Origin of the sequence: Psychroserpens sp. AS72 (assembly GCF_038900375.1) — a bacterium.
In the GTDB taxonomy this organism is placed as follows: Bacteria; Bacteroidota; Bacteroidia; order Flavobacteriales; family Flavobacteriaceae; genus Psychroserpens.
Map to the genome: position 1 here is coordinate 1 of NZ_JBBMRC010000010.1, position 57,671 is coordinate 57,671.

The 57,671-nt window shown below is 32.2% G+C and carries 52 protein-coding genes (1 of these 52 running past the window's edge); 37 read left to right on the top strand and 15 right to left on the bottom strand.

Features of this window, described 5'->3' with window-relative positions:
• A partial coding sequence (locus WNY78_RS15335) for a T9SS type B sorting domain-containing protein (RefSeq protein WP_342874098.1) occupies positions 1 to 997 on the top strand: 997 nt, incomplete at its 5' end.
• Here WNY78_RS15335 and WNY78_RS15340 read toward each other — a convergent pair.
• The 4 genes from WNY78_RS15340 to WNY78_RS15355 form a co-directional block, all read right to left on the bottom strand.
• On the bottom strand, positions 994 to 1,311 hold the full coding sequence (locus tag WNY78_RS15340) for an antibiotic biosynthesis monooxygenase (RefSeq protein WP_342874099.1): 318 nt from the start codon (positions 1,309 to 1,311) through the stop codon (positions 994 to 996). The genes WNY78_RS15335 and WNY78_RS15340 overlap by 4 nt on opposite strands.
• Positions 1,308 to 1,862 carry a hypothetical protein gene (locus WNY78_RS15345; protein WP_342874100.1) on the bottom strand — a complete coding sequence of 185 codons (555 nt, stop codon included), beginning with the start codon at positions 1,860 to 1,862 and terminating at the stop codon, positions 1,308 to 1,310. The genes WNY78_RS15340 and WNY78_RS15345 overlap by 4 nt, the downstream gene beginning before the upstream one ends.
• 360 nt (positions 1,863 to 2,222) lie before the next feature.
• On the bottom strand, positions 2,223 to 2,426 hold the full coding sequence (locus WNY78_RS15350; protein ID WP_342874101.1) for a DUF559 domain-containing protein: 204 nt from the start codon (positions 2,424 to 2,426) through the stop codon (positions 2,223 to 2,225).
• A gap of 358 nt (positions 2,427 to 2,784) precedes the next feature.
• Positions 2,785 to 8,379 (bottom strand): MG2 domain-containing protein, encoded by a 5,595-nt coding sequence (locus WNY78_RS15355; protein WP_342874102.1) that lies wholly within the window; start codon positions 8,377 to 8,379, stop codon positions 2,785 to 2,787.
• A gap of 269 nt (positions 8,380 to 8,648) precedes the next feature.
• Between WNY78_RS15355 and WNY78_RS15360 the strand changes: the two genes are divergently transcribed.
• The 4 genes from WNY78_RS15360 (at position 8,649) to WNY78_RS15375 (ending at position 13,419) form a co-directional block, all read left to right on the top strand.
• On the top strand, positions 8,649 to 10,202 hold the full coding sequence (locus WNY78_RS15360) for an aldehyde dehydrogenase family protein (RefSeq protein WP_342874103.1): 1,554 nt from the start codon (positions 8,649 to 8,651) through the stop codon (positions 10,200 to 10,202).
• Between the two features lie 94 nt (positions 10,203 to 10,296).
• Positions 10,297 to 10,734 (top strand): hypothetical protein, encoded by a 438-nt coding sequence (locus WNY78_RS15365; RefSeq protein WP_342874104.1) that lies wholly within the window; start codon positions 10,297 to 10,299, stop codon positions 10,732 to 10,734.
• A 116-nt stretch (positions 10,735 to 10,850) separates the two neighbouring features.
• A complete protein-coding gene (locus WNY78_RS15370) occupies positions 10,851 to 12,218 on the top strand; it encodes a DUF1800 domain-containing protein (RefSeq protein WP_342874105.1) in 1,368 nt (455 codons plus the stop codon).
• A 10-nt stretch (positions 12,219 to 12,228) separates the two neighbouring features.
• A complete protein-coding gene (locus WNY78_RS15375) occupies positions 12,229 to 13,419 on the top strand; it encodes a DUF1501 domain-containing protein (protein WP_342874106.1) in 1,191 nt (396 codons plus the stop codon).
• 420 nt (positions 13,420 to 13,839) lie between these two features.
• On the opposite strand, the gene WNY78_RS15380 is transcribed toward WNY78_RS15375, so the two are convergent.
• From WNY78_RS15380 to WNY78_RS15395, 4 genes are read right to left on the bottom strand one after another with little or no spacing between them, the layout of a single operon-like run.
• Positions 13,840 to 14,973, bottom strand: coding sequence for an ATP-binding protein (locus WNY78_RS15380; protein WP_342874107.1), 1,134 nt, complete (start codon positions 14,971 to 14,973; stop codon positions 13,840 to 13,842).
• 31 nt (positions 14,974 to 15,004) lie between these two features.
• Positions 15,005 to 15,733, bottom strand: a complete 729-nt coding sequence (locus WNY78_RS15385) for a phosphodiester glycosidase family protein (RefSeq protein ID WP_342874108.1) — start codon at positions 15,731 to 15,733, stop codon at positions 15,005 to 15,007.
• Between the two features lies 1 nt (position 15,734).
• Entirely contained in the window at positions 15,735 to 16,364 is a 630-nt protein-coding gene (locus WNY78_RS15390) for a hypothetical protein (RefSeq protein ID WP_342874109.1), read from the bottom strand.
• Between the two features lie 55 nt (positions 16,365 to 16,419).
• On the bottom strand, positions 16,420 to 17,283 hold the full coding sequence (locus WNY78_RS15395) for an aldo/keto reductase (RefSeq protein ID WP_342874110.1): 864 nt from the start codon (positions 17,281 to 17,283) through the stop codon (positions 16,420 to 16,422).
• 104 nt (positions 17,284 to 17,387) lie between these two features.
• On the opposite strand from WNY78_RS15395, the gene WNY78_RS15400 reads away from it, so the two are divergent.
• From WNY78_RS15400 to WNY78_RS15475, 16 genes are all read left to right on the top strand, one after another.
• Positions 17,388 to 17,960: a DUF4382 domain-containing protein gene (locus WNY78_RS15400; RefSeq protein WP_342874111.1), complete on the top strand. Its 573-nt coding sequence runs from the start codon at positions 17,388 to 17,390 to the stop codon at positions 17,958 to 17,960.
• Positions 17,961 to 18,125: 165 nt separating this feature from the next.
• Entirely contained in the window at positions 18,126 to 19,127 is a 1,002-nt protein-coding gene (locus WNY78_RS15405) for a MoxR family ATPase (RefSeq protein WP_342874112.1), read from the top strand.
• A 120-nt stretch (positions 19,128 to 19,247) separates the two neighbouring features.
• Entirely contained in the window at positions 19,248 to 20,114 is an 867-nt protein-coding gene (locus WNY78_RS15410) for a DUF58 domain-containing protein (RefSeq protein ID WP_342874113.1), read from the top strand.
• A gap of 139 nt (positions 20,115 to 20,253) precedes the next feature.
• Entirely contained in the window at positions 20,254 to 21,939 is a 1,686-nt protein-coding gene (locus tag WNY78_RS15415; protein WP_342874114.1) for a BatD family protein, read from the top strand.
• Entirely contained in the window at positions 21,939 to 22,943 is a 1,005-nt protein-coding gene (locus tag WNY78_RS15420; protein WP_342874115.1) for a VWA domain-containing protein, read from the top strand. The genes WNY78_RS15415 and WNY78_RS15420 overlap by 1 nt, the downstream gene beginning before the upstream one ends.
• A gap of 214 nt (positions 22,944 to 23,157) precedes the next feature.
• Positions 23,158 to 24,201: a VWA domain-containing protein gene (locus WNY78_RS15425; protein WP_342874211.1), complete on the top strand. Its 1,044-nt coding sequence runs from the start codon at positions 23,158 to 23,160 to the stop codon at positions 24,199 to 24,201.
• A 174-nt stretch (positions 24,202 to 24,375) separates the two neighbouring features.
• Entirely contained in the window at positions 24,376 to 25,206 is an 831-nt protein-coding gene (locus WNY78_RS15430) for a tetratricopeptide repeat protein (RefSeq protein ID WP_342874116.1), read from the top strand.
• Between the two features lie 109 nt (positions 25,207 to 25,315).
• Positions 25,316 to 27,091 carry a BatD family protein gene (locus WNY78_RS15435; protein ID WP_342874117.1) on the top strand — a complete coding sequence of 592 codons (1,776 nt, stop codon included), beginning with the start codon at positions 25,316 to 25,318 and terminating at the stop codon, positions 27,089 to 27,091.
• Positions 27,092 to 27,093: 2 nt separating this feature from the next.
• Positions 27,094 to 27,852 (top strand): tetratricopeptide repeat protein, encoded by a 759-nt coding sequence (locus WNY78_RS15440; RefSeq protein ID WP_342874118.1) that lies wholly within the window; start codon positions 27,094 to 27,096, stop codon positions 27,850 to 27,852.
• A gap of 59 nt (positions 27,853 to 27,911) precedes the next feature.
• On the top strand, positions 27,912 to 28,193 hold the full coding sequence (locus WNY78_RS15445) for a hypothetical protein (protein ID WP_342874119.1): 282 nt from the start codon (positions 27,912 to 27,914) through the stop codon (positions 28,191 to 28,193).
• An 89-nt stretch (positions 28,194 to 28,282) separates the two neighbouring features.
• Positions 28,283 to 29,875 (top strand): SulP family inorganic anion transporter, encoded by a 1,593-nt coding sequence (locus tag WNY78_RS15450; protein ID WP_342874120.1) that lies wholly within the window; start codon positions 28,283 to 28,285, stop codon positions 29,873 to 29,875.
• A gap of 6 nt (positions 29,876 to 29,881) precedes the next feature.
• Positions 29,882 to 30,688, top strand: a complete 807-nt coding sequence (locus WNY78_RS15455) for a universal stress protein (RefSeq protein ID WP_342874121.1) — start codon at positions 29,882 to 29,884, stop codon at positions 30,686 to 30,688.
• Positions 30,689 to 30,727: 39 nt separating this feature from the next.
• A complete protein-coding gene (locus WNY78_RS15460) occupies positions 30,728 to 31,354 on the top strand; it encodes a carbonic anhydrase family protein (RefSeq protein WP_342874122.1) in 627 nt (208 codons plus the stop codon).
• Positions 31,355 to 31,371: 17 nt separating this feature from the next.
• Entirely contained in the window at positions 31,372 to 32,055 is a 684-nt protein-coding gene (locus WNY78_RS15465; RefSeq protein WP_342874123.1) for a DUF2490 domain-containing protein, read from the top strand.
• 70 nt (positions 32,056 to 32,125) lie between these two features.
• Complete coding sequence (locus tag WNY78_RS15470) at positions 32,126 to 33,988, top strand: SulP family inorganic anion transporter (protein ID WP_342874124.1); 1,863 nt, start codon at positions 32,126 to 32,128, stop codon at positions 33,986 to 33,988.
• Between the two features lie 9 nt (positions 33,989 to 33,997).
• Positions 33,998 to 34,624, top strand: coding sequence for a carbonic anhydrase (locus WNY78_RS15475; RefSeq protein WP_342874125.1), 627 nt, complete (start codon positions 33,998 to 34,000; stop codon positions 34,622 to 34,624).
• 60 nt (positions 34,625 to 34,684) lie between these two features.
• Here WNY78_RS15475 and WNY78_RS15480 read toward each other — a convergent pair whose 3' ends face one another.
• Positions 34,685 to 35,206 carry a CvpA family protein gene (locus WNY78_RS15480; protein ID WP_342874126.1) on the bottom strand — a complete coding sequence of 174 codons (522 nt, stop codon included), beginning with the start codon at positions 35,204 to 35,206 and terminating at the stop codon, positions 34,685 to 34,687.
• Between the two features lie 154 nt (positions 35,207 to 35,360).
• On the opposite strand from WNY78_RS15480, the gene WNY78_RS15485 reads away from it, so the two are divergent.
• The 9 genes from WNY78_RS15485 to WNY78_RS15525 all read left to right on the top strand — a co-directional run bounded on the left by WNY78_RS15485 (position 35,361) and on the right by WNY78_RS15525 (position 44,700).
• On the top strand, positions 35,361 to 35,717 hold the full coding sequence (locus WNY78_RS15485) for a hypothetical protein (protein ID WP_342874127.1): 357 nt from the start codon (positions 35,361 to 35,363) through the stop codon (positions 35,715 to 35,717).
• Between the two features lie 50 nt (positions 35,718 to 35,767).
• Entirely contained in the window at positions 35,768 to 36,172 is a 405-nt protein-coding gene (locus tag WNY78_RS15490) for a lipocalin family protein (RefSeq protein ID WP_342874128.1), read from the top strand.
• Positions 36,173 to 36,263: 91 nt separating this feature from the next.
• Entirely contained in the window at positions 36,264 to 37,283 is a 1,020-nt protein-coding gene (gene pheS / locus WNY78_RS15495; protein ID WP_342874129.1) for a phenylalanine--tRNA ligase subunit alpha, read from the top strand.
• 168 nt (positions 37,284 to 37,451) lie between these two features.
• A complete protein-coding gene (locus WNY78_RS15500) occupies positions 37,452 to 37,955 on the top strand; it encodes a transcriptional regulator (RefSeq protein ID WP_342874130.1) in 504 nt (167 codons plus the stop codon).
• Between the two features lie 11 nt (positions 37,956 to 37,966).
• Positions 37,967 to 39,097 carry an efflux RND transporter periplasmic adaptor subunit gene (locus tag WNY78_RS15505; protein ID WP_342874131.1) on the top strand — a complete coding sequence of 377 codons (1,131 nt, stop codon included), beginning with the start codon at positions 37,967 to 37,969 and terminating at the stop codon, positions 39,095 to 39,097.
• Positions 39,098 to 39,120: 23 nt separating this feature from the next.
• A complete protein-coding gene (locus tag WNY78_RS15510) occupies positions 39,121 to 42,258 on the top strand; it encodes an efflux RND transporter permease subunit (RefSeq protein WP_342874132.1) in 3,138 nt (1,045 codons plus the stop codon).
• 5 nt (positions 42,259 to 42,263) lie between these two features.
• Positions 42,264 to 43,682, top strand: a complete 1,419-nt coding sequence (locus WNY78_RS15515) for an efflux transporter outer membrane subunit (protein ID WP_342874133.1) — start codon at positions 42,264 to 42,266, stop codon at positions 43,680 to 43,682.
• 11 nt (positions 43,683 to 43,693) lie between these two features.
• Positions 43,694 to 44,287, top strand: coding sequence for a TetR/AcrR family transcriptional regulator (locus tag WNY78_RS15520; RefSeq protein ID WP_342874134.1), 594 nt, complete (start codon positions 43,694 to 43,696; stop codon positions 44,285 to 44,287).
• A gap of 17 nt (positions 44,288 to 44,304) precedes the next feature.
• On the top strand, positions 44,305 to 44,700 hold the full coding sequence (locus WNY78_RS15525; RefSeq protein ID WP_342874135.1) for a hypothetical protein: 396 nt from the start codon (positions 44,305 to 44,307) through the stop codon (positions 44,698 to 44,700).
• A 169-nt stretch (positions 44,701 to 44,869) separates the two neighbouring features.
• Here the strand turns inward: WNY78_RS15525 and WNY78_RS15530 are convergent, their stop codons facing one another.
• On the bottom strand, positions 44,870 to 45,871 hold the full coding sequence (locus WNY78_RS15530) for an NAD(P)H-dependent glycerol-3-phosphate dehydrogenase (RefSeq protein ID WP_342874136.1): 1,002 nt from the start codon (positions 45,869 to 45,871) through the stop codon (positions 44,870 to 44,872).
• 278 nt (positions 45,872 to 46,149) lie between these two features.
• On the opposite strand from WNY78_RS15530, the gene WNY78_RS15535 reads away from it, so the two are divergent.
• From WNY78_RS15535 to WNY78_RS15560, 6 genes are all read left to right on the top strand, one after another.
• Positions 46,150 to 47,100, top strand: a complete 951-nt coding sequence (locus WNY78_RS15535; protein WP_342874137.1) for a nicotinic acid mononucleotide adenyltransferase — start codon at positions 46,150 to 46,152, stop codon at positions 47,098 to 47,100.
• Positions 47,101 to 47,384: 284 nt separating this feature from the next.
• On the top strand, positions 47,385 to 47,894 hold the full coding sequence (lysM, locus tag WNY78_RS15540; RefSeq protein WP_342874138.1) for a peptidoglycan-binding protein LysM: 510 nt from the start codon (positions 47,385 to 47,387) through the stop codon (positions 47,892 to 47,894).
• A 256-nt stretch (positions 47,895 to 48,150) separates the two neighbouring features.
• Positions 48,151 to 49,905, top strand: a complete 1,755-nt coding sequence (gene aspS, locus WNY78_RS15545) for an aspartate--tRNA ligase (protein WP_342874139.1) — start codon at positions 48,151 to 48,153, stop codon at positions 49,903 to 49,905.
• Between the two features lie 45 nt (positions 49,906 to 49,950).
• Complete coding sequence (locus WNY78_RS15550; protein ID WP_342874140.1) at positions 49,951 to 51,729, top strand: chloride channel protein; 1,779 nt, start codon at positions 49,951 to 49,953, stop codon at positions 51,727 to 51,729.
• Positions 51,730 to 51,790: 61 nt separating this feature from the next.
• Positions 51,791 to 52,024: a hypothetical protein gene (locus WNY78_RS15555; protein ID WP_342874141.1), complete on the top strand. Its 234-nt coding sequence runs from the start codon at positions 51,791 to 51,793 to the stop codon at positions 52,022 to 52,024.
• A 142-nt stretch (positions 52,025 to 52,166) separates the two neighbouring features.
• Positions 52,167 to 52,358 (top strand): cold-shock protein, encoded by a 192-nt coding sequence (locus WNY78_RS15560; protein ID WP_321248361.1) that lies wholly within the window; start codon positions 52,167 to 52,169, stop codon positions 52,356 to 52,358.
• Between the two features lie 190 nt (positions 52,359 to 52,548).
• Here WNY78_RS15560 and WNY78_RS15565 read toward each other — a convergent pair whose 3' ends face one another.
• The 3 genes from WNY78_RS15565 to WNY78_RS15575 form a co-directional block, all read right to left on the bottom strand.
• Positions 52,549 to 52,998 carry a nucleoside deaminase gene (locus tag WNY78_RS15565; protein ID WP_342874142.1) on the bottom strand — a complete coding sequence of 150 codons (450 nt, stop codon included), beginning with the start codon at positions 52,996 to 52,998 and terminating at the stop codon, positions 52,549 to 52,551.
• An 18-nt stretch (positions 52,999 to 53,016) separates the two neighbouring features.
• Complete coding sequence (locus WNY78_RS15570) at positions 53,017 to 54,228, bottom strand: LytTR family DNA-binding domain-containing protein (RefSeq protein ID WP_342874143.1); 1,212 nt, start codon at positions 54,226 to 54,228, stop codon at positions 53,017 to 53,019.
• Between the two features lie 154 nt (positions 54,229 to 54,382).
• A complete protein-coding gene (locus WNY78_RS15575) occupies positions 54,383 to 54,946 on the bottom strand; it encodes a hypothetical protein (RefSeq protein ID WP_342874144.1) in 564 nt (187 codons plus the stop codon).
• Between the two features lie 181 nt (positions 54,947 to 55,127).
• Here WNY78_RS15575 and WNY78_RS15580 point away from each other — a divergent pair, with 181 nt between their 5' ends.
• Positions 55,128 to 56,906 carry a 1-deoxy-D-xylulose-5-phosphate synthase gene (locus WNY78_RS15580; RefSeq protein WP_342874145.1) on the top strand — a complete coding sequence of 593 codons (1,779 nt, stop codon included), beginning with the start codon at positions 55,128 to 55,130 and terminating at the stop codon, positions 56,904 to 56,906.
• Here the strand turns inward: WNY78_RS15580 and WNY78_RS15585 are convergent.
• A complete protein-coding gene (locus WNY78_RS15585) occupies positions 56,884 to 57,054 on the bottom strand; it encodes a hypothetical protein (RefSeq protein WP_342874146.1) in 171 nt (56 codons plus the stop codon). The genes WNY78_RS15580 and WNY78_RS15585 overlap by 23 nt on opposite strands.
• A 135-nt stretch (positions 57,055 to 57,189) precedes the next feature.
• On the bottom strand, positions 57,190 to 57,671 hold the end of the coding sequence (locus WNY78_RS15590) for a T9SS type A sorting domain-containing protein (protein WP_342874147.1). It continues 2,287 nt past the right edge of the window; the window shows 482 of its 2,769 coding nt (coding positions 2,288–2,769); its start codon lies off the right edge, out of view; it ends in the stop codon at positions 57,190 to 57,192.

Sequence of the window (57,671 nt, forward strand, 5' to 3'; positions counted from 1 at the left end):
ATTACAACCAATAGGTCTTGAGTGTTGGGAATCTGCAACATTTAATGATAGTACGTGTTTATGGGAAGTTTCAGGAACACAACCAATACAACCCACAGAATTAGAATGTTGGGAAACCACTAGTTTTAATACTACGACTTGTAGTTGGGATATTTCAGGAACACAACCATTACAGCCAACAGGTCTTGAATGTTGGGAAACTTCAACTTTTAATGATAATATATGTTTATGGGAAGTTACAGGTATACAACCACAAGAACCTACAAATCTTGAGTGTTGGCAAATAGCTACATTTAATGATGAATCTTGTAGTTGGGAAATTTCCGGAGAACAAATAATAGATTTTGAAGAAGAATTTTTCACCATTTGTGAAGGTGAAGATATAGCGTTACAGGCTAATACTTCTATTATTAACGCAACATATTTATGGAATACTGGAGAAACAACAGCATCTATAACAGTAAATATGGTAGGAACTTATAGTGTTGTAACTACAGATGGATGCTCTGCAGTGGAAAAAACCATTATTGTTGAGCAAACGGTAAGTCCTGTTTTAGAGAGTATTCAATCTGATGGAAGTAATATATTAGTTTTTACATCTAATATTGGTAACTTTTTATATTCTTTAGATGGAATCAATTATCAAACAAGTAATATCTTTTTTAATGTTGATGGAGGTCATTATGATGTTTATATAAAGTCAGCAGATTGTGATATCATTATAACGATATCATATATACATTTTTACATCCCAAAATTCATAACACCAAACGATGATACTGTAAATGACACTTTTAAATTAAGTGGACTTGAGTCTTACTCATCCTCAGAAGTTTATATTTTTGATCGCTTCGGAAAGTTGCTTTTTTCAGCAAAAAATAGATCGGTCAATTGGACAGGGACGTTTAAAAATAGACCACTACCAACATCAGACTATTGGTATCTAATAATTATTGAAGGTCAGGAATTTAGAGGGCATTTTACACTTAAGCGTTAGTGCTTTTTCGTGAATTCGTACTCTCGTTCAACTTTACAAATTCTTACTTTATACCAGTTGTACCAATCTATTCTACCTCTTTGTTGTGCGATTAAATGATCGGTTTGTTGTTTCCAGTTTTTTATGTCATCTAGACTTTTCCAATAACTAACTGTGATTCCAACATCGTTTCTTGCACTTTCAATCCCTAAAAAACCATCTTGTTGTTTGGCTAGGTTTTCCATTTGGTTTGCCATTTCAGTATAACCTTTAATATTCTCAGTTTGTGTTGAGGTGAAAATTACTGCGTAATATGGTGTGTGGTCTTTAATCATAACACGATGCTCTTTTTTAAGTTTTTTGCACTGTAAACATTATAGATTCCAGCGCTTAAAAACAGGATTGTATTTAATATAAATATGGCAGATAATTCTGTATCATCACTTATATAGCCATCAATGCCATAAGATAATGAAATGCCATATGCGAATTGTAATAGTGTTACTATAATAATAAACCAACCTAGATTAGCACTTTTTGGCTTTAAACTTGAAAAGACATGTGCAGCTATTGGTAGCAAAATAGATAGAAAGCCATGAAATATTTCACTTTCATAATCGCCATACCATGTTCCATTATAAGAATGATAATTAAGTTGTGCACTACAAAACAGAATAACAACAATAAAAACTCTCACTGTCATATAAGAAGTCTTTTTATGTAGTTCAAATTTATACTTTGAGTGATTATTATATATGAGTAAATAAAGAAAAAACATAGACCAGATAGTTATCATAAGTCCTGGAGTACCACCATAATCTTTACCATCCAAATACATTGGGATAACAGAGCCTAAATAACATATCCCAAAGATGATTATTGTCATATTAATTAGTTTATGGTACTTCTTTTTTAGCAGTCTAGCCTCTTCAAAAAACATAAATATTATTAAAAGTGTGTAGAAACAAACTCTAAACAGTAATCCAAAAGCAAATATGATATGGTCTGGTAGGTAGTTCACTTGTCTCTCTTCTATTTGTTTTTGTTAATCTTTTGTTTTACCCTTCCGTCTTCAAACTCTTTATTGAGTTTGAATCCACCTTCCCTTGAAATAAGGGAAGGAATTTATTAATGCTGTATTTTATTTATCATTCTACTTTTTTAAAAATCTATCTATTTAATTCTCCTCCTTTTTTAAAGGAGGAGTGGATTTGGTTTCAAAAAAGAAACCAAAGACGAGGTGGTTTTAAGTCTTAAACTCCTTACTTATTTCTTTCAACACAAAATCAATATCCTCAAAAACCATTTTATTCTCAAATCTTATAACTTTAAAACCTAGAGATTCTAAAGTTTGTGTGCGTTCATAATCTTTATTTGCTTTTGCAAAGTCTAAATGAATTGCTCCATCTAACTCAATAATTAGTTTTTCTGAAGCACAATAAAAATCCACTATGTAATTTTTGATGCTATGTTGTCTTCTGAATTTTCTTTCGTTTAATTGTTTTTTTGAAGGCTTTTCCAAAGCGTTGCTTCTGCTGAGGTTAAATTATTTCTCAGGTCTTTTCTATATGATTCTAAATTTTTTTTATTGTGAATGTTCGACATTAGTTTTGCTTTAACCCTTCCGTCTTCAAACTCTTTATTGAGTTTGAATCCACCTTCCCTTGAAATAAGGGAAGGAATTTATAAATGCTGTATTTTATTTATCTTTCTACTATTTTAAAAGTCTATCTATTTAATTCTCCTCCTTTTTTAAAGGAGCAATGGCTTTTGTCTTAGTAAAAAGAGCAAATACGAGGTGATCATTATTATTTCACAACGGCAATCCAACGACCTTTATTTCTCACAAAGAAATCATTATCATACATCGCTTCTGCTTGTGTTCCTGGTAAATAGTAAGTTCCTAAATATGCAGCATTGAGTATAACTGTAAACACTTTTTCTCCACCATTATTTCTGCTTCCACTTCCTCCAATATCGAAATAGAAATTGACACGATCATCACGAATGTCTGTATATCGAGCTTGGCTCGTTGTGGTATCTCCAAAATCTGTAAAGCGAGTATTTACAATTTCCCATCCTGAAGGGAAAATCTGCGTTAAAGCAACATCATAAAGTCTATTATCATCCTTATTACTCACTGTAATTCTTGCAACAATATCTTGACCTTGTTGCAGTTTTTTAACATCTAAACGGTTTCCATTTAAATCTTGGTAAATGATAGAGACTCCTAAGCCGCGTTGCTCAACCAACTCCTCTCCTAATGGTAATTGACCAGAATTTAAAACTCTTACATAAACCAAATTACCAATACTGTTTTCTAGTTTTAAAGTGTTAGAGCCATCCTTAACTGAGAGTTCTCGTTGTGCAATGGTGCTCTTGGTGCTTATTGTTTCGGTTTTACCATTAAAGGTGTAACTCAAATTCATGTCTTTTCCACCATTAGCTTCAACCAATTTTGCCATAGCCAATAAACTGTATGCTGTTGTTTGCGTACTCATCCATTGATTACTTGATAAATCTTTAGCAATTTGCTCTGCCAACTCACGTGCTTTAGGATTTTTGGTAATGATCATAGTCTCCAAAGCCATGGCTCTATTTCTATCTACCGAACCGTAAGTATAGTAGTTATACTTTTGAGGTTTGAAGTTTATATTAGCGCGTTGTGATAGTTTTTCACTCGCTTCTTTTTGTCCAGCTAATGCATAAGCAGCAGCTAATCGCCATTTTGCTTCGTTAGAAATTTCACTAAACTCTCTTAGTCTGTTCATAGAGGCTAAATCTGCACTTCCAGCTAACGCTAACGTGTATAATCTGTAAGCCTGAGCTAAATCTGAATTATAGTTTCTATAGCTTGGTCTCCAATCTCTCGCTGCTTGTTTTTGGTAACGTAACCAATTACTTTTAAACGTCAATGGTAACACAAATCCTTTCTTTTCGGCTTCTATCATGAAGTGTCCTGCGTAACTTGATCCCCAATCATTGGCAGTATTTTCTCCCATCCAGTAACTCATACCACCATTTGGTCTTTGGAAATTACCTAAACGTTTGATTCCGTTTTCTATGTTGGATTGGATTTCCTGTTTCTTCTCATATTTTAAATCGAATATATCTGCTAAGTATAACTGCGGAAATACGCCAGATGTCGTTTGTTCTAAACATCCATGAGGATAGCGAATTAAATACTCCAATCGCTTAGAAAAATCCATTGGAGGTAGCGTTGAAAACTCTACAATAGCCTTGTTGGTTCCTGGAACGCCAAAGGTTGAAAATTCTAATGTTTCCGAAGTATTAGCCTCCAATTGTCCATTTTCGTATTTTGATGTTATCGGATTAGGATTCGTCACATCAAGCTCTACTTTGTAGGTTGATTTTTCGCCATTTCCGGTCGCAATAACTTCAACAGTATTAATGCCTTTTGCTTTTGAAACATCCAATTCAAAAAATGCCATTTGCTCATCTGGTTTAGCGAATGTCAATTTCTGCGTAGCATTACCAACAACCGAAATTCCATCACTCAGCTTCAAGCTTAAACTCACATTTTTTACATTAGGCTCCATAGCAAATACGGTTACAGGAAGGGTTACTTTTTCTCCTGGACTTAATTTCCTCGGAAGCGTTGCCAATACCATCAGTGGTTTTTTAACCTCTACAGATTTGTCTGTGCTACCGTAAGCTTCGGTTTCGTTATTTCCTGCAATAACCATCGTACGTACTGCTCCAATGTAATTTGGCAACTTAATTGTGTGTGCTTTACTTTGACCAGCTTTCAACTCAAAAGGACCTAAATATGTGACTACAGGCTTAAAGCGATTTGCTTTTTTGTTCTTTCCTTTTGCTGCGCTTCCATCACCACCAATAGCAAATACTTGATCAATACTTCCAGAATATGCTCCAATGACATCATCAAAAATATCCCAAGTTTTTACACCAAGTGCTTCACGAGAGTAGAACTCAGACCATGCATTTGGTGTTTTGAATCGTGTTAAATCTAATAAGCCTTCTTCAACCATTGCAATAGTATAGGTCATGGCTTTTTTGTTTTTTTCTGAAACGAAAATCTCGAATTCTTGTTCAGGTCGTAAAACACTTGCCATTTGTAATTCTGGTTCTAGAATTGTTTTTGGATCTTCAACCAAAATAGGTATCACACCATATAATCGTATTGGCAAATCATTACTCGTAATTGCATGAGGTTGCAATAGAGAAATATTGACAAACACGTTTGGAGCCATTTCTGAAGTGATTGGAATATCAACCGTTGTTTCTCCTTTTTTAGTTTTTACCCATTTGTAATCTATCACATCAGATCCATTTTCTATACTTACTAATGCACGTCCTTCATTACCAGAAGGGAATTTAATTTTTGCGGTTTCTCCAACCATATACTTATCCTTGTCACTCGCAAACACCAACATTTTTGCTGCTTCTTTATCGTTGCCTGTTGACATACCAGGCCAGTTTTTGTAGAAATAAGCTGTACGTCCAGTAGCATGTCCACTTACAGGATCATATATTCTAATGAGGTAACGTCCTCTATCATTTTCTGGAATTTTGAGTGTAAATGTTGTTTTTCCGTTTGCTCCTGTAGACGCTTTTTGGTCTAAAACAGGTCTGTGATAACTGCTAGATACGTAGTTTGATAAGTTGTCATAAGAGGAGTTCCACCACCAACGCCATTCTACTTTGTAAACTTTTATTTCAAGGTTGTCACGTTTTACAGGTTTTCCATCTTTATCTACAACTGCTAAATCAAAGGTTTGATTGGTATCTGTAAAATAAGACCCATAATAATTGCCTTCTGGAGATTTTAAACCAACATAAGATTCAAATGGTGAGTATTGTTTTGTAAACGCATCGAGTGAAAAATCACCTCCATTTTCAAAAGCTCTCACTAAAAATTGAGCGTTTAACATTCCAGGAGCATTTTTACCAATATCTAGTTTTGTGCTAATAGTTGCTTTTCCGTCTTCATCAAGATTGCCTTCAAAAACATTGAGTTCTTCAGTATTAAATTGACGCGTAGGATCATTAAATACGTAGCCTTTATAGTTTTTAAAGTTGGTGTAAGAAGCACTGAATTTTGCTTTAACTTCTGCCTTGATACTTTTTGCAGGAGCACCATGTAACCATTTTACATCGAGTGTTCCATCAAGAGGTTCTTCGCTAGAAAGAATCTCATTATCAAAATCAATTTTTATTTTTAAACGGTTAGGTTTTACAGTTTCTACTTTAAGCGCTTTATAAAATTGTGCGCCTCCAACAGAAACTTTTGCATTGTAATTTCCTGTCTTTCCTTCTGCGGAAGTTGGTACAACAAACTTGTAAAAGTTATTGACGTTATCTGTGGTGACGTTTTTGTAAACCAATTTTCCGTTAGGATCTGTAACTTCCATTTTTACTGGATGTCCTTTTGGAAGCTCGTTAGCTTTATCATTCAGCATAAACGTTAAAAACAAAGAATCTCCTGGACGCCAAACACCACGTTCTCCATAGATGTAGCCTTTTAGTCCGCGTTGTAATCTATTTCCTGAAACATCAAACTTACTTAGAGATAGAGAATTTCCGTCGGTAAGTCTCATATAGCTCGTATTATTGCCTTTGGTTACAACCGCAAATGATGCATATTTATTAGCTTCGTAAGTTGCTAAACCTTCGCTGTTGGTAAAAACCGAACCAATTTCTTGTTGCTGAAAGTTGAATAATTTTACATTAGCATTGGCTTCAGGATTGGTATTTAAAATATTTGTTACCGCAAAATAGTATGTGTTATCTGCACCTTGTTTAGCGATGACACCTAAATTTGATGCTAGTAAATTTTGAGCCACTATTTTGTTGTCGTCATAATAAGCATCGTTACAAGGGTTGTCACGTTGTCTCCAATTATAACTGTAATTTCGGTATCTGTAGGTACGATTATCCCAATATTCTTCTTCTTTTAAATCTTCGTCTTCTGTAGAGGTTTCGGTAAAGTCACCATCATAATAGTAATCTTCTTCGTAGTAATAATCATCGTATTCGTCATCTTCATTTAGAGAACCGCTTGGGTTTGCTTGGCAGTCATAGAGCGAATAATTTTTATTATAATCAATTTCTATACGATAAATTGCTCCAGCATCTGCCTTAAAAAATTTAGATAAATCGATGCTATAGGCTTTCCATTTGCCAGAGTTTTCTGCAGCAGATTGTAATTGTATTGTTTGTTTAGCTATACGACGACCAACACGTTTAATTTCGTTTTTATTATTGCTATTTAATGGGTTGTCTTGTAGAAATTGCAAGACGTTATCTTCAAATATTTTAATCACTCTCACATCAACAGCACTTAAATTAACGGCTTCAAAATTAAATTTCAATTCATTAGAATTTGGTAAAATCGTACCATTACTAATCAGGCGAACCATAGGTTTTGTTTCTTCAAATGATATGGCTTCGGAAAATGGCTGCTTCAACTTATAGCCATCTTCATTTTTGATACCTTGAAATACATCCACCTGAATATTACCAACCAACTTGGTATCTGGATACACCTTTAAGACATTACCAACCACCACGAATTTTGGGTTTTTAACGCCTTGAATAGTCACTAAACCATCAAAATTCTGACTGTTTTTAATTGGGTCAGAAAAGTTGATGTATAAAAATTGTTCTGGCGTTTTATATGGTTCAACATTGATAATTTTAAAATTATTGATTCCAGGAATCTGGATTTTGTTTTCACCAACATTATCTGATTTTATTGACTTGCCATTCCATTTTATTAGGATTTCAGAATCGTCCACCAAACGATTAATACTATCTATTCTAAAATCAAATTGTCTAGAAGCTACTTCTAGTTCGTTGAATTCTAGTTTTAATTTTTTTCCATTTTGAGTGGCTTCAATCAATGTTTTTGCATCGTTTAAAGAAATGACATCAGCCGATTTAATAACAGCTTCTAGATATTGCCACTTTTTACTGTACGATTGTAATGCATTGGTGTTGATGCTAAAGTTTGGAGTAATCGTTTTAAATTGAAACACATAATCCTCATAATCTTTAGGCATGTTTTTGTATATCTGGTCTAATTTTACTTTTGCAGTATACTCAGTTGAAGGTTCAAGATTTTCGTCTGGAGTAAAGATTAAAGTATGCTTATTTAGGACTGTTAATTTTCCATCAGCATGAGGAGAGAGACTTACAAGATTTCCTTCTAATTCTTGACCTTGTTCCCAAGATTCAACATCTGTTGCGAGATTAATTTTAATAGGATCTGTTACAGATTGTAATCCAGATGAGGTATAACTTATATAGTCTCTGTATTTAAATAGATTATCTGTTTGCTCTGTAATGGTATCTTTCTTTTTACAAGAAAATAAGATTGTAAAACAGAAAATGATGATGGAAAGTTGCTTTAGTTTCATGGTGAAAGTGTTTATAAGTCAATAATTTCAACTAATCAAAATTAAGATTTTATTGATGAAAATTGAGGTGAAAAGGCGATTCGTTATGTATTAAATAGAATGTGTTGGGATTTTTATAGAATTCGTTTTTTAATGAACTTAATTAATTCATAACCCTTACTTTTTTAGCGTTTTAAAGTTACAATAATCAGTAATTAGCTTCCATAGTAAATGATAATTTATTAGTATCTTCGCGTGATAATTTAATAATTCATAAAAATCAGACATATATGGAAGCGATTGCTACCGATTTCGGAATAAAAGACGCCTTAAATCAATTAGGTGTAAAGGATATTAATGAAGGAACATCTACAGGTTCAAATAATTTTTCTAGTGGAGACATTATAGAATCTTACTCACCTGTTGATGGTAAATTAATAGGAAAAGTAAAAACGACGACAAGAGCAGATTACGATAAAGTAATGGATGCAGCAACTACTGCATTTTTATCTTGGAGAGATAAGCCAGCACCACAACGTGGTGAAATTGTTCGTCAGTTTGGAAACAAATTAAGAGATTTAAAAGAACCATTAGGTAAATTGGTGTCTTATGAAATGGGAAAATCTTTGCAAGAAGGTTATGGAGAAGTTCAAGAAATGATTGACATCTGTGATTTCGCGGTTGGATTGTCTCGTCAATTAAACGGACAAACAATCCCATCGGAACGTCCAGGACATGTTATGAGAGAACAATGGCATCCAATTGGAGTTGTTGGTATTATCTCAGCATTTAACTTTCCAGTTGCAGTTTGGGCTTGGAATACAGCTTTAGCTTGGATTTGTGGTGATGTTTGTGTCTGGAAAGGTTCTGAAAAAGCACCTTTATGCACAATTGCTTGTCAAAATATTATTGCAGAAATCTTAAAAGAAAACAATTTACCAGAAGGAATCTCTTGCATTATCAATGGCGATTACAAAGTTGGTGAAATGATGACTAAAGATTCTCGTATTCCTTTAATATCTGCTACAGGATCTACAAGAATGGGACGTATAGTTGGTGCAACTGTTGCTGAACGTTTTGGGAAATCTCTATTAGAATTAGGTGGTAACAATGCGATTATTATTACACCAACTGCTGATTTAAAAGTGGTAGTTCCTGGTGCTGTTTTTGGTGCTGTTGGAACTTGCGGACAACGTTGTACGTCAACAAGAAGACTAATTATTCACGAATCTGTTTACGATAAAGTACGTGATGCTATTGTTGGTGCTTACGGTCAATTAACAATTGGAAATCCTTTAGATGAAAAAAATCATATTGGACCATTAATCGATCATGATTCAGTAAACACATACTTAGCTGCTATTGAAAAAGCAAAAGCTGAAGGTGGAAATGTACTAGTAGAAGGTGGTGTATTAGAAGGTGAAGGTTATGAAAGTGGTTGCTACGTTAAACCAGCAATTATAGAAGCTGAAAATCATTTTGAAATTGTACAACACGAAACATTTGCTCCAATTTTATATCTAATGAAATATTCTGGAGAGGTAGAAAATGCAATTGCTAAACAAAATGGTGTTGCTCAAGGATTATCTTCTGCTATCATGACAAATGAAATGAAAGAAGCTGAGAAATTCTTGTCTTATGCTGGTTCAGATTGTGGAATTGCAAACGTCAATATTGGAACTTCTGGTGCCGAAATTGGAGGCGCTTTTGGTGGTGAGAAAGAAACAGGTGGTGGACGTGAGTCTGGATCTGATGCTTGGAAAGTATACATGAGAAGACAAACAAATACTGTAAACTATTCTGATGAATTACCATTAGCGCAAGGAATCAAGTTTGATTTGTAATAATTTTGATTTGATAAAAAAAGTATTATCGTCCTTATTCCTAACGCTATCATTAGTATGCTTTAGTTTTTCTCAAAACGAAATCAATTATAAGATGATTGATTCGTTAGGTGAGAATTTCACTAGTAGACTTAAAAATGGTAACATTGAGTATTTGAAAAATTCAAAACCACCAAAAGGGACTTTTACTTATGAAAAACTTATTGAGTTCAAGGAAGCTCTTGAGAAATATCCAAATAAAATTATTTTAGGAAGTCTTGTAGAGCCTTCTGATGATCCTTCTTTTTATGCTTATAACTTATTTGCATATAGAAGAATTGATGAAAAAAGTTGGGAATATTATTTTGCAGCTATTGTAAGTGTAGATATATCTAGTAACTTATATAAAATAGAGAATACTTACCTATTTACAGAGCAAAGCTCCTTAAAAAGTTGGTGGAAACATATTTTTGGTTTCTATAAAAATGAGACTAATAAAGATATTCCAAAGGAATTTGTATTTCCTTATTGTCCACCACCACCTTTTAAATAAACTAAAGTAAAGCCACATCAATTGATGTGGCTTTTTTTGTATAACAATATTGAAGATTTTTACGTTTTATCAAAAGTCTGTTTAAACTTTAATTAAAATACACAGTCTTATTTAACATGAACACAAAACACTTTCTTCATTTATTTGCCAGAGCTAGTTTTGGTGCTTCGCAAAAGGATATTATAAATTCTTCGAATTTAAGTCCTGCTCAAGTTGTTGATTTTCTGTTTGATACTTCAAAAGCGATGACACCCTTAGATGTTGATGTTTCCGGATTTAAAAACATCAATAAGAAAGATTTAGACAAAAAGGTTGTTCAAGAACTTCAAAAAAAGAGTAGAAATAAAATAAAAACATTTAACATCAAATGGATTGAACGTTTGGAGTCTTCTCAAGAACTCCTTCGTGAAAAAATGACCTTGTTTTGGGCTAATCATTTTGTGTGTCGAGATAATAATATTCTCTTTGTTCAAAATTATAACAATACACTTAGAGCAAATGCTTTGGGAAATTTTGGTGATTTTGTGAAAGCTGTTTCTAAGGAAGCTGCAATGATAAAATACCTTAATAATAAGCAAAATAGAAAATTGCGACCTAATGAGAATTTTGCAAGAGAACTCATGGAATTATTTATGTTGGGTGTTGGTAATTATACCGAAACAGATATAAAAGAAAGCGCTCGTGCCTTTACAGGTTACAATCATGATCTTAACGGAAATTTTAAAACACGAGATTTTCAACATGATGAAGGTGAGAAAACGTTCTTCGGAAAAACGGGAAATTTCAATGGAGATGACATCATAAACATCATCTTAGAACAAAAACAATGTGCTCGTTTTATCTGCGGAAAAATTTATAAGTATTTCGTCAATGAAACGATCAATAAGGAACATGTAGAAGAATTGACAAATCGCTTTTTTAAAGATTATGATATCGAAAAATTGATGCGATATATCTTTAATTCAGATTGGTTTTATTCCGAAGAAAACATTGGAACCAAAATAAAATCACCAATAGAATTGTTAGTCGGTATGAACAAAATTGTACCTATGGCTTTTAAGAAACAGCGAGATGTTTTTAAAATTCAGAAACTTTTGGGTCAAATGTTGTTAAACCCACCAAATGTTGCAGGATGGAAAGGTGGTAAAAATTGGATTGATAGTAATACCATTATGTTACGATTAAAATTACCATCTATTTTATTGGGAAATGCTCAAATTTCGGTGAAGCCAAAAGGAGAGTTTGAAGATACTTATGAAGAATTTTATGCCAAAGGAAAACGTAAGAAAATCATTAATGTAACTCCAAACTGGGAAGCGTTTGAGAAACAATTTGAAAACGCAACAATCAAAGATATTAAAGAGCAACTTATTATTGCGCAATTAAGTGATGGCACGCAAACGTATTTAAATTCTTTAAGTCAATCATCAAAACGAGAGTACTGCATCCAATTGATGTCATTACCAGAATATCAAATGTGTTAATCTTATAATTATGGACAGAAGACATTTTTTAAAACAATCTACATTAGCTAGCAGTTTACTGTTTGTACCTAGTTTTGTAAAGGCTTTTGAAAACATATCACCTAAAAGTATTGGTTATAAACGTTTGGTAATGATTCAACTTTCTGGTGGAAATGATGGACTAAACACCATTGTTCCTTTTAATAATGATGCCTATTATAACAGTAGACCAAAGATTGCCATTTCTAAAAATGAAGTACTTAAAGCGTCAAGTGATTTAGGGTTTAATGCTAATTTACTACCGCTTAAAAGATTGTATGATGATGGTCATTTAACGGTTATTAATAATGTTGGTTATCCAAATCCAAATCGTTCTCATTTTAGAGCAACAGATATTTGGCAAACAGCTAGTGACTCTAATGAATATCTACAAGAAGGTTGGATTGGACGTTATTTGGATCACTACGGAAATGAGCCTTACAATGCCATTGAGATAGATGATAGTTTGTCTTTAGCGTTAAAAGGAAAAACTATAAATGGAATAGCTGCAAAAAACCCAGAAATCTTATTTAAAACCTCTCAAGATCCATACTTTAAAAATGTACTTAAGCATTATCAAGATGAGCATTTGAGTGAGCATAATTTGGGATATTTATATAAAACTATGATTGCTGCAGAGTCGTCTGCAAAACATATTTTTGATAAGCATCAAACTGCTAAAAGCGAACAAGAGTATCCTGATAATGAGTTTTCAAATCAGTTAAAAACAACTGCTAAATTGATAAACTCTGGTTTGGAAACTAGAATATTTTATTCATCACTTGGAGGATTTGATACTCACTCAGGGCAAATAAATCGTCAAGGTCGCTTACTCAAAACATATGCAGAAGGTGTAGACGCCTTTGTAAAAGATTTAAAAACTCAAGGCACATTTAACGATACTTTAATTGTGACATTCTCTGAGTTTGGAAGACGCGTAAAACAAAATGCAGCCAATGGTACAGATCATGGTTCAGCAAGTAATGTGTTTATTATTGGTAATCAATTAAAAAAGCAAGGGTTTTATAATGAATTGGCGAGCCTATCAGATTTAGATGATAATGGAGATTTAAAGTATAATGTAGATTTTAGATCTATTTATGCTACTGTTTTGTCTAATTGGTTAGCCGTAGAAGATGAGCGTGTTTTAAACAAATCATTTGCAAAATTAGACTTCATTTAAACTAGAAGCAAAAAAAAACCTTACTTCATTCACAACGTGGTGATAGAAATAAGGTAATTTGTAATTGATTAATAGCAAGGCGAATTTCGTAAAAATATTCTCTACTTTTTAAAAAAAACTATAAGTGGTTAAAAAAACTGTATGAATGGTAGATTTAACTCTAATTGAGTGTTATTTAGGACTTTATTTATAAAATAATTCAAGAAAATTTATTGTGGGAAGTGCTGATGTAACGACTGTTGTAACAGTCTTAAAAAAAACAAAACCTTATTTCATTCTCGACAAGTCGATTTAGAAATAAGGTTATATGTAATTGATTAATAGCAAGACGAATTTCGTGAAAATTAAAGTAGTTGTAGCATAATTACTACAAATAGCAAAAAAAAAGGTATGAACGGTAATTTTTGCAAAATACTCCGATTAACTGTACTTAATTTTCCGTAAAATTCGAGTTGCTTCTTGGAACGATTTGTAAATGTGCTTACTATGAGATTTTAAATAAGGTTTTGCTTCGTTTAATTTGTCTATAGCATCATGAAACAAATTAAGATAACATATAAGATAGGTTGCAGGTAGATTATATAAATCAATGAGTTCGTTTTTGTTAAGACTCAAACCCTTTTTTAGCTTTTCTAGCAGCGCATTATTAGTATTGTAGATATGATGCAATATTTTTTTATCAAATTGAGGTGGCTCAAATAGCAAATTTGTCTCAATATTATAATGTGCATTATCCTCAAAATGGATAATTGTTTCCTCCAATTTATAATATTTGTTTTGATCTTGAAGTCCTAAATTTACATATTCAATAATTTTAAATGTATTGTCATTGTATGCTATTGAAACTTCATCATAAGTAGAAAAAAATAAACGTACCTGTTCATTAATTAATTCTATATCTACTCTAGAGTATAACACATCGTTATTTACTGTTTTCTTTTGACCTGACCAACACAACACAAAATACTCTTTAAAGACTTTATATTGCGGATTATAATCTTTACGCATATTCATAAAATCAAACACACCATCAAGTGTATATTCAATATTATTTTGTGAGTGAGATTCTATAGCATCTACAATTTTAGAATTGACATCCTCAATTTTAATATCAAAAACTTTTGGCATACTCATGCTTCCATCTCTTAAAAACACAGAGCCACCATAATATTTCCAGATATTTTTTCTTAGAGAAGTAATCTTGTCAATAGGTCTAATCGTTACTAATCCAACGACTTTATCATCTGGTAAATGTGGAAACGGAATATTCTCATACTGCACAATTGGAGGATTGCTGAGATAAGCATTGATAAGGTTTTGAATTTTGCTATCATCAAAAAAGCTTACACCAATTATTTGATTGTCCTCGTCCTCAACACCAATAACAATATATGAGTTGTTTTTAGGGTTGCTGTTAGACAGTGCGCAAACATGTTTTAAAAACTTTGCTTTACCTTCTTTATGGGTAATATCAACCTTTCGTTTTTTATCATAAAAACTGTTCTCATCATTATGAGCGAGTAGATTTTTGATAAGGAGTCGTTTATTAATCATGTTTCTTTCCGTGAAAACGGAACTCTGTTTTTTAATTCAAATTTTTAGTTTCTCCAATAATAACTCCAAAATTCCCATCTAATTGCTCCCATTTTTTCTTCGGAAGGTAAGTTCTAGAAACATAGCCATCGAGGTACAACGCATTTTGGCAACCAAGACTTTTAAAGAATTCAGCAAAATCATATAATGTGATGACGTCTTTAGACATTGCGAATAAAAGTGTACCATCTGGTAAAACACCAACACCATTTCTTATATGTAAATTTTTTGAATGGTTTACAAAAACCGGATGAATCTCACCATCAATCACTAGCATTGGTCCAGATTGTGTTGCGTAAGTAATATTTGGATGAGGTTTGAAATCATCAGTTTTACATACTATTCCTGTTTGATCTTTAGTCAGATAGAATATGCCGTTGGGTTGTAAATAAAAGTTACCATAAGCTTCTTTTGTGGTATCTATTTGTTGTTTTGTAATTCCGTTTTCAATAAATAAACCTTGAGGAGAACCATCTTTAAGATACATGCCTCCATTCATAGCAAATACAAGTTCCTGATTTTTAGTTAAGAGCTCCTGTTTTAGAGTTTTAAAATTTCCGAAGTTAGTACCAGTTTCATTTTTATGGTAAAATTTAAGTTTCTGAGTTTTTAAATTTACAATATGACTAACAAAACGATCATCTTCAATTTTTTGAGCAGATGAGGTGCAAGATGTTATAAATATGAGTAGGCAAAAAACAAAGGATATAATTTTATTCATTTTATAAATTACTAATTTCTCTTTCAATATTTTGGCGTGCTTGAGTTTCAAACTTGTTTTGATACAATATCGTAAAATAAATAGACTCGCGTTCTAGAAAATGCTGCATCGCTTTTTTGCGTCCTTTCTTGTATATGAAATCTGGATATATGGCATATTCTTTTCTAATATTCTGGATGTAGTTTTGATAGACGTCCCATTGAGTTCCTAAAATTGATAAATCAATATCTAATATATACGCATTATCATTATTATTGTTTAAAATGACAGTGTGTTTTTCGGTTGATTTTATTAAAATAGTTATGATTTCTATTCGTTTTTCATCAAAATTGAACTGTTTTAATCGATTTTGAGCAAATTCTGCACTTTTTACTTCGTTATTCTTATTGGTGGGTTTGTAAATAATATCATGATACCATATTGAAAATCTAAACGCGTCATAATCATCAATGTCATCTACTAGCGTTTCTGCTTGTTCGAGCATATTATAGATATGACTTAGATTGTGATAGTGTCTACCCTTAGAGGTGTAATGCGTTTGAATCTCATCCCAATATTTTGAAATGAGTTGTTGATCTTCAGTATAAATTGAAGCAAGAGCATTCCATTCTTGTTTTAGCCAATTTATCATGATTTTTTATTTTTAATCATCTTAGTATTAACTCAATACTAAGATTGAAAACTCTTTACGGCACTTTATGTCCTTGACAAGCCACTAATATTTTAAACCAATCTTCTAATTTTAGTTCAATTTGTAATGCTTTTGCAGCATCAGTAATTCGTTGTTTTGTTGTTGTACCTATCACAGGATGAATATGTGATGGATGTTTTAAAATCCAAGCTAAAAGTAATTGGTCTTCAGTAGCATTATATATATCGAGTAGTTCTCCCAATTGTTTATGAATTCGTCTTGTTTGCTCAGTATCTTCTCTAAAAACAGTACCCAAAGGAGACCAAGCCATAGGTGTAATGTTTTTAGTCGTTATATAATCTAATGAGCCGTTATGCATAGCTGTGTGTTGTGTGAGAGAAAATTCTATTTGATTCACAGAAACAGCTACAGATTTTGAAATCAATTCTACTTGAGAAGGTGTGAAATTAGAGACACCAAAGTCCTTAATTAATCCTCTTTTTTTTAAGTCTGAAACGGCTTCTGCAATCTCATCTGGTTGCATTAACGGACTAGGTCTATGCAATAGAAATAAATCTAAATAGTCTGTTTTTAGGAGTTTTAGAGATTCTTCTGCAGACCATATGATGTAGTCTTTGCTATAATCGTAATGCTTTACTGTATTTGATCTAGCTTCACCTACATATTGAATACCACATTTACTAATAAGTTGGATGCTGTCTCTTGATATGCCACTTTCCGCGAAAGCGTGACCAAAATCAGATTCAGTACTATAGTCACCATAAATATCTGCATGGTCAAATGTGGTGATTTGATGTTCTATGCAATGTTGCATAAGGTCAACAATTTGGTTTTTTTGAAGCTTTTTGCCCCAAATTCCCCAAGTCATCGTACCTGCAATTAATCGAGAATATTTCACTTTTTTTTCAGTTTATGATGATTTATTTGCAATTCATGTATAAAAATAGTCAAATCTAGAACAATTGGATATTATTGTAACATATTAATTAATAGTTCCAAATCATGAAAACCTCACGCAATATAAAAATCCTTATCATTGGCTTATTAACTCTATTTTTAATGACTAGTTGTGCTAGTGAATTAGAAACAGAAACCTTTGAAAATAGTAGTTTAATAACCGTAAAATTACAAGGAACACCAAGTACATATAGCAGAGCAAATTTTGAAATCATAGATGTTCAAATTCGTGTTTTAGAAGACGAATCAGATCCAAATGCTTGGGTAAGTTTAAACACAGTGAATACAGGAATTCATGATTTGACAAAAATCACAGACAATACAGTAGTCACTTTAGTTGATTTTGAAGAAATCCCATCTGAGTTTATCTATAATATCAAATTAGTATTTGGAGATTATAACACTGTTGTTGAAAACGGACTAGAATATGTTTTAGATATTGCTCCAGAGTATGATAATGCATCAGTAAATATTGTAGGTAAGCAATTGATATCAAATAAAGTATATGATTTCGTGTTAGTTTTTGATACTGATAATTCTATTGAAATGTCTTCAGAAGGTAATGCAAATCTAAACCCAAAAATGTCTACAGAAATGAGATTATTTAATCTATTTTAGATTAAGATATTACATAAAATAAATCAACAAAATTTAATTAAAGGCAACACATATCGTGTTGCCTTTAACTTTTAACCAAATGTTAACAGCAACTGAGAAAAAATTTTAACAATTTGCACTACTAAATAAAAACGAATTAGTCAGAGCGTTTAAAACAAATTAATAATGGAAGAAACTGGTACAATTGACATTAAAAGCATCAATGAGAAAATAGAAAAAGAAAGTGCTTTTGTTGATTTATTAATAATGGAAATGAATAAAGTCATCGTTGGCCAAAGGCATATGGTAGAACGATTGCTTATTGGACTTCTAGGTCAAGGACATATCTTATTAGAAGGTGTTCCTGGATTAGCAAAAACACTAGCCATTAATACATTATCTCAAGCTGTTGATGGAAGTTTTAGTAGAATACAATTTACACCAGATTTATTACCTGCAGATGTTGTTGGTACATTAATCTATAATATGAAGATTAACGATTTCTCAATAAAGAAAGGTCCAATCTTCGCTAATTTTGTATTGGCAGATGAGATTAACAGGGCACCAGCTAAAGTGCAGTCTGCTTTGTTAGAAGCAATGCAAGAAAAACAAGTGACTATTGGTGATGAAACTTATATTTTAGATAAGCCATTTTTAGTAATGGCAACTCAAAACCCAGTAGAACAAGAAGGAACATATCCATTGCCAGAAGCACAAATTGACCGTTTTATGTTGAAAACGGTTATAGATTATCCAAAACAAGCCGAAGAGCAACTCATTATGAGAGCGAATTTAAAAGGCAGTTGGGAAAAAGTAAATCCTGTTGTGTCTGTTGCTCAAATTATTAGAGCACAAGAAGTTGTTAGAGAGGTTTACATGGATGAGAAAATTGAAAAATATATCCTTGATATTATTTTTGCAACTCGTTATCCAGATCAATATAGACTAGCAGATTTAAAACCATTAATTTCTTTTGGAGCATCACCTCGTGGAAGTATCAACTTGGCTACAGCTGCAAAATGTTACGCATTTATTAAGCGTCGTGGTTATGTGATTCCTGAAGATGTTCGTGCTGTAGTTCATGATGTATTACGACACAGAATTGGAATTACTTACGAAGCAGAAGCAGAGAATGTAACATCTGAAGATATTATAAACAAGATTGTAAACGAAATCGAAGTACCATAAAAGAGTTGGCAGTATTCAGTAGCCAGTCTTCAGTACTTACTCGTATGTAAAAACTGAAAATTTAAACTGAATGCTATATTAGGACTGCTTACTGCAAACTAAACACTGCATACTGAAAAAATGGATACTAAGGAATTACTAAAAAAAGTACGAAAAATTGAGATCAAGACACGACGATTGTCTGATCATATATTTGGAGGCGAATACCATTCGACTTTCAAAGGTCGTGGTATGACTTTTTCTGAAGTTAGACAGTACCAATTTGGTGATGATGTTCGTAATATAGATTGGAATGTTACTGCACGCTACAACGAACCTTATATTAAAGTTTTTGAAGAAGAACGAGAATTAACGATGATGCTCATGGTTGATATTTCGGGTTCTGAGTTGTTTGGTACAGATGAGCAATTTAAAAACGAAATTGTAACAGAGATTGCTGCAACGTTAGCGTTTTCAGCTACTCAAAATAATGATAAAATTGGCTTAATTCTGTTTTCAGATGCGATTGAATTATATATTCCGCCAAAAAAAGGGCGTTCTCATGTTCTAAGAATTATTAGAGAATTAATTGAATTTAAGCCTAAAAGTAAACTCACAGATATTTCTGAAGCACTTAAGTTTTTATCCAATGTGATGAAAAAGAAAGCTATAGTTTTTATGCTTAGCGATTTTATTACAGATGATGAATATAAACAGAATTTAAAAATTGCAGCTGGTCGTCATGATATCACAGGAATTCGGGTTTATGATAAAGGTGAAGAAGAAATTCCAAATCTTGGGATGGTGCAAATGCAAGATGAAGAATCTGGAGAATTGGTGTTAGTAAATACAGCATCAAAACAAGTGAGAACCAATTATAGTCAGTATTACAATGATAAAGTTGGCTATTTTAAAGAGACGTTTACAAAGTCTGGTTCTGGGACAATTGATTGTCGTGTGGACGAGAGTTATGTGAAAAAATTACTAGGTTATTTTAAGAGAAGATGATTTTAGTGTTGATTCACAAGAGTAAAGTAAAAAGTATTAAGTTAGAGTGAAACTCGAATTCGTTTTGAAGAGTTGAATAGAAGTATTAATTATAAAATAGCAAAATGTCAGGTTGAGCGCAGTCGAAACCTATATTAAAATGAATAAAATTAATTCAAATATAAAAGATTTCAATAAAAGTACACTAGGCTTCCGTTTACGGTCTTCAGTCTTATTAATGCTCTTTTTTCTATGCTTTTCTTTCTCTTTTGCTCAAGTCACTTCTTCAATAGATACCACAAAAATTAGGATTGGTGAGCAAATTACGTTCAAGGTAAAAGTAGAAGCAGATACTACAGATTTAGTTGTTTTTCCAGAAGGTCAAACTTTTATGCCTTTGGAGATGATCGAATCTTACAAGGTTGATACGACTAAAAATAACAGCAAATTTCAGCTTATAAAAGAATATGCATTAACGCAATTTGATTCTGGTGCATATACTATTCCGAAGCAAAAAATAATTGTTGGAGATAAAACTTTTTTTACAGATTCGTTGCGTGTTGAAGTTAAAACCATCACTGTAGATACTACAAAGCAAAAGCTTTTTGATATTAAACCAATGATTACCGTTGAAAAAGCCTCAAGCAATTGGTGGTTGTATGTGCTTCTTGGTTTATTAGCTTTGGCATTAATCGGTTTAGCTTTGTATTGGTTAATATGGCGAAAAAAACCACTCACAGAAGAAGAGGAAATTGCATTACTTCCTCCTTATGATAGAGCTAAAATGGCTTTAAAGAAATTAGATGAGAGTGATTACCTTCAGAAGTCAGCTTTAAAAGATTACTACTCTGAGCTAACATTCATCATAAGAAAATATCTTGATGAAAAAGTCTACGATCGTGCTCTAGAAAGTACTACAGATGAGTTAATAGATCGTCTAAACATCCTTAGAGATGCCAACCAAATTGAGTTGAGTAATGATGATATAAAAAATATTGAAACGATTCTGAAACGTGCCGATTTGGTAAAATTTGCAAAATCAGCACCAGATATCGAATTGGCAAAACTAGATAGAAATACGATTGATGTAGAAATTGATCAAGTCAAAGAAGCATTACCAGAACCAACCGAAGAAGAAAAACTACTTGATGAGCAATATAGAGACGAACAAGAACGTAAACAGAAGCGTAAAAAGATTTGGCTCACTGTTGCGGCAAGTGTTTTAATTCTCATAGCAACATTTGTAGGTTTTGGTGTTAAATACGGTTTTAAATATGTTGTTGATACAATCATTGGCGAAGAAAGTAAAGAGTTATTAGAAGGTAACTGGGTGCGCAGTGATTATGGTGTGCCACCAATTATGATTTCGACTCCTGTAGTTTTAGAGCGTATAGAAATGAAAGATATTGACAGTACGCAACAAATAAAAATGACCATGTTTTCTTATGGTGATTTAGATTCTGACATGAATATTTTGGTGAGTACTTCTAAATATAAAGACCTAGGTAAAAATGCCGAAGGAGAGCCTAATAAAATAGATTTGAACTTAGCAATAGAAGGCAATCTTAAAATTTACGAAAATAATGGTGCTAAAAATCTCATTGTCAAAAAAGAACAATTTATAACCCCTAATGCTGCCGAAGGTTTAAAAGCCTATGGTACAGCACAATTTCCAACAGATAAAAAAGACGAATTTAGGGAAGCAGAATATGTCATTCTAGCGTTCACTTCAGAAAACGTCTTACAACAAATCGTTTTAGTTTGGAATAACCAAAACGAATACACCAATCAAACTATTGATCGTATTATAGATTCTGTAGAACTTAAAAAACTAGAAGAAGAGTAATGTTTGAAGGGATAGAATTTTTAAATAAAGAGTTTTTCTGGTTGTTTTTATTGCTACCATTAGCAATCGTATGGTATGTTTTTAAAAGAAAACAACAAACTGCAGAACTCAAAATGTCCAGCATTAAAGGGTTTAAAGTTGGGAGTTCTTTACTTCCAAAATTGCGACCGTTATTGTTTGTATTACGATTAGCTGCATTATCATTTTTGATTTTAGCTTTAGCAAGACCACGAACCTCAGACGAGACCACAAAAACAAAAACCACTAAAGGTATTGATATCGTCATGGCAATAGATGTGTCTGCAAGTATGTTGGCTAAAGATTTATTACCAAACCGATTAGAAGCTTTAAAAAAGGTCGCAGGAGAATTTATAAAAGGCAGACCAAACGATCGCATTGGTTTGGTAGAATATGCAGGAGAAAGTTATACAAAAACACCAATTACAAGTGATAAAAGTATTGTGCTGCGTTCGCTTAGAGATATAAAATATAATACGGTTATAGAAGGTGGAACTGCCATTGGAATGGGTTTAGCAACATCTGTCAACCGTTTAAAAGACAGTAAAGCAAAGAGTAAGATTATTATTCTACTAACAGATGGAGTTAATAATTCCGGATTTATTGATCCTAAAATTGCAAGTGAGCTAGCAGTAGAATATGGCATAAAAGTATATACGATAGGTTTAGGAACAAATGGAATGGCTTTATCGCCTTATTCAATTTTACCTAATGGAAGTTTTCAATACAGAAGAGTACAAGTAGAAATTGATGAAGAGCTCCTAAACGAGATTGCAGATGTCACTGGCGGAACTTACTTTAGAGCAACCGATAACAAGAAATTAAAAGAAATTTATAACGAAATAAATAAACTCGAAAAGACAGAAATCGAAGAGATTAAATACACAACGTATGATGAAAAATATCGTCCGTTAATTTTAATCGCTTTAGGCTTACTACTAATTGAAGTATTGCTGAGGTTTACTGTATTTAGAAGTTTTGTTTAAGCAAGAGTGAAAATTCGTTAATTCGTAGCAAAACAAATCTACGATTAAACGAAAAAAAATAAAAAAATAACTTAAGAGTAAGTTTTAAAACATGAGTGGAACGATTCCACGAATAAACAAAAAACAACTCAACAGTAATAATAAGAATAAATTTAAGGTAAGAGTAATACAGCTCAACACCTTAACAACAAACAACAAACAACTAAACAATTATATGTTTGACTTTCAATTAGAAGAAAAAGTTTGGTTTTGGATTTTACTGGCTATTCCAGTAATCATCCTACTATTTGCTGTCCTTCAGTTTTGGAAATATAGAACGCAAAAACGTTTTGCTAATTCTAAACTATTAAAGCGTTTGAGCCCAAATCAATCGTTGTTTAAATCCATTTTAAAGATTGTTGTATTGTGTTTAGCAATTGCTTGTTTCGCTATTGCATTGGTCAATCCTAAAATTGGCACGAAGCTAGAAACCGTAAAACGTCAAGGTGTTGATATTGTTTTTGCTGTTGATGTCTCTAAAAGTATGTTGGCAGAAGACGTCGCACCAAATAGACTAGAGAAATCAAAACAATTGGTGACCCAAATCATCAATAACTTGGCAAGTGATCGCGTTGGGATTATTGCATATGCTGGGAAAGCGTTTCCACAATTGCCTATTACTACAGATTATGCCTCAGCAAAAATGTTTCTCAATAACATGAACACAGATATGTTGTCTTCTCAAGGTACTGCAATTAGTGAGGCGATTGAATTAGCAAAAACGTATTTTGATGATGAAGAGCAGACTAATCGTGTATTGATTATTATTTCAGATGGTGAAGATCATGGCGAAATGGCAAGCAATATTGCAGAAGAAGCGAGTGATGAAGGCATCAGGATTTTTACCATTGGTGTTGGTGATGTTAAAGGAGGTCCAATCCCAATTAAACGTAACGGCATTTTACTCAATTACAAAAAAGATAATCAAGGGGAAACCGTTGTCACTAAACTCAACGAGGAAACTTTAAAGGATATCGCAGACGAAGCCAATGGAGCTTACATCAATGGTAACAATACAGCAGACGTTATCAAAGAAATTAAAGAGATTCTCAATAACATGGATAAAACCGAATTTGAAGCCAAAGAATTCGCAGATTATAAAGACCAATTTCAATGGTTTTTAGGTTTTGGAGTTTTCTTTTTATTCTTAGATATTTTCTTCCTAGAACGTAAAACAGGTTGGTTGAAACGACTCAATTTGTTTAATGAGAATTTTTAGGGTTGCTTCGGAAATGTTATAAATTGGAAGCTGTGACTAAAAATACAATTCCATTCAACACCAACCCATCCAATATTTTATAAATTCTTTAACTATATAAAGTTCACTAGTTTTATATCTTGCTAAGCGTTTTGCTTATGTCTAATTGACATTAAGATAAAGATTATTAAAATTATGAAGTTATACATCACATACATTTTCATTTTAATCTCTGGATTGTCTTTTGCACAAGATAAAGACAAAGAAAAAGAGAAACAGCTAGCCTTAGAAAGTGCCAAGAACTATGTCTATGAAGGTAATGAGCTAATTGATGCAGATAATTATATCAATGCAGAGATGGAGTATAGAAAAGCCATTTCTCAAGCACCATCTGTAGTTGCTGGTTCTTATAATTTAGGAAACACCTATTACGATAAAGGCAATTATGAAGAAGCGTTATATCGTCATACAGAAGCTGCAAAAAACGCAACCTCAAAAACAGAAAAGCATAACGCATACCACAATATGGGTAATGTGTTAATGAAAGAAGAGTTGTGCAAAGAAGCTGTTGAAGCTTATAAAAGTGCTTTGCGTAACGATCCAACTGATGATGAAACACGTTACAATCTTGCAATAGCTCAAGAATGTGCAGCACAACAACAGCAAGAACAAGACAAAGAAGAAGATAAAAAAGACGAGGATAAAGAAAACGAAGATAAAAAAGAGGACAAAAAAGAAGACGAGAAAAAGGAGGATCCTAAAGACGAAGGCGATCAAGATAAAAAAGATGGTGAAGACCAAAAAGATGAAGATGGAAAGCCAAAAGATGAAAAAGATCAAGGTAAAGGCGATAAGAAAGATGATAAAAAAGAAGAAGGCAAACCTAAACCACAACCAGGACAATTATCACCACAACAAATTAAGAACCTGTTAGAAGCCATGAACAATCAAGAACAAAAAGTTCAAGAGAAGATGAATGCCGAAAAACAAAAAGGAGCTAAGGTGAAAACTGAGAAAGACTGGTAGTTTTCAGTCACAGTTATCAGTAATAAGAAAGTTCAATAGTAAAAGAGACGAAAACAAAATTATAACAGATTAAAAATTAATTCTTAACATTTCCGAAGAAAAAATTGAGATGAAACTCATAAAACACATATCTATATTATTAATTGTACTCACATCGAGTATGACGTTTGCGCAGATTAAATTTGAAGCTAAAGTCAGCAAGACGAAATTAGGTCAAAACGAACGACTACGTGTTGATTTCACTATGAACAAGGATGGTGATAATTTTGAAGCTCCAGATTTTGAAAACTTTCAAGTCATTGGAGGACCAAACACATCTGTGAGTAATTCATGGCTCAATGGAGCACATTCTTACGCAAAAACGTACAGTTATTTTTTGGCTCCACAAAAGAAAGGACGATTTACAATAAAGAGCGCAAGTATTGAAATTGAAGGTAAAACCTATAAAACAAATGCAGTTACAGTACAAGTTACAAACGAAGTAAAACGACCTAATGACCCTTATAATGTAGAAGGTATTGCCTCTGAGAATATTCATTTAGTGGCTGAGGTTTCTAATGAGAATCCTTATCTTAATGAAGCAATTACTGTGGTTTATAAACTCTATGTGTCGTCAAATACCGGAGTGAGTAATTGGAGAGAAGTAGAGAATCCAAGATATAATGATTTTTGGAGTCAGAAGATAGATACTAAGGGTTTAAGAATCCAAAATGGAACCTATAAAGGTGAAGATTATCGATATGTAGTGCTTCGGAAAACGGTACTCTATCCACAAAAATCTGGTAAATTAGAGATAGAGCCCTTAAAACTAGATGTGACTGTTGAAGTGCCAACGAACCGAAGAGATATTTTTGGAGGCATGCATATGGCTCAAACCAATAGAACGGTTTCTGCAGGAAGTAGAACAATTAACGTAAAAGCGTTACCAGAAGAAGGAAAACCAGATGATTTTACAGGAGCAGTTGGTGATTTTAAGTTTAATGTGATGACCTCAAAATCTGAGCTTAATGCTTCGGAAAGTTTACGAGCTACAGTACAAGTAACAGGAAAAGGAAATCTTAAACTTTTTCAATTACCAAAACTTACATTACCAAGTTCTTTAGAGGTTTACGAACCAGAGCACAACGAAACAATAAGAACTTATCAAGGTGGAATGCAAGGATCTATTTCAGATAGCTATACGATTGTTCCGCAGTATAAAGGAAAATATCCTATACCAAGTGTTTCATTCTCATATTTTGATTTAGAGACTGAAACTTATAAACGTGTGACTTCTGGAGAGATTATTATTGATGTGATTGAAGGTCCAATAAATACCACAGCTGGAGATGATAATTTAGCAACAGCTAATGGTGATTCAAGAGAGACAACATTACAAAGTGATCAATTTGCATTTGTAAAAACAAAAGCGAATTTAAAGCCTATCGCATCTGATGATTTCTTTAAATCAACTGCATTTTGGAGTTCATTATTATCACCATTATTGTTGATTCCGTTAGCGCTTGTATATCGTAAAGAAAAGGAAAAACGTAATGCAGATGTCTTCGGAAATAAAATAAGAAAAGCAGATAAGCTTGCCAGAAAATACTTAGGAGAAGCCAAAAAAGCTTTGGGTAACAAAGAAGCATTTTACATCGCTCTTGAAAAAGCACTACATAATTACCTGAAAGCGAAATTACAGATTGAAACGAGTGATTTCAGTAAAGAAAAAATTGAAGAGATTCTAATCGAGCGACAAGTTAATGAGCCAACGGTAAAAGAATTTATTAGCATTTTAGAACATTGTGAACTGGCAAGATATACACCAATCACTAATGTAGAAATGCAACAAGATTATGAAAAAGCAGCATCAACGATTTCAATAATAGATAAAGAGATACAATAGAGATGAAACCTATACTTTACATACTCATATTTCTATTAGGCACACTATCATTTGCTCAAAACAAAAAAGTTTTTGAGCAAGCCAACACTTTGTATAATGATGGTAATTATACCGAAGCCTTAACTAAATACACCTCTATTTTAGATCAAGGCCATCATTCTGCAGAGTTATATTACAACATTGCAAATGCACATTATAAGTTAAATCATGTGGCTCCTAGTATTTACTATTACGAGAAGGCATTATTGTTAAAACCTAATGATAAAGAGATTTTAAACAACTTAGCGTATGCTAAAAATATGACTATTGATGCTATTGAAATAGTACCAGAAGTTGGTTTTTCTAGAGTGATTAAAAAAGCTACTAATATTATGGTTTTTGATAATTGGGCTAAATTATCGGTTGTATTAGTCGTGCTTTTTGTGTTGCTATTTTTAATGTATTACTTTTCTCAAAGCACATCAAAAAAACGTTTGGCATTTATTACGAGTGTATCAGCATTAATATTGGCTTTTATTGCACTTGCTTTTGCATTTAATAGCTATGATCTTGATCAAAAAAATCAAATAGCAATTGTTTTTGCTCAGGAAAGTCAAATTAAAAACGAACCTAATTTACGAAGTGAAGAAGCCTTTAAACTTCATGAAGGTACAAAGGTGCAAGTGATTGATACGGTTGCTAATTGGAAAAAAATAAAGCTATCAGATGGTAAAACAGGTTGGGTTATTACTGATGACATAAAATTAGTAACAGATTTTTAAAAATTCCTTAACACTTTTAAGGTCTTGTTACCGTATATTTGCACTTCAAATTTCAATTTATGTATAGAAAAACCATTGCAATTTTATTTTCGGTTATATTTGTGGCGTTAATTACTGCGCCAGCAATAATCATTGCTGTGGATGATTCTATTGATGTTTCTATTTTTTACAGTATTACTGAAGAAGAAGAAAAAGAAACCATAAAAGTATTTCCTCCAAATGAACTATACGAGGATGACTATTTGTTAACCTCTGGTGCTAATGATAATTTAGGATATTTCTTTAAAAATTACCTAAAACCGCATTTAAATATCATCTCTCCACCACCTGATTTTATTTAATATTTTTTCGATCGACATTTAATGTCCCCAAAATAAATATTAAAACAACTATTGAAATCTTTTCAATAGTAAAAAATCATTATATAAAAATGTTTAAAACATTAAAAAACGACTTGCCTGCAAGTGTCGTTGTATTTTTTGTGGCATTACCTTTATGTTTAGGTATTGCTTTAGCCAGTGGAGCACCTCTTTTCTCTGGTTTAATTGCTGGAATTATTGGAGGAATTATAGTAGGAGCCTTAAGTGGTTCTAAAATTGGAGTTAGTGGACCAGCAGCTGGTTTAGCAGCAATTGTATTAACAGCTATAGGTACTTTAGGAGGTTATGAAAACTTTTTAGTCGCTGTTGTATTAGGTGGTGTCATTCAATTACTTTTTGGAGTTTTAAAAGCTGGAATTATTGGATATTACTTTCCATCGTCAGTTATTAAAGGTATGCTTACTGGAATAGGTATTATCATTATTTTAAAACAAATTCCTCACTTTTTTGGTTATGATGGAGAACCTGAGGGTTCAGATAGTTTTACCTGGTCTTCTGGTGAAAATACATTTTCTGCACTATTGAATATATTTGACAATCTCATAGTTGGTTCTATGGTTGTTGGCTTTATTGCTTTGGGCATTTTGTTATTATGGAGTAACGTATTGGTTAAAAAAGGAAAGTTTTTTGAGATTATACAAGGCCCTTTAGTTGCTGTGGTTGTAGGTATTATTTTTTATATGGTAACACAATCTAGTGAATCATTGGCTATTGCAGAAACACATTTAGTAAGTGTTCCTGTTCCAGATAGTTTCGATTCTTTTATTGGCCAATTTAGTTTTCCTAATTTCATGGTTATTACAAATCCTGAAGTTTGGATTGTTGCATTTACTATTGCCTTGGTGGCAAGTTTAGAAACTTTATTATGTGTGGAAGCAACTGATAAATTAGATCCAGACAAAAATGTAACTCCAACAAATAGAGAACTTTTAGCACAAGGAACGGGTAATATATTATCGGGTTTAATCGGAGGTCTTCCAATTACACAAGTAATTGTAAGAAGTTCTGCCAATATTCAGTCTGGTGGTAAAAGTAAAATGTCGGCAATTATTCATGGATTTTTATTACTGATTTCAGTGATTTTAATCCCAACTTTACTTAATAAAATCCCATTATCTGTTTTAGCTGCAATTTTATTAATTGTTGGTTATAAATTAGCAAAGCCTGCTTTATTTGTAAAAATGTATAAGTTAGGATGGAAACAATCAGTGCCATTTTTTGTTACTGTTTTTGGTATTGTATTTATGGATTTATTAGTAGGTATTGGCTTAGGTTTAGCTGTTGGAGTAGTAGTTATATTGTTAAAAAGCTACCAAAACTCTCACTTTTTACATATTGAAGATAAAAGTAACGGAAAACATAGAATTAAAATGGAGCTTGCTGAAGAAGTGACATTTTTTAACAAAGGTGCTATTTTAAAAGAATTAGATAGTTTGCCAAGAGATACTTATTTAGAATTTGATGTCACTAAAACTAGATATTTAGACTATGATATAGTTGAAATACTCGATGATTTTGCCTTTAAAGCAAAAGAAAGAAATATTGATATTCGATTAATTTCAAAAAGAGGTATTGTTGAAAATCCACCGAGTTTTATTGAGTTTTTTCAATTGAGACCAAAATCAAATATTAGTTTAAGTTAGAATAAAATGAAAAATAATAAATATAAAATATTAGTACTTGCAGATTTAAAGAAATCTGCAAGTACAATCTTAAAAAGCAGTGTGAGTTTAGCCAAAATGATTGATGGTGAAATATCTTTGTTTCACGTTAAAAAGCACATTGACATTGTAAAAAGAGATAATCAATTCTCTGCAATGAGAACTTTAAATGAAGAGCATAATAATATTAAAAAGGCAATTGTTACATTAGTGAATGACACTTCAAAAACGTATGATGTAAAAGTTACAGGTAATTATGCTTTCGGAAAAGTAAAAGAAGAAATACAAAAGCAAATTAAACTTTATAATCCAGATATTATAGTTTTAGGTCAACGTGATCCAGCATCATTCAAACTAATTGGTGATAGTATAACTCGTTTTATACTAAAAAAGTTTAATGGAATTATAATGATTGCTTCAAATGAAAACGCATTGGTTCCAAATGAAAAAATGACATTAGGCGTTTTAAATGGTTCTAATAAAATTTTTGACACTAAATTATCTAAAGATTTGATAACGCATACAACAACTCCATTAAAATCTTTTAAAATTGTAAATAGTCAGGAATCAGATATGAATCCTTTAGATTTAAATGAAGAAAAAATGATCGAGTATGTCTTTGAGCAAAATGATAATGCTATAACAACACTTTCATCATATCTACTTAAAAATAACATTAATTTGTTATGTGTTGATAGGGCTAATACTAAAACCAAGAATAAAAAAAATACAAATACACCATTAAAAGAAGTGGTTAACAAGTTAAATGTTTCATTATTAGTTTCAGAAGCATAATTATAAATATTATTTTAATAAACATAAAAACATATACATATGAAAGCGCATACAAAAGAAACTCAAGCGACAATGACACCAGATAAGTCATTACAATATTTAATAGAAGGAAATCAAAGATTTCAAGATAATTTAAAAGCAAATCGTAACCTTTTAGAACAAGTAAATGATACTAGCGATGGTCAATTTCCATTTGCAACAATTTTAAGTTGTATCGATTCTAGAGTATCAGCAGAATTGGTTTTTGACCAAGGATTAGGTGATGTTTTTAGCGTACGTATTGCAGGTAATTTTGTAAACGAAGATATTTTAGGAAGCATGGAATTTGCTTGCAAATTAGCAGGAACAAAACTAATCGTAGTTTTAGGTCATACAAGTTGTGGTGCGGTAAAAGGCGCTTGTGATCATGCAGAAATGGGTAATTTAACGAAGCTAATAGAAAAAATTACACCTGCAGTAAATGCAGTTTCAGAACCTAAAGATGAAAGCTTACGAACGTCTAAAAATTTAGATTTTGTTGATGAAGTCTCTAAGAAAAACGTAGAATTAACTATAGATAGAATTCATGCCGAAAGTCCAATTTTAACAGAGATGGAAAAAAATGGTGAGATTAAGATAGTTGGAGCAATGTACGATATCAATACTGGTGCTGTTGAGTTTTATTAATAAAAAACAACCCATTGATGAGTCAATTTAAAATGAAAAAGAAAAGCAAAATAGCAGCACTAATTATTGTATTAGTGTTGCCGCTTTTTGCTATGTGTCAAGATAGTAATTTAGGTAATTGGTTAATATACATTGGTAACAAAAAATTAAATTCTAAGTGGAATATTCATAATGAAGTTCAATATAGAAATTATAATGCTGTTGGTGATTTAGAACAGTTGCTTTTAAGAACTGGAATTGGCTATAATTTATCAGAAAATAATAACAATCTATTACTCGGTTATGGTTATATTCTATCCGAAAATTATATAGGTGATACAGACGACAAAATATCTGTAAATGAACACAGAATTTTTCAACAGTTTACCACAAAACAGAACATTGGTAAAGTAGGTTTAAGTCATCGCTACCGTTTTGAACAACGCTTTGTAGAAGACGATTTTAAAATGCGTTTAAGGTATTTCTTAGGAATAAAAATTCCGCTTCAATATAAAGAAGAAGGTAAAAACCCTCTCTATCTTTCATTGTATAACGAAATATTTTTAAATACTAAATCTTCTGTTTTTGACAGAAACAGAGTGTTTGGTGGTTTAGGATATGAATTTTCAGATAATTTGAGATTTGAATTAGGTTATATGAACCAGTTTTTTGAAACATCTGGAAGAGATCAAATTAATATTATAGCATTTGTAAATTTCTAAGAAATCTTTATTAAAGCGCTTTTATATAAATAAAAATTAGAGTATTTTAATGCATTACTAAAACTAAACTATGAAGAACTTATTTTCTAATATTAAAGGAGATGCCTTTGGTGGAATTACCGCAGGAATAGTAGCCTTACCATTAGCACTAGCTTTTGGAGTATCCTCAGGTTTAGGACCAGAAGCAGGTCTGTATGGAGCCATTTTTATTAGCTTTTTTGCAGCTCTATTTGGAGGAACAGCAACGCAAATCTCGGGTCCAACAGCACCAATGACAGCTGTTAGTATGGTTATTATTGCAGGTATTGTTGCTGCAAATGATGGAAGTGTAGAAAAAGCATTACCAGCTATTTTAACCGTTTTCTTATTAGCAGGTTTAATACAAGTTGGTCTTGGATTAATAGGGATTGGGAAATATATAAGATATATTCCATATCCTGTAGTTTCTGGTTTTATGACTGCTATTGGAGTTATAATATTACTTACTCAAATTTTACCTTCAATTGGGTATTATCCAAAGGAAGACGAAGCTTTTGTAGAACAATTTAAACCACAAGCTGAAGAAGTTATATTAGAGAATATTTTAAAAGAAGAAGCAGGAGAAGGAATATTAGTTCTTGAAAATTTTAAAGAAACTATAGATCGAGCTGAACTAATTACTCCAGAACAAATTTTAAACGAATCTCAAACATTAGCAGCTAAAGAAGCTTCTGGTACTGTTGGAGCAATAAAAGTATTACCAAGAGCTTTAAAGAATATTAATTGGTTAGAACTGATATTAGCTTTAGGAACCATATTTATTATTTATGGTTTTAAGCGTATTACAACTGCAATACCAAGTACATTAGTTGCCCTTATTATAATGTCAGGAATTGCCTATGGATTTAATTTAGGATATAGACCTATTTCCGAAATCCCTGGAGGTATCCCAATTCCAAGATTAGAAATGTTTACTAGTTTTAGTTTAGGTAGTGTAACACCTTATATTTTTACAGCACTTACACTTTCTCTTCTAGGCGCAATAGATTCTTTGTTAACAAGTGTCGTTGCAGATAACATGACCAAGACTAAACACAAACCAAACAAAGAATTAATTGGTCAAGGTATTGGTAATAGTATTGCTGCTCTTTTTGGAGGTATTCCTGGAGCTGGAGCAACAATTAGAACCGTTGTAAATATTAATGCTGGAGGTAAAACTAAATTATCTGGTATGATTGCAGGAATCATGCTATTACTTATAATGTTAGTGTTAGCACCAGTTGCCTCAAAAATCCCTGCTGCAGTTCTAGCAGGTATTTTAATAACTGTTGGTATTGGTGTAATGGATTATAAAGGGTTAAAAGCAATTCCAAGTTTACCAAGAGATATTAAATTAGGACCTATAAAGTTAAGTTCAGAAGTTCTAATAATGATAGTTGTATTATTACTATCAACATTTTGGGATTTAATTTATGCAGTAGGAATTGGTCTAATAATAGCTTCATTAATGTTTATGAAGAAAATAGGAGATTTGACAGCAGAACGTTCTGATGTGAAATCATTAAACGAGGAGGCTTGGGATGATGAAGGGGCTTTTCCTACTAATTTAAAAGAAGAAGTATTTATTAAACACCTTAAAGGGCCATTATTTTTTGGTTCTACTAGTGATTTCCAAGCGTTAACAGATCAGATTCCTAAAACTGCAAAAACGGTTATTCTAAGACTAGGTCGTATGCAATATATGGATCAATCTGGACTATATGCCATGGAAGATATGCTACTAGAATTAAAAAAGAATGATGTTGAAGTATTATTCGTCGGACTTTTAAAACAGCCAAGATATATGATGGAACGAATTGATATAATTCCTGACTTTATTCCAAATGAACATATTTTTAAAGATTTTAAAACCTGTTTAAAGTGGGTTCAAAAAAATATTAAGGACACCATATAAAAACATATCATGAATCTAGATAACGTATTTAAAAATAATGAAAAGTGGATCAAAGATAAACTGGCTTCCGATCCTAATTATTTTGAAGAATTAGGTAAAGGTCAAAACCCAGAATTATTATTTATTGGTTGTTCAGACAGTAGAGTAACTGCAGAAGAATTAATGGGACTCGGTCCTGGAGATGTTTTTGTGCATCGAAATATTGCAAATATGGTATCAGGAATTGACCTCAACGCTATGTCTGTTGTAGAATATGCTGTAACACACTTAAAAGTTAATCATGTTGTAGTTTGTGGTCACTATGCTTGTGGTGGAGTAAAAGCGGCTATGCAATCTGCAGATTTAGGTGTGCTCAATGGTTGGTTAAGAAACATCAGAGATGTTTACAGAATACATCATGATGAACTTAATGCTATAAAGGACGAAGAAAAAAAGTATGACAGACTTGTAGAACTCAACGTTCAAGAACAATGTGTCAATTTAATTAAAACTGCAGCTGTTCAAAAAGCTTATAGAGATAGAGCTTTAAAAGTACATGGTTGGGTTTTTGATGTCCACACAGGAAAATTAATTGATTTAAAAATAAATTTTGAAAAATATCTAAATGATATTATGGAAATTTATCACCTAGATTAAAAATCTTTTCAAGAAATAAGAAATACAAACTGTCTATGAAAATAGGCAGTTTTTTTATGTCTAAGCATCAGTCTCAGCATGTTCTGAAGTAGCTTCTTTTCCTTTGTTTAAAATACTTGGAAAAATCATTGGAGCTAGAGATTTTACTGGTTCATAAAGTATAGAATCCTTTAAATCTTCTTCATCTGCAAAGGGAATAGTATTATTCATATTATCAAAAACAATAAGAAGTATACTTAAAATTAATCCAATCTTAAGTGCACCAAAAACACCACCTAAAAGCTTATTTAAAATCCCAAGAGCAGCAAAATCTGCTAGTTTAGTTAATGCTTTTCCGGCAAGAGCAATAATTAAAACGATGATAACAAATGTAACAGCAAAAGCAACAATATTTATATATTTTTCATCCCAATCGAGCTTGCTATCTAAAAATTCCGCAGCATAATTACTAAAATGAATCGCACCATAAATCCCAGCAACAAGAGCAACTAAAGAAGCAACTTCAACAAAAAGTCCTTTCATAACACCTCTTATGAGACCAAAAAGTAAAAGTGCACCCAATATAATATCAATGATTGTCATAGTAATAGTTTGTTTTAACCTGAACACAGGTTTATAACAAACCTACATAATTTTTCTCATTTTAAAATAATAACGTCTTTTGAGACCTTATAGTTTACTAACTTTGCAATCTTAATTAATAAAAAATGATTTTCGTACCTACGGAAATGTAACTATGGCAAGAGACGAACAATTAAAACAACGTTGGGATTTAGTAGTAGAAAAGTTGTCTGCAACATTTGCTGATGGTGATCCATTAGATTTAGACGCTATAATTTATTTAATTGGTGTACAAGAATTGGGACAGCTAGATCGAAAATTTAAAAAAGATCATAAGCTCGATTTAATGCATATTGCAATTTGTAAGTTGCTGACACCTTATGGTTACTATGAATTTGATTTTGCAGATGATGAAGGTTGGCCTCACTACAAAGTTAAAGAAGAGTTGCCACCATTAAAAGCAGGAGAACAAAGTGTTTTGATGAAAGATGCTATTGTCAACTATTTTCTTGAATCTGAATTTATTAAATAAAAAATATATTAAATTTACCCATAATTTAAAATTCAAAAACCCAAAACAACATGAAAAAATTAATTTTACTTTTTAGCGTAATTGCACTTACATTCACATCTTGTGGTAGTGATGATGATTCAGGATCTGGTCAAGATCAATTTATTGGCTTCTGGAAATATACTCAATATCTAGAAGATGGTGTTGTACAAGAATTAGATTTATGTGAGGATTTAGATACCATATTAATTTCAGCAAATGGTACTTATAATTCAAAAGGATATTACGATTATGGAGATGGTTGCGAATTAGATTATGATGAATCTGGTACCTGGGAAAATTTAGGTTCTGGTAATTATTCTTCAACTTCAGATGGTGACACATATGTTGTACATATTGAATTTAGTGGTAATCAAATGTTTCTTGATGAGGTTTATGAAGGTGTAACTTATAGAGATGTTTATACTAGACAATAAAACTTTTTTTAAAAAATAGCAAAAACGCCTTCTATATGAAGGCGTTTTTTGTACATAAAATCATTAAATTTGCCATTCATTTTAAGGAGACATGATAGATAAGATAAAAGAACTTATAGCAGAAGCTGAAGCATTTAAAGCACAATCTAAAGAAGAGGTTGAAGCGTTTCGTATAAAATACTTAGGTAAAAAAGGATTGCTTAATGATTATTTTGCTGAGTTTAAAAATGTGGCTAACGAGCAAAAAAAAGAGTTTGGTCAAACCATTAATAAACTAAAGCAAACTGCAGAAGCTAAAGTTAATGCCTTAAAAGATGAATTAGAAAGCAAAGAAGAAACAAAAGGAGTTTATGGCGATTTATCTCGTCCAGGAGAACCTATTGCAATTGGTGCTCGTCATCCAATATCTATTGTAAAAAATCAAATTATTGATATCTTTTCTCGAATTGGGTTTAATGTTAGTGAAGGTCCAGAAATAGAAGATGATTGGCATAATTTTACAGCATTAAACTTGCCAGAATATCATCCTGCTCGTGATATGCAAGATACGTTCTTCATACAAACAGATCCAGACATATTGTTACGTACACACACAAGTTCTGTGCAAGTGCGATACATGGAAAACAACAAACCACCAATTCGTACCATTTCACCAGGTAGAGTATTTAGAAACGAAGCAATTTCTGCACGTTCTCATTGCTTCTTTCACCAAGTAGAAGGTTTATATATTGATAAAGATGTAAGCTTTGCAGACTTAAAACAAACGCTTCAATATTTTACTACGGAAATGTTCGGGAAAAGTAAAATACGTCTACGACCATCATACTTTCCGTTTACAGAACCTAGTGCAGAGATTGATGTATTTTGGGGATTAGAAACCGAAACCGATTACAAGATAACTAAAGGTACAGGTTGGCTAGAAATTGGAGGATGTGGTATGGTAGATCCTAATGTATTAGAGAATTGTAAAATTGATCCAACAGAGTATTCCGGATTTGCATTTGGTGTTGGTATTGATAGAATAGCAATGCTACTTCACCAAATAGGTGATATTCGATTGTTAAGTGAAAATGATGTACGCTTCTTAGAGCAGTTTAAATCTGCCTTATAAACGTTACCTATATATATTTAAAGCCGACTGTTAATAGTCGGCTTTTTTATTTAACAACAAATTAACTTCGTCTAGTTCGGTTTGTTCCGAACTAACATATATATTTGCATAGAAATTTACTGTAGATTAATATTTCTGTATTAAAAAACAGTAATAAGATAATTTAAAATGAAAGAAGAAATCTGCCAAAAAAAAATGAGTTTAGTTGAGAAACTAGGCGTGCATTTAGAAAATAGAGAGCAATTAGCTCCTGTTGCAGCACGTATTTTAGCTTACATCATTCTTACAGGTAAAAAAGGAACCACTTTTGAAGATATGGTAACCATACTTTGTGCAAGTAAGAGTACTATTTCTACCCACCTTAATCATTTACAAGATTTAAACAAGATTGTGTATTTCACAAAAACTGGAGATCGCAAAAAATATTTTGTAATTAATAAAGATATGGTTGTTCAACATATTGATAACATGATAAATAAATGGAATGAAGAACGAGAAATTCACTTAGAATTAAAAAATTATAAAGAAACTATAAACAACAATAAAATTGATAATGAAGACGAGAAATTCGATCTAAGTTTTCATGATGATTATATCAAATTTATAGATGGAGCAACAGCTTCCGTAGAAGAATTAAGAACAAATCTAGCAAACAATAAATTCAATATTTAACTAAGATAAAAATGAGACATAATAAATTACTAGTGTTATTTGCACTAAGTGTGTTTTTAGTCGTTTTAAGTTGTGGAAACACAGAGGAAAACAAATCAGTTGTAGAAGCACCACCTGCAGCTTTTCCAGTAGCTCAAATACAAAGTAAAACTGTAACAGGATATACTGAATATCCTGCAACTATAGAAGGTATGGTTAACAGTGATGTGAGAGCTAAAACATCAGGATATATTGAAAAAGTTTATGTTGACGAAGGTCAAAAAGTACGTAAAGGACAAATGTTATTTAAATTAGAAACGCAGTCTTTAAGTCAAGATGCTGGAGCTGCAAAAGCACGTGTTAATGTAGCACAAGTAGAAGTAGATAAATTGATACCACTAGTAGAAAAGAATATCATTAGTCCAGTACAATTAGAAACTGCAAAAGCTAATTTGGCACAAGCAAAAGCTAACTATAGTGGTGTTTCTGCTACTATTGGTTATGCAACTATAAAAAGCCCAATTGATGGTTATGTTGGTTCAATTAATTTTAGAGAAGGTGCTTTAATTAGTCCAAGCGATGCAAAACCTTTGACGACAGTTAGTGAAATTGAGCAAGTTTATGCTTTTTTTAGTTTTAATGAGGCGCAATATATAGACCATTTACAAAGATCTGAAGGGAAAACTAAAGCTGAGCGCATTAAAAATTCGCCAGACTTAAGTTTGATTTTAGCAAATGGTAAAATCTATTCTGAAAAAGGACGTATTCAAACAAGTACTGGTCAAATAAATCAGAGTACAGGAACGATACAAATTAGGGCAGCTTTTGACAATCCAAACGAAATCTTAACCAATGGTAACAGTGGTAAAATAAGATTTCCTATAGAATATAAAGACGCTATAGTTGTTCCACAATCTGCAACCTTTGAGCAACAAGGAAACATTATGATTTTTATACTTGGTGAGGACAATAAAGTTGCAACTTCTATTTTAAATGTTAAAGGTACAGTAGATAACTTATATGTTGTAGAATCTGGTTTAAATACAAATGATAAAATTGTCGTATCAGGAGTTGGTAAATTAAGAAACGGTATGACCATCTCGCCTCAAGAAACTTCATTTGAGGAAGCTATTACACCTGTTGCAACTTTATTCAGAAATTAGATAAAACAAAAAACATATCAATCATGTTAAAAACATTTATTGAAAGACCTGTTCTTTCAACGGTAATTTCTATTATCATAGTTTTGCTTGGAGTTATTAGTATAACTAGTTTACCTATAGAAGAATACCCAGATATTGCACCACCAACTATTAAAGTTACTGCAAATTATACAGGAGCAAACGCCGAAACTGTTTTAGAGAGTGTCATCATACCAATTGAAGAACAAATTAATGGTGTAGAAGGTATGACATACATTACTTCTACTGCATCTAATACAGGATCAGCAGAAATTACAGTTTATTTTGATCAAGAAATTGATGCAGATATTGCAGCTGTAAATGTTCAAAACCGTGTTGCAAGAGCAAATCCATTATTACCTCAAGAAGTTATTCAAACAGGTGTAACAACGCAAAAGCAAGAAACAAGTGCGTTAATGTTTATATCTATGTATTCAGAGAGCGAAGATTATGACGCTACGTTTATTCAGAATTACTTGAAAATTAATGTGATTCCTGCAATGCAACGTATTAGTGGTGTTGGAGATGTTAGTGTATTCTCGCAACAAGATTATGCGATGCGTATTTGGTTGAATCCTGAAAAACTAGCATCATACGGTTTAATTCCTTCAGATATTTCTGCTGCACTAGCAGAACAAAATTTAGAAGCTGCAGCTGGTTCATTAGGACAAAACAATGGAGAATCGTTTTCTTATACATTGACTTACAGTGGTCGTTTTAAAAATGAAAGCCAATACAGTGACATTGTAATTAAAGCATTAGGAAACGGAGAGTTTTTACGTTTAAAAGATGTTGCGACTATTGAATTAGATGCACAATCGTATTCTTCTAACGCTATGAGTTTAGGACATCCAGCTGTATTTATGGGTATTTTTCAAACTAAAGGATCTAATGCGCAAGAGATTATTGAAAATATTAAAACCACGTTAACTTCCGTAGAAAAAGATCTTCCAGAGGGTTTAAATATTTTTGTGCCTTATGATACAAGTTTATTCTTAAATGCATCAATTGAAAAAGTGGTTACCACTTTATTAGAAGCCTTTGTGTTAGTATTTTTGGTAGTATTTCTCTTTTTACAAGATTTTCGTTCAACGTTAATACCAGCAATTGCAGTACCTGTGTCAATTATTGGTACGTTCTTTTTCTTAAGTGTATTTGGATACTCCATTAACTTGTTAACGCTATTTGCATTAGTACTTGCCATTGGTATTGTGGTTGATGATGCTATCGTTGTTGTGGAAGCTGTTCATGCTAAAATGGATGAAGGCGAAAAGGATCCTAAAAAGGCGACATTAACAGCTATGAATGAAATTTCTGGAGCTATCATCTCTATTACCTTGGTAATGGCTGCGGTATTTATTCCAGTTACGTTTGTAACAGGTCCAACAGGTGTGTTTTATGAACAATTTGGTGTGACGCTAATTATTGCAATTCTTATTTCAGCAGTAAATGCCTTAACATTAAGTCCAGCATTATGTGCTTTATTATTAAAAGAGCATAAAGATGATGAAGAATTAAAAGGAAAAAGTCCATTAAAACGTTTTTATACTTTATTCAATCGTGGATTTAATGCTTCAGTAGAGCGTTATGGTAAATCACTTCAGTTTTTATATAAAAGAAAATTTGTCTCTGTTATATTATTAATCATCGCTGTTATTGGAATCTATTGGGCTTCTACAACAACACCAACAGGTTTTGTTCCTAATGAAGATAGAGGAATTATTTTTGCAAATATAGAATTACCTCCAGGAGCTTCTTTAGATAGAACAGATGCTGTAGCAAGAAAATTATATGAAAAAGCAGAAGGTATAGACGGTATTGTAGGTGTCAACTTCATTAAAGGACGAAGTTTAATTAGTGGAGCTGGTAGTAATTTTGGTTTTGGAATTATAAAACTAGAAGATTGGGCAGATCGTACAGATCCTTCACTTTCAGCACAAGCTATAACAGGTAAATTATTTGGTATTGCAGCTACTATTCCAGATGCTAATATCATTTTCTTCTCACCACCAAGTATTCGTGGTTTTGGTAACTCGTCTGGTTTTGAAATCAACTTATTAGATAAGTTTGGAGGAGAGTTTACCGATTTAGACAAAGCCAATAAAGAGTTTTCTATGGCTTTAATGAGTCATCCAGAAATTAAATATGCAACGTCTTCTTTCAATACAAATTATCCACAATATGAAATGGAAGTGAATGTGCCTTTAGCGAAAGAAAAAGGAGTTTCGGTAACGAGTATCTTTTCAACTTTACAAGGTTATATTGGTGGAGTTTACGCATCAGATTTCTCTAGATTTGGAAAGCAATTTAGAGTGTATATACAGGCTTTACCAGAAGATAGAGCAGATGAAAGCGCACTAAACAGTATGTATGTAAGAACAGATACTGGTGAAATGACACCAATTACACAGTTTGTGAATTTAAAACGTGTGTATGGTCCTCAATCTGTAACACGTTTCAACTTGTTTAATTCTACAAGTATAACTGGTGCGACAAATGAAGGATTTAGTACAGGTGATGCTATTAGAGTTATAGAAGAAGAAGTCGCTAAGTTACCAAGTAATTATACAGTTGCTTATTCTGGTTTAACACGAGAAGAAGTGAATGCAGGAAACCAAACAACATTCATATTTATATTAAGTATTCTATTTGTATACTTTTTGTTAAGTGCACAATACGAAAGTTATTTATTGCCATTTGCGGTTGTATTATCCTTACCATTTGGTGTGTTCGGAGCGTATATAAGTACTAAGTTTTTTGGGTTAGAAAACAATATCTATTTCCAAATTGCTTTAATCATGTTAATAGGTCTGCTCGCTAAAAATGCCATACTTATTGTAGAGTTTGCATTGCAACGAAGAAAGAATGGAGAAAGCATTGTGGATGCAGCTATTCATGGAGCAAAAGCGCGTTTGCGTCCAATTTTAATGACCTCATTCGCCTTTATTTTAGGATTAATGCCTTTAGTGTTAGCAAAAGGTGTTGGGTCTGAAGGTAACAATTCAATTGGTACAGGAGCAGCAGGAGGAATGCTAATTGGTACACTTTTAGGTGTTTTTGTAATTCCAATCTTATTTATATTATTTCAGTGGTTACAAGAAAAAATTTCTAGTAAACCAGCAGTACAAACTATTGAAGAATAAAAATTATGAAATCTACAAATAAATATAAATTTCTTAGCAAATCAATTCTTATTCTATTGATCGCTTTAACACTGCAAAGTTGTTTTGTAGCTAAAGACTACACAAGACCAGAATTAGCAGAAACTGAAGCACTTTACAGAACAAATAATCTACCAACAGATAGTATTTCTATGGCAGATCTATCTTGGAAAACATTATTCACAGATCAATATCTTCAACAATATATTGAAGAAGGTTTGCAAAATAATATGGATGTTCGTATTGCAATTCAGCAAATGGTAGCAGCACAAGCTTATGCAAAACAAGGTAAAGCAGGTTATTTACCATCAGCTAGCGTTGGTGCAAATTGGACGCATCAAGAATTATCCAAAAACAGCCAATTCGGAGCGTTTTTAAGCGATACATCTACAGATCAGTTTGATGTAACAGCAAATCTTTCATGGGAAGCAGATATTTGGGGTAAAATAAGAAGTAACAAAAGAGCAACTCAAGCAGCATATTTGCAAAGTGTTGCTGGACATCAAGCAGTAAAAACACAATTGATTTCTAGTATTGCAAATACCTATTACAACTTGTTAGCTTTAGACGCGCAGTTAGAAGTTACTAAGCAAACCATTGCAACAAGAGAAAGTGGAGTAACAACTATTAAAGCATTAAAAGATGCAGGACAAGTAACACAAGTTGCAGTAGATCAAAATGTCGCGCAATATAATAGTGCAAAGGCATTACAAGTAGATATTGAAACAGCTATTTTTAAAACTGAAAATACGCTAAGTATATTGTTAGGTAAAACACCTCAAAATTTTGAAAGAAGTACTTTAGATGTTCAAAAAATAGAGCAAGATATTGTACTTGGCGTACCAGCAACTTTGCTTAGCAATAGACCAGATATTATGGCTGCTGAGTATAATTTAATCCAATCTTTTGAGTTAACAAATGTGGCAAAAAGTAACTTATATCCATCATTGACGTTAACTGCATCTGGAGGTTTACAAAGTTTAGAATTAGACAATCTATTTAATGCTAATTCATTATTTGCAAATATTGTTGGTGGATTAACGCAACCACTTTTTAATCAGCGTAAGCTAAAAACACAAAGAGAAGTTACAATTGCACAACAAGAACAGTCTTTACTTGAGTTTAAAAAGACCTTTTTAGTAGCAGGAAATGAAGTATCTAATGCTTTATTTAGTTATGAGTCTGAGGTAAAGAAATATGAATTTAGAAAAAACGAAGTCGAAGCGTTACGTACAGCCGAAGCTAACTCAGAAGAGTTGCTTAAAAACGGTTATGCAAACTATTTAGACCTATTAACAGCAAGACAAAGTGCATTAAGTGCCGAGCTTAATATTATAGATAGTAAACTACAACAACTAGTATCTATTGTAGATTTATATGAAGCACTAGGAGGAGGATGGAGATAAAATAAATAAAGATGATTACTAAAGCAGAATTGTTAAAGTGTTCTATTGATAAGTTTACCCAATTTGGTAGTAAGCATGTTACTTTAGATGAGTTAGCACATGAGCTTGGTATTTCTAAAAAAACAATTTATACGTTTTTTGATAATAAAGAAGATCTGGTAGCTTCTAGTCTTGAAAGTTTATTAAATGAGTATAAAGAAGATATAAATAGGTTGATTAATAGCAATGGTAAAGACCCTATTTTATGTGTTATTTTAATTTACCAGAGAGGGTTTGATTATTTAAAATATTTCAAGCCCTCTTTTCTTTTTGGTTTAGAAAAGTATTACCCTAAAGCGAGTCAGTTATTTGATGACTTTGTCAAAGAGCTATCAAATAGCATAGTATTTAACTTATTGAGAAAAGCACAAGAAGCTGGCAACATTAAAAAGGAAGTGAATATAAAATTGATTGTCAAGATTTATTTTTTTAGAATTGATAACCTTGTGTTTAAAGAAAAAAATTTGTTTGAATTATATCCAAAAGAAGAGCTTTTTGAACATTTAGTCATCTATAACCTTAAAGGGATTATAAGTAATAATTATTCTAATTCTTATTTTGAATAGTTTACTATTTTTGAAACATGAAAAAAGACATCCACATCACAAAAGTAGAAGACGTTTTCGTCGCAGTCGTTCAAGAGCAACATCCAGAATATAAAACCGATGATTGGAATGCCTATATCATTAATAATAGAGATGTCGACTTAGATACTGTATTGATTGTATCAAAAGGCTATTCCGAAGAAAAAATAACACCTCTAATGCGTCATTCAATAAAATTACTACCAGCAAGAAGCTATGCAAAGATTGAGTTCATGCAAAAAGATCTACTTAAATTAAATAATGAGTTTAAAGTCACTTTTTTTGAAGGCAATCAAATGTTAGATAAAACGTATGTCTTTAGAAAGAATACCATTAACGAAAAGGCTTTGCAAACGATACCTTTGATGCAATTGAAAGGGGTTTTAGTGAAGTAATAACTTCCGTCCTTCGGACACCTTCCCTTTAAAAGGGAAGGAATTAGATATGGCGTTTTTTTAAACTATTAAAATTTTATAAAGAATTTGAAGACGAGGTGGTTATTTGTAAGATAATAACTTTAATGAATTTTCTATTTTATAACAAACAGCCATAATAAGGAATTCGCTAATCCAACTTATCCGTCAACTTCTTAAAAACCTTTTTAGGATCTTTATTTTCATACAGAATTTCATAAACTGCATCAATTATTGGTAAACGTGTTTTCTTGGCATTTTTCTTATTGAGTTCATGTGCACTTTTGGTAGCATAATAACCTTCGGCAACCATGTTCATTTCCATTTGCGCAGATTTCACAGTGTAGCCTTTACCAATCATGTTTCCAAACATGCGATTTCTAGAGAAAACAGAGTAACCTGTTACTAGTAAGTCACCCAAATAAGCTGAGTTATTGATATTTCGTTTCATCTTGTGCATTTTTTTGATAAAACGCTTCATTTCACGAATGGCATTACTCATCAATACACTTTGAAAATTATCACCATAGCCCAATCCGTGAGCCATACCAGCAGCAATAGCGTAAATATTTTTAAGCATCACAGCATATTCAGTACCAATAACATCATCGCTAATTTTTGTTTTGATATAATCACTCGACAAGGCATCTGCTATAGTTTGCGCTTTTTTTGCATCATCGCATGATATGGTTAAATAAGATAAACGCTCTAAAGCAACTTCCTCTGCATGACAAGGACCAGCAATTACAGCAATATTCTCAAAAGGAATTTTATACACATCATGAAATTGCTCACCAACGAGTTTTCCTGTTTCTGGCATGATTCCTTTTACTGCAGATACGACTGTTTTATTCGAAATATCTACGGTGAGTTTTTGTAACTCGGCATGAATAAAGGCGGACGGAATCACAAAAATCAAAATATCTGCCCATTCTGCAATTTCGTTAATGTCATTACTCAATTTGAGTTGCTCAGTATGAAATTCTACAGAGCTTAAATAACTAGGATTATGTTGCTCTTTTAGGATGTGTTCTTTGGTGTAAACACTTCTCATATACCAACCTATTTCATCTAAGTTTTCAGAAAGCATTTTAACTATAGCTGTTGCCCAACTTCCTGCTCCAAATACTGCATATTTTAATGGTTTACTCATTTAAAATTCTTCTTTTAATTTCCGCACTTCAACATGCTCAGCACAAGTGAAAACGGAAAACTTATTCTTCATCCAAAAATACATATTTTATGGCCCATTTCCGAAGAGAAAATACATACATTTTTATTTTTGGCACGCGTTTTGAATCTTATTAAATAGAAATCAAAAAACGGAACATTATGAAATGAACATATGTATTCTAAATCTGAATTTAATATTAGATTTTTGAAAATTATGTGAATTCCATTTGACGACAGTTTTAATTAAAAAACGTACAAATGAAAACAATCAAACTACTTTTAGGTTTTGCTTTAACAGCAACATTATTTACGTCGTGTTATACAGACGAAGTAATTGTAAACGATTACAATCATAATCCGGGAATTTCTTTAAATCAATTATTGAGTTCTTATGAGTTATGGTATGTAGATATCAATCAAACTCTAGGGAATGGAGAGACTCCATTCTTAAATATAGCATTTACCATATCGTTTAGAAATGGAGTTGTATATGCAAATAATAATCTAGTTGGTATTGGTAATCAAGGTAATGGATATGGAATTGATGTAGGTGTTTATGATGCTTATGATATGATTTTAGATATCAATCATGATATTGATGGGTATGAAACATTTGATGTGTACCAAATTGATAACAATACCATAGAATTATATAACCCATTTAATGATACTTCGTATTTCTTAAATGGATACCAGAGAAGTAATTTTGATTATGACTTCGTATTCTATGATAACATTCATTATTTCTTACAAGAATATGAAGCATGGGAAAAAACATACACAAGTACATTTGGCGCCATAAATGAATTTGATAATGAGAACTACCTTCAGTTTTTAGCTGGCGGAAACGACTCAGAGTTTAGAAGCTCTCAAGATTCTAATATTGGAAATCCAGATAACATTTATTGGGATTATACAGGTGTTTATGGTGTTGGAGATGTGAGTGGTAATATGTACTTAAAAACATTAACACTAGATTATGATTTCTTCGACAATGAATACTTCGAGTTGAGCGTTATTAATGATCAAAGGATAGAATTATTTCATCCATCATCTGAAACCGTGTATGAGTTTACAGGACGTGGATATATTCAATTCTTAAGAGAAACAGATGCGACAGGAAAGCGTATAGATGGAAAAAAAGAATTAAAAAAACGTAAGCAGAAAACTGCTAAAAAAGATAACCCAAGAGAAAATACAAGGAGCTAGATTTGGTTGGTTATTTAGTCTCCAGAAACGTCCACCTCATTAATTTGAGTTGGGCGTTTTCTTTTGTGTTCAATTTTTTTTCTTCGGAAATGTGACTTCACACAATAAATGGTGTCCAAGAAATGTAGTTGGTCATAAAATTGGAATTCATGAAGAATTTCGCCAACTTTACAATCATATAATTAACACGAACTAGAAAAGATTTTTTTTCGCTTGTACTGATCGTAGTCGAAGTATCGGAAAACTATAAAATTAACAACAGTTCATAAAAACAAAAAACAACTATGGGATTATTTTCATTTATCAAAAACGCAGGTGCTAAAGTCTTCGGAATAGGAAAAACTACAGACGAAGAAGCAGCAGAGGCAAGAGCAAAAGCATCTAGAGAAGCAGACGCAGCAGAACTTAAATTAGAAGAAGCTGCAGCTAGAAACATGGAGGAAACGATTAATGATCTACAATTACAAGTAGAGAATTTAAGCGTATTTGTTGATGATGATATGGCGAGAGTATCTGGTTTAGCTTATGATCAAGCAACCAAAGAAAAAGTAGTTTTAGTGATAGGTAATACAACAGGTATTTCTACAGTAGATGACCAAATGACGGTTGAGCATGTTGAGCCAGAAGCTCAATTTCATGCTGTTGTAAGTGGAGATACGTTAGGTAAAATTGCAAAGCACTATTATGGTAATGCAATGAAATATCCTGAAATCTTTGAAGCAAACAAGCCAATGTTATCACATCCTGATAAAATTTATGTTGGTCAGGTGTTGCGTATTCCAAACTTGGATTAAGCTTAAAAAAAGATTAAAATATAAATTGAAGAAGCACAACATTATGTTGTGCTTTTTTTTATTTTTTAATGAGATACATTAGATGACTTTCTATTTCATTAAATCAAGCGCATTAACATTTTGAAGCGATTTAAACGTTTTCCATTTGCTAAAAAATTATTAATCTTCGCTTAAGTGTTAAAAGTTTAAATCACTTCATTAAATTTGCAACCTGAAACACCAAAAAATTAATTATAGGTGTTATAATTTTTTTACTATGTACAGAAGTCACAATTGTGGTGAGTTAAGAGCATCACATATCAATACAGAAGTTACACTTGCTGGTTGGGTTCAAAAATCTAGAAACAAAGGATTTATCGTTTGGGTAGATCTTCGAGATCGTTATGGGATGACGCAACTTGTTTTTGACGAAGAACGCACACCAAAAGAAATGATGAAACGTGCCGAAGATTTAGGTCGTGAATTCGTGATTCAAGTGAAAGGAAACGTGATTGAGCGTGCCTCAAAAAATCCTAATATGCCTACTGGTGATATTGAGATTTTAGTGTCTGAATTGACGATTTTAAACGAATCAAAATTACCACCTTTCACTATTGAAGATGAAACCGATGGTGGAGAAGAACTACGTATGAAATATCGTTACCTCGATATTCGTCGTAATCCTGTGAAAAATAACTTAATCTTTAGACATAAAGTCACTCAAGAAGTGAGAAACTATTTATCTAAAGAAGGATTTATAGAAGTAGAAACACCATATTTAATCAAATCTACACCAGAAGGTGCTCGTGATTTTGTAGTGCCTTCACGTATGAATGAAGGTCAGTTTTATGCCTTGCCACAATCACCTCAAACCTTCAAGCAATTGCTTATGGTTGGTGGTATGGATAAGTATTTTCAAATTGTAAAATGCTTTAGAGATGAAGATCTTCGTGCAGATAGACAACCAGAATTTACTCAGATTGACTGTGAAATGGCATTCATTGATCAAGAAGATATTTTAAATGCTTTTGAAGGATTGACTCGTCATTTATTAAAAGAAGTCAATGGAGTTGAAATAGAAAAGTTTCCGCGACTATTATATGACGATGCGATGCGTCTCTACGGAAATGATAAACCAGACATCCGTTTTGGGATGGAATTTGGAGAACTTAATGAGGTTGCACAACATAAAGATTTCGGAGTGTTTAACTCTGCAGAATTAGTAGTTGGTATCGCAGTTCCTGGCGGAAATAGTTACACTAGAAAAGAAATAGATAAATTAATTGATTGGGTAAGACGTCCACAAGTTGGTGCTTTAGGAATGGTTTACTCTAGATGTAATGATGACGGAACTTATAAATCATCAGTAGATAAATTTTACGATCAAGAGGATTTAGCAAAATGGGCAGAAGTAACTGGTGCAAAACCAGGTGATTTAGTATGCGTCCTTTCCGGAGAAAAAAATAAAGTAAGAGCACAATTGAGTGCTTTACGTATGGAATTAGCAGAACGTTTAGGGTTGAGAGATCCGAAAACATTTGCGCCACTTTGGGTAATGGATTTTCCATTATTAGAATGGGATGAAGATACTGAGCGTTACCACGCGATGCATCATCCGTTTACATCACCAAAACCTGGACAGTTAGAGTTATTGAAAACAAATCCAGGAGATGTAAAAGCCAATGCTTACGATTTAGTCCTTAACGGAAACGAGATTGGTGGAGGTTCTATTCGTATTCACGATAAAGAAACGCAAGCCTTAATGTTTGATTATTTAGGCTTTACACCAGAAGAAGCAAAAGCTCAATTTGGGTTCTTAATGGATGCCTTTCAATATGGTGCACCTCCACATGGTGGACTCGCTTTTGGATTGGATAGATTGGTTTCTATTCTTGGCGGACAAGAAACCATTCGTGATTTTATCGCCTTCCCAAAAAACAATAATGGTCGAGACGTCATGATTGATGCACCTGCTCCAATTGATGATGATCAACTAAAAGAGTTGAGTTTAAAACTCAACTTAAAATCATAATTATTAAATCCTGCTTCTTGCAGGATTTTTTAGTAGATTTAATCTATGCCAATCAAACCAATTATTAAGCGCTTACTCATTTTGCGATATAAATATATCTCGCAAAAAAACTTCGTGTTTTTACTCGCAATGCTTATTGGTCTATTGTCTGGATTAGTATCTGTAACCATTAAAAATATTACCTACGGAATTCAATGGGTTCTTGAGCACCTCGTTATTGTTTCAGCAAATAGCATTTATTTTATTTTACCTGTTATCGGACTTTGGTTAGTGTATCTATTTGTTAAATATGTGTCTAAACAACCTGTTGATTTTGCCATACCAAGTATCTTGTTTTCACTATCAAAAAAGAATGGTTTTCTTAAACGAAGTAAGATTTATTTACCATTAATTACAGCACCAATAACTGCTGGTTTTGGTGGTTCTGTTGGGTTGCTTGGTCCAGCAATTGCATCTGCATCTGCTGTGAGTTCTTATGTTGGTCAGTTGTTTCATGTCGATAGAAAAACAAGAACTTTACTCATTGGTTGTGCAGCAGCTGGTGCTATTGCTTCTATTTTTCAGTCACCAATTGCAGCGATCATTTTTGCGGTTGAGGTGTTTAGTTTAGACTTAACATTCGCATCGTTATTACCCTTATTAATTGCTTCTGTTTCTTCTGTGTTGACGTCTTATTTTTTCGTCGGAAATGGTGTGCTTTTCAATTATAATAATGCAACACCTTTTGCATTAAAAGACACTCTGTTTTTAATTGTTTTAGGTGTAGGAACAGGAATAGCATCTATCTACTTCTCTAAAATATATTTTGCTGTATACAAGTTTTTTGAACGCTTTAAAACTAGCGGACAAAAACTCATCGTTGGTGGTTTGGCTATTGGTGTGATGTTGTATTTTATTCCGCCATTGTATGGAGAAGGTTTCGGGTTTATCAATGATTTACTCGACGGAAATCATTTGCACGCTTTAGGTAAAACCCCTTTTGATAATTATCTCGATAATATTTGGGTAGTGATTGCTTTACTATTTGGGATTACCATTTTTAAAGCCATAGCAATGACAACTACATTTGCAGCAGGAGGCGCAGGAGGAATTATTATCCCAACCATGGTAATGGGAAGTGCCTTAGGTAATGTAGTCGCAAAAATTATAAATAACATAGGCTTAGGTTTTCAAGTATCTGAAACAAATTTCACCTTACTTGGAATGGCAGGATTAATAGCAGGAGTGCTTCATGCACCATTAACAGCTATTTTTTTAATTGCCGAAATTACAGGTGGTTACCAATTATTCGTTCCATTAATGATTACGGTATCTATGTCATTTATTATTAAAAAAAGCGCAATCGAACATACGATTTATACAAAGGAACTTGCCGAAAAGGGAGAGCTCTTAACACACGATAAAGATCAATCTGTATTAACCCTAATGAAATTAGATAGCGTTATTGAGCAAGACTTTACGATTCTAAAACCAGAGATGACACTTGGTGAGATGCTACATCATGGTGTTTCTAAATCAAGTAGAAATTTGTTTCCGGTAGTTGATGAAAATAAATTTCTAGTTGGTATAATTTTATTAGATGATATTAGAACGGTTATGTTTGACCAAACGTTGTATGAATCAACATCTGTAGAAACATTTATGCATAATCCTCCAGATTATATTTATTATGAAATAGATTCTGTGAAAGAAGTGATGCGAAAATTTCAGGATAGTGGTGCGTGGAACCTTCCGGTTATTAAAAAAGGGAGCTATCATGGATTTGTTTCAAAATCAAAATTACTTACTGCTTACCGTCGTGAATTGATTAATTTTACAAGCTAGCGATTATATGTACTTTACTCAAATTGAGAGTGTACACAAATAATTTTACAATATTTTAGATATGAGATACATTATTCTTATTGCTTTTTTAGCCTCCTTAGGGTGTATATTATGTGGTTATTTTTTGGATGTAGACTATACTCAAAAGCTAATTGGTTTTGGTGTTTTAGGCTTGTTTTTTGTAGTTTTTCCTTTATTTGCTTACCATCGTTGGAAAGACAAAAACATTAAGGATTATATGCTTACACAAGAGAATCTCGATAAGATGAGAGAAAATCAAAAAAGTGAAAAATAATAATTTGAAGTATTAATATTTCCGAAGTTATTTTGATTATTTAGGTTAAATTTCAAGACATTAAGGTAAAAATTCTCAATTTATTTACATTCCGAATCATTTTTAATTTTACCTTTGTATCTTAATTAATATATTTTTTATAATGACTGGAACAGTTAAATTTTACAATGATTCTAAAGGATTTGGATTCATTACAAACGAAGAAACAGGAAAAGACATTTTCGTACACGTATCAAACCTTAATGGTGTTGAGTTACGTGAAGGCGATAATGTAGAGTACGACGAAGAAGAAGGAAGAAAAGGAATGGTTGCAGCTAATGTGCAAGTTCTTTAAGAGATATACTTTATACAGTTTCAACGTCTAACGAAAGTTAGGCGTTTTTTTTGTGATTTTTTTGGCGTTACCTTAATACCTACAAGGTTTTCAAAACCTTGCAGGAAACAGGTCAGGCTCTCGGTAGTCGCTTCCCGATAAAAATCGGGAGAGCTCCAACAATACCTCCATCCTTAACGCGAGCTTTGGCTTAATTTAAGTTACGTTTCTCAATAAAAAACCGTTTTAATAATGCCGATGCTTCTTCGGCTAAAACACCACCAACCATTTTAGTTTTAGGATGTAGTTTGGTGTCTAAAGCAATACAACCACGTTCTTTATCTCTTGCTCCATATACTATTTTAGAAATCTGACTCCAATACAAAGCGCCTGCACACATTTGGCAAGGTTCTAAAGTTACGTAGAGAGTACAATTGGTTAAATATTTTCCGCCTAAAAAATTTGCTGCTGCAGTAATGGCTTGCATTTCGGCATGTGCAGTGACATCGTTTAAAAGCTCAGTGAGATTATGTGCTCTTGCGATGATTCTGTCCTTAATTACGATGATTGCTCCAACAGGGATTTCGCCTTTGTCAAAAGCTTCTTCAGCCTCTTGTAAGGCTTTTTTCATGTAATAGGTATCGTCAAAAGGGTTTTTCATAGATATAAAAATACGATTTCAAAACTTCTTTTTATAACTTCGAGATAATGGAATCTGCTCTTTATTAATTAAAGTTAAAGTTGTTGAATTGATTTGTTTTATAAAGTTGGAATTTACAATGTAAGAACGATGGCATTGAATAAAATTTGGAGGTAATTCTTCTTTTATTTGGCTTAATTTCCCTCTAACTGTATGCTTTTTATCATTCTCAGTGACTATTTCTAGATAGTGATCATCAGATTTGATATACATTAAATCTGAAATATAGACTTTCGTCTTATCTTTTAAAATGATATGATTTTTAATGACTATGTTTTTAAGCTCATCTAGTTTTTGAAGCGTTTCAGATTGTTCTTCTTCTAATACAGTACTTTTCTTTTTATAACGTTTGTAGAGGTAGAAAATGAAGATAAGGATGAAGATGGTTCCGCCTAGTATTGGTAAAGCAATATGTAATCTATTTTGAAGTTCAGAAAATGAATTTTTCAATGCTTTATTTCTGTTTTTGATGTTTTTATTTTCTATTACTGATTTTATTTTTTTATAACTTTTTTTAGAATTATCAACTATTTCATTGAGTTCTCTCTCATTAAGTGTGTTTTTCGTGCTTTGCATTTTCTCTAAATAATACAATGCACTATCTGGGACTTTTAAATCTTTATAGCACAAATACAATCCCTCATATGATTTAAACTTATAGATATTGCTATTATAAGAGAAGTATTGAAATTGTTCATCATGAAAAAGAGAAATAGCTTTTTTATATTTCTCAATATTTTTAAAAAAGATTCCTAATTTAAACCAATCATTGACTGTACTAGTTTTGTCTACTGCTAAAAAATAAATTGCTTTATTATAGTGATATTCAGTCTTTTCTTTGTTATTGAAAAAGTGGTCATAATAAAACCCTTCCAATTGATGGGCTTTACTTTTTAGCAAATTATAGTTTGCATATTTATGGAGTAACTCGAAGTTTATCTCCTTTATTTTTGTATCTAAATAAAAATCTTGATTATAATATTCTAGGTATTTAATTATACTGTAATAAGATTTCCAAAAGTTTCCAATTGAATCATTCGAAGATGAACTATAAATACTAATTAAAAAATCTAATTCTAGAATTTCGTTTTCATTATGATAATCGTGGAAAAGTTTAGATATGTTAGGGTAAATGCTATCAAGCGTATTTTTTTTCTCCTGAGATTGAGACAAACCAATAAATCCAATCATTAAAAGTAAAATTTTAAAGACATTGAATTTAAAGTATGACTGATTCCTAACTTCCATATTTCTTTAAACCCTAATTTGAATTATTCTAAAATAATAAAATAATTTTTAAGACTTTTATCTAAAATGATACTAGATAAAAGTCTTTTGACCAAATTTATACAGGAATCCATTTACCATGAATTTTATCTCCAGCAATTCTAACACTTATTTTATCTGAATTTGGAAAATCGGCTGCTGCCATACAGGCAAAAAACGCAGTTTGAAAGGCAATTTGAGTAGCAGTTAATACTCCAGTTAAAGCAACTGTACTAGCAGCTAATGCTCCTTGCTTTGCACATTTTGCAATATGGTCAATAATAATATCTGTTGGATAACATATTTCAGCAAAGATAACGTACTTAACATCTCTTCTGTAAAGTCTAGGTCTTACTTTATCTTTAATCCACCCATTAAAAGGTAATTTAATCTTAATCCAATCCCATTCTGTTTTGAATTGAAAAGGATGTTTTATTGATGCAATAGTCTGTTTTAAACAAACCTTATTTTCTTCAAATGATTTAGATTTGTATTTATCCTCTACTTCTTTTGTGAATTTATTAAAATGCCTTTCAAAATCTGATATTTCAATATCGTATACTATTTCTTCAGTTTTTTCGTATCCTAATTCTTCTAAATTAAACCCATTAGTTGCTAATTTCATAATTTCAATTTTTTTCATAATTTCTTGTTTTTAATTAATAATTTATTTCACGAATTCGTTTTTCAAAACTACCAGCAAACCAACTTGTTAACCAAAAAAATGTCGCGAATAACATAACAAATAACGTGAATGGTGAATGTCTGTTAGGCTCTTTAATAAAAATTCACTTTAGAGATATGAAAAGCTGTATTTTTACAATGTGCAAAAACGACTTCTAAACCATATCAATTTCCCAAAAGATTTAAGGCAATTAAATCCTAACGAGTTACCACAACTCGCTAAAGAGTTACGCGAGTTTATCATTGATATTGTAGCTACAAAAGAAGGACATCTTGGAGCAAGTCTTGGTGTTGTAGAATTGACCTTAGCTTTGCATTATGTGTTTAATACACCAAAAGATCAATTGATTTGGGATGTTGGACATCAAGCATATGGTCATAAAATACTAACAGGTAGAAGAGAAATTTTTCATACAAATAGGCAAAAGGGTGGAATAAGTGGCTTTCCAAATCGAGAAGAAAGTGAATATGATGCATTTGGTGTTGGACATTCATCTACCTCAATTTCTGCTGCTTTAGGCATGGCAATTGCTTCTCAATTAAAAGGTGAAGATAAACAACACATTGCAGTAATAGGTGATGCTTCTATTGCTAGCGGAATGGCTTTTGAAGGACTTAACCATGCAGGAGTCACCAATGCAAATTTATTAGTCATCTTAAACGATAATGCGATTGGTATTGATCCAAGTGTTGGAGCTTTAAAACAATATTTAACTAACGTAAAAAAAGGAAAAGAGAAACAAGACAATATTTTTGAAGCATTAAACTTTGATTATTCTGGACCAATTGATGGACATAATTTAACGGTTTTAATTTCAGAATTAGAACGATTGAAATCTGTTAAAGGACCTAAGTTTTTACATGTAATTACGACTAAAGGTAAAGGTTTAAAACAAGCTGAAGACGATCAAGTAAAATATCATGCTCCAGGAAAATTTGATTCGGTTACAGGTGATATTCTTCCGAAGAAAGAAGAAATCTTACCGCCAAAATTTCAGGATGTATTTGGTCATACGATAGTTGAACTTGCTAAAACAAACAAAAACATTGTTGGGATAACACCAGCAATGCCAACAGGGAGTTCTTTAAAGTATATGATGGAACAAATTCCTGATCGCGCTTTTGATGTTGGTATAGCAGAGCAACATGCAGTCACTTTATCTGCAGGTATGGTAACTCAAGGGCTGACTGTGTTTTGTAATATTTATTCTACGTTTTTACAACGCGCTTACGACCAAGTGATTCATGATGTTGCTTTACAAAATTTACCAGTAATTTTCTGTTTAGATCGTGCTGGTTTGGTTGGAGAAGATGGCGCTACACATCATGGTGTTTTTGATATTGCGTATTTGAGATGTATTCCTAATCTAGTTATTTGTGCACCTCGAAATGAAATTGAATTACGTAATATTATGTATACAGCTCAATTAGGTTTAGCGCATCCAATTGCGATTCGTTATCCTAGAGGTCGTGGAACTATAATTGATTGGATGCAGCCTTTTTCTGAAATAAAAATAGGTCAAGGGATTCAGCTTAAAAAAGGAAAGTCGTTAGCTGTATTAAGTGTTGGTGCTATTGCTTCTAATGTTGAAGAGGCTATTTCAAAATGCGAAGTTAGCGATACAATTTCACACTACGATATGCGTTTTGTGAAACCATTAGACGAGAATTTATTGCATACAATATTTAAAACTTATGCGGAAATCGTTACTATTGAAGATGGTGTTATTTCTGGAGGTTTTGGAAGTGCTGTATTAGAATTTGCAGCTTTAAACAGTTATTCTGTTTCAATTAAAACATTAGGAATTCCTGATATATTTATGGAACATGCTTCTGTAAAACAACAACATCAATCCGTTGGGATTGATGTTGAAAATTTAACTATGTTATTTAGTTCTATTGCTCTTCGTCTAAAGTAACAATATCTGGCTGTTCGTTTGCATCATAAACTTCAACGTTGTTTTGTTGAGGTTCGTGATTACCATTACTTGTAATATCATCTAACATTAATAAAAATGCTAATGTTACAAAAAATATAACTGCAGCTCCTAGAATGTTTTTTTTCATGATTGTAGGTTTAAAAGATTACGGTTAAACGAATATAAGTAAAATACCGTTTAAATACAAATTTATTCGATGAAATACATAAGTAAACAAAAAGGGAACTATAAAGCTCCCTTCTTATAATAACAAATATCATATTTATTTAATGATGATCTTTTTAGTCTCAGAATAATTATCAACAGTGATATTAACAAAGTACATACCAGCGTTTAAATTAAGATTAACATTAGTATTTGAGGTTGAGATATTAGACTTTGTACTATAAACTTCTTGAGCATTAATGTTGAATACTTTTATAGAAGCATTACCTAAATCACGTTCAGATTTAATAGTAATTTGACCGTTAGAAATTGTAGGAAATAATGTAATTACATTTTCATTAAACTCATGTTCTAACACACTTAAAGGTTGATTAGTAAATTGACTTGTAAATAGTCCTCTACCATGAGTTGCTGCTAGAATCGTATTATCTGCAGCTCTTAAATCTAAATCAAGTACTTGTACATCACTCATCCCATTATAAGCTTGAACCCAAACTGGATTTGCAACAGTATAATCTGGAGTAGCCCAAATACCTAAATCTGTACCAATAATTAGCTCTTCAGGGATTAAAGGGTTTT

Excerpts from the sequence above, each read along its gene's own strand:
- WNY78_RS15340 (WP_342874099.1), bottom strand. The coding sequence starts at position 1,311 with ATGATTAAAGACCACACACCATATTACGCAGTAATTTTCACCTCAACA.
- WNY78_RS15345 (WP_342874100.1), bottom strand. The coding sequence starts at position 1,862 with ATGACAATAATCATCTTTGGGATATGTTATTTAGGCTCTGTTATCCCA.
- WNY78_RS15355 (WP_342874102.1), bottom strand. The coding sequence starts at position 8,379 with ATGAAACTAAAGCAACTTTCCATCATCATTTTCTGTTTTACAATCTTA.
- WNY78_RS15360 (WP_342874103.1), top strand. The coding sequence starts at position 8,649 with ATGGAAGCGATTGCTACCGATTTCGGAATAAAAGACGCCTTAAATCAA.
- WNY78_RS15365 (WP_342874104.1), top strand. The coding sequence starts at position 10,297 with ATGATTGATTCGTTAGGTGAGAATTTCACTAGTAGACTTAAAAATGGT.
- WNY78_RS15370 (WP_342874105.1), top strand. The coding sequence starts at position 10,851 with ATGAACACAAAACACTTTCTTCATTTATTTGCCAGAGCTAGTTTTGGT.
- WNY78_RS15375 (WP_342874106.1), top strand. The coding sequence starts at position 12,229 with ATGGACAGAAGACATTTTTTAAAACAATCTACATTAGCTAGCAGTTTA.
- WNY78_RS15380 (WP_342874107.1), bottom strand. The coding sequence starts at position 14,973 with ATGATTAATAAACGACTCCTTATCAAAAATCTACTCGCTCATAATGAT.
- WNY78_RS15385 (WP_342874108.1), bottom strand. The coding sequence starts at position 15,733 with ATGAATAAAATTATATCCTTTGTTTTTTGCCTACTCATATTTATAACA.
- WNY78_RS15390 (WP_342874109.1), bottom strand. The coding sequence starts at position 16,364 with ATGATAAATTGGCTAAAACAAGAATGGAATGCTCTTGCTTCAATTTAT.
- WNY78_RS15400 (WP_342874111.1), top strand. The coding sequence starts at position 17,388 with ATGAAAACCTCACGCAATATAAAAATCCTTATCATTGGCTTATTAACT.
- WNY78_RS15405 (WP_342874112.1), top strand. The coding sequence starts at position 18,126 with ATGGAAGAAACTGGTACAATTGACATTAAAAGCATCAATGAGAAAATA.
- WNY78_RS15410 (WP_342874113.1), top strand. The coding sequence starts at position 19,248 with ATGGATACTAAGGAATTACTAAAAAAAGTACGAAAAATTGAGATCAAG.
- WNY78_RS15415 (WP_342874114.1), top strand. The coding sequence starts at position 20,254 with ATGAATAAAATTAATTCAAATATAAAAGATTTCAATAAAAGTACACTA.
- WNY78_RS15420 (WP_342874115.1), top strand. The coding sequence starts at position 21,939 with ATGTTTGAAGGGATAGAATTTTTAAATAAAGAGTTTTTCTGGTTGTTT.
- WNY78_RS15425 (WP_342874211.1), top strand. The coding sequence starts at position 23,158 with ATGTTTGACTTTCAATTAGAAGAAAAAGTTTGGTTTTGGATTTTACTG.
- WNY78_RS15430 (WP_342874116.1), top strand. The coding sequence starts at position 24,376 with ATGAAGTTATACATCACATACATTTTCATTTTAATCTCTGGATTGTCT.
- WNY78_RS15435 (WP_342874117.1), top strand. The coding sequence starts at position 25,316 with ATGAAACTCATAAAACACATATCTATATTATTAATTGTACTCACATCG.
- WNY78_RS15440 (WP_342874118.1), top strand. The coding sequence starts at position 27,094 with ATGAAACCTATACTTTACATACTCATATTTCTATTAGGCACACTATCA.
- WNY78_RS15445 (WP_342874119.1), top strand. The coding sequence starts at position 27,912 with ATGTATAGAAAAACCATTGCAATTTTATTTTCGGTTATATTTGTGGCG.
- WNY78_RS15450 (WP_342874120.1), top strand. The coding sequence starts at position 28,283 with ATGTTTAAAACATTAAAAAACGACTTGCCTGCAAGTGTCGTTGTATTT.
- WNY78_RS15455 (WP_342874121.1), top strand. The coding sequence starts at position 29,882 with ATGAAAAATAATAAATATAAAATATTAGTACTTGCAGATTTAAAGAAA.
- WNY78_RS15460 (WP_342874122.1), top strand. The coding sequence starts at position 30,728 with ATGAAAGCGCATACAAAAGAAACTCAAGCGACAATGACACCAGATAAG.
- WNY78_RS15465 (WP_342874123.1), top strand. The coding sequence starts at position 31,372 with ATGAGTCAATTTAAAATGAAAAAGAAAAGCAAAATAGCAGCACTAATT.
- WNY78_RS15470 (WP_342874124.1), top strand. The coding sequence starts at position 32,126 with ATGAAGAACTTATTTTCTAATATTAAAGGAGATGCCTTTGGTGGAATT.
- WNY78_RS15475 (WP_342874125.1), top strand. The coding sequence starts at position 33,998 with ATGAATCTAGATAACGTATTTAAAAATAATGAAAAGTGGATCAAAGAT.
- WNY78_RS15480 (WP_342874126.1), bottom strand. The coding sequence starts at position 35,206 with ATGACAATCATTGATATTATATTGGGTGCACTTTTACTTTTTGGTCTC.
- WNY78_RS15485 (WP_342874127.1), top strand. The coding sequence starts at position 35,361 with ATGGCAAGAGACGAACAATTAAAACAACGTTGGGATTTAGTAGTAGAA.
- WNY78_RS15490 (WP_342874128.1), top strand. The coding sequence starts at position 35,768 with ATGAAAAAATTAATTTTACTTTTTAGCGTAATTGCACTTACATTCACA.
- pheS (WP_342874129.1), top strand. The coding sequence starts at position 36,264 with ATGATAGATAAGATAAAAGAACTTATAGCAGAAGCTGAAGCATTTAAA.
- WNY78_RS15500 (WP_342874130.1), top strand. The coding sequence starts at position 37,452 with ATGAAAGAAGAAATCTGCCAAAAAAAAATGAGTTTAGTTGAGAAACTA.
- WNY78_RS15505 (WP_342874131.1), top strand. The coding sequence starts at position 37,967 with ATGAGACATAATAAATTACTAGTGTTATTTGCACTAAGTGTGTTTTTA.
- WNY78_RS15510 (WP_342874132.1), top strand. The coding sequence starts at position 39,121 with ATGTTAAAAACATTTATTGAAAGACCTGTTCTTTCAACGGTAATTTCT.
- WNY78_RS15515 (WP_342874133.1), top strand. The coding sequence starts at position 42,264 with ATGAAATCTACAAATAAATATAAATTTCTTAGCAAATCAATTCTTATT.
- WNY78_RS15520 (WP_342874134.1), top strand. The coding sequence starts at position 43,694 with ATGATTACTAAAGCAGAATTGTTAAAGTGTTCTATTGATAAGTTTACC.
- WNY78_RS15525 (WP_342874135.1), top strand. The coding sequence starts at position 44,305 with ATGAAAAAAGACATCCACATCACAAAAGTAGAAGACGTTTTCGTCGCA.
- WNY78_RS15530 (WP_342874136.1), bottom strand. The coding sequence starts at position 45,871 with ATGAGTAAACCATTAAAATATGCAGTATTTGGAGCAGGAAGTTGGGCA.
- WNY78_RS15535 (WP_342874137.1), top strand. The coding sequence starts at position 46,150 with ATGAAAACAATCAAACTACTTTTAGGTTTTGCTTTAACAGCAACATTA.
- lysM (WP_342874138.1), top strand. The coding sequence starts at position 47,385 with ATGGGATTATTTTCATTTATCAAAAACGCAGGTGCTAAAGTCTTCGGA.
- aspS (WP_342874139.1), top strand. The coding sequence starts at position 48,151 with ATGTACAGAAGTCACAATTGTGGTGAGTTAAGAGCATCACATATCAAT.
- WNY78_RS15550 (WP_342874140.1), top strand. The coding sequence starts at position 49,951 with ATGCCAATCAAACCAATTATTAAGCGCTTACTCATTTTGCGATATAAA.
- WNY78_RS15555 (WP_342874141.1), top strand. The coding sequence starts at position 51,791 with ATGAGATACATTATTCTTATTGCTTTTTTAGCCTCCTTAGGGTGTATA.
- WNY78_RS15560 (WP_321248361.1), top strand. The coding sequence starts at position 52,167 with ATGACTGGAACAGTTAAATTTTACAATGATTCTAAAGGATTTGGATTC.
- WNY78_RS15565 (WP_342874142.1), bottom strand. The coding sequence starts at position 52,998 with ATGAAAAACCCTTTTGACGATACCTATTACATGAAAAAAGCCTTACAA.
- WNY78_RS15570 (WP_342874143.1), bottom strand. The coding sequence starts at position 54,228 with ATGATTGGATTTATTGGTTTGTCTCAATCTCAGGAGAAAAAAAATACG.
- WNY78_RS15575 (WP_342874144.1), bottom strand. The coding sequence starts at position 54,946 with ATGAAAAAAATTGAAATTATGAAATTAGCAACTAATGGGTTTAATTTA.
- WNY78_RS15585 (WP_342874146.1), bottom strand. The coding sequence starts at position 57,054 with ATGAAAAAAAACATTCTAGGAGCTGCAGTTATATTTTTTGTAACATTA.